General features: G+C 64.6%; 53 protein-coding genes and 1 tRNA gene (2 of these 54 running past the window's edge). 33 read left to right on the top strand and 21 right to left on the bottom strand.

The window, feature by feature from the left end:
- From ABFK29_RS21210 to ABFK29_RS21185, 6 genes are all read right to left on the bottom strand, one after another.
- Positions 1 to 724, bottom strand: partial view of an electron transfer flavoprotein subunit beta/FixA family protein gene (locus tag ABFK29_RS21210; protein ID WP_005862858.1) — the 5' portion only. The gene continues 35 nt to the left of window position 1, outside the view; the window shows 724 of its 759 coding nt (coding positions 1–724); its start codon is at positions 722 to 724; its stop codon lies off the left edge, out of view.
- Between the two features lie 235 nt (positions 725 to 959).
- Complete coding sequence (locus tag ABFK29_RS21205) at positions 960 to 2,108, bottom strand: M48 family metallopeptidase (protein ID WP_005862856.1); 1,149 nt, start codon at positions 2,106 to 2,108, stop codon at positions 960 to 962.
- Position 2,109: 1 nt separating this feature from the next.
- On the bottom strand, positions 2,110 to 3,330 hold the full coding sequence (locus ABFK29_RS21200; RefSeq protein WP_005862854.1) for a YjgN family protein: 1,221 nt from the start codon (positions 3,328 to 3,330) through the stop codon (positions 2,110 to 2,112).
- 91 nt (positions 3,331 to 3,421) lie between these two features.
- A complete protein-coding gene (locus ABFK29_RS21195; RefSeq protein WP_005862853.1) occupies positions 3,422 to 4,513 on the bottom strand; it encodes a M48 family metallopeptidase in 1,092 nt (363 codons plus the stop codon).
- Entirely contained in the window at positions 4,510 to 5,649 is a 1,140-nt protein-coding gene (locus tag ABFK29_RS21190) for a DUF898 family protein (RefSeq protein ID WP_005862851.1), read from the bottom strand. The genes ABFK29_RS21195 and ABFK29_RS21190 overlap by 4 nt, the downstream gene beginning before the upstream one ends.
- A gap of 282 nt (positions 5,650 to 5,931) precedes the next feature.
- Positions 5,932 to 8,361, bottom strand: a complete 2,430-nt coding sequence (locus tag ABFK29_RS21185; protein WP_005862848.1) for a DNA topoisomerase IV subunit A — start codon at positions 8,359 to 8,361, stop codon at positions 5,932 to 5,934.
- A gap of 170 nt (positions 8,362 to 8,531) precedes the next feature.
- On the opposite strand from ABFK29_RS21185, the gene ABFK29_RS21180 reads away from it, so the two are divergent.
- From ABFK29_RS21180 to ABFK29_RS21165, 4 genes are all read left to right on the top strand, one after another.
- Positions 8,532 to 9,131 (top strand): SH3 domain-containing protein, encoded by a 600-nt coding sequence (locus ABFK29_RS21180; protein WP_005862847.1) that lies wholly within the window; start codon positions 8,532 to 8,534, stop codon positions 9,129 to 9,131.
- A 22-nt stretch (positions 9,132 to 9,153) separates the two neighbouring features.
- Complete coding sequence (locus ABFK29_RS21175; protein ID WP_005862845.1) at positions 9,154 to 9,987, top strand: SDR family NAD(P)-dependent oxidoreductase; 834 nt, start codon at positions 9,154 to 9,156, stop codon at positions 9,985 to 9,987.
- A gap of 84 nt (positions 9,988 to 10,071) precedes the next feature.
- Complete coding sequence (locus ABFK29_RS21170) at positions 10,072 to 10,275, top strand: twin transmembrane helix small protein (protein WP_005862844.1); 204 nt, start codon at positions 10,072 to 10,074, stop codon at positions 10,273 to 10,275.
- 13 nt (positions 10,276 to 10,288) lie between these two features.
- On the top strand, positions 10,289 to 10,864 hold the full coding sequence (locus ABFK29_RS21165; protein ID WP_005862843.1) for a cob(I)yrinic acid a,c-diamide adenosyltransferase: 576 nt from the start codon (positions 10,289 to 10,291) through the stop codon (positions 10,862 to 10,864).
- Between the two features lie 441 nt (positions 10,865 to 11,305).
- On the opposite strand, the gene ABFK29_RS21160 is transcribed toward ABFK29_RS21165, so the two are convergent.
- A complete protein-coding gene (locus ABFK29_RS21160; RefSeq protein ID WP_005862841.1) occupies positions 11,306 to 12,661 on the bottom strand; it encodes a cytochrome P450 in 1,356 nt (451 codons plus the stop codon).
- A 131-nt stretch (positions 12,662 to 12,792) separates the two neighbouring features.
- Between ABFK29_RS21160 and ABFK29_RS21155 the strand changes: the two genes are divergently transcribed.
- Positions 12,793 to 13,377: a hypothetical protein gene (locus ABFK29_RS21155; protein WP_005862840.1), complete on the top strand. Its 585-nt coding sequence runs from the start codon at positions 12,793 to 12,795 to the stop codon at positions 13,375 to 13,377.
- Positions 13,378 to 13,473: 96 nt separating this feature from the next.
- Positions 13,474 to 14,649 carry an elongation factor Tu gene (gene tuf / locus ABFK29_RS21150; RefSeq protein WP_005862789.1) on the top strand — a complete coding sequence of 392 codons (1,176 nt, stop codon included), beginning with the start codon at positions 13,474 to 13,476 and terminating at the stop codon, positions 14,647 to 14,649.
- Positions 14,650 to 14,852: 203 nt separating this feature from the next.
- Here the strand turns inward: tuf (ABFK29_RS21150) and ABFK29_RS21145 are convergent, their stop codons facing one another.
- Together ABFK29_RS21145 and ABFK29_RS21140 are read right to left on the bottom strand one after the other, a co-directional pair.
- Positions 14,853 to 15,383: a GNAT family N-acetyltransferase gene (locus tag ABFK29_RS21145; protein WP_005862838.1), complete on the bottom strand. Its 531-nt coding sequence runs from the start codon at positions 15,381 to 15,383 to the stop codon at positions 14,853 to 14,855.
- A gap of 10 nt (positions 15,384 to 15,393) precedes the next feature.
- Positions 15,394 to 15,900, bottom strand: coding sequence for a GNAT family N-acetyltransferase (locus ABFK29_RS21140; protein ID WP_005862837.1), 507 nt, complete (start codon positions 15,898 to 15,900; stop codon positions 15,394 to 15,396).
- 116 nt (positions 15,901 to 16,016) lie between these two features.
- On the opposite strand from ABFK29_RS21140, the gene ABFK29_RS21135 reads away from it, so the two are divergent.
- Positions 16,017 to 17,009 (top strand): zinc transporter ZntB, encoded by a 993-nt coding sequence (locus tag ABFK29_RS21135; RefSeq protein ID WP_005862836.1) that lies wholly within the window; start codon positions 16,017 to 16,019, stop codon positions 17,007 to 17,009.
- Between the two features lie 120 nt (positions 17,010 to 17,129).
- Here the strand turns inward: ABFK29_RS21135 and ABFK29_RS21130 are convergent, their stop codons facing one another.
- Positions 17,130 to 17,351 carry a hypothetical protein gene (locus tag ABFK29_RS21130; RefSeq protein ID WP_005862835.1) on the bottom strand — a complete coding sequence of 74 codons (222 nt, stop codon included), beginning with the start codon at positions 17,349 to 17,351 and terminating at the stop codon, positions 17,130 to 17,132.
- A 523-nt stretch (positions 17,352 to 17,874) separates the two neighbouring features.
- Complete coding sequence (locus ABFK29_RS21125; protein WP_005862833.1) at positions 17,875 to 18,108, bottom strand: hypothetical protein; 234 nt, start codon at positions 18,106 to 18,108, stop codon at positions 17,875 to 17,877.
- Positions 18,109 to 18,454: 346 nt separating this feature from the next.
- Between ABFK29_RS21125 and ABFK29_RS21120 the strand changes: the two genes are divergently transcribed.
- Positions 18,455 to 18,530, top strand: a tRNA-Trp gene (locus ABFK29_RS21120).
- 165 nt (positions 18,531 to 18,695) lie between these two features.
- Here the strand turns inward: ABFK29_RS21120 and ABFK29_RS21115 are convergent.
- Positions 18,696 to 19,160, bottom strand: a complete 465-nt coding sequence (locus ABFK29_RS21115) for a hypothetical protein (protein ID WP_040605061.1) — start codon at positions 19,158 to 19,160, stop codon at positions 18,696 to 18,698.
- 216 nt (positions 19,161 to 19,376) lie between these two features.
- Positions 19,377 to 19,799, bottom strand: a complete 423-nt coding sequence (locus ABFK29_RS21110; RefSeq protein WP_005862829.1) for a hypothetical protein — start codon at positions 19,797 to 19,799, stop codon at positions 19,377 to 19,379.
- 181 nt (positions 19,800 to 19,980) lie between these two features.
- On the opposite strand from ABFK29_RS21110, the gene secE reads away from it, so the two are divergent.
- From secE to rplL, 7 genes are all read left to right on the top strand, one after another.
- Positions 19,981 to 20,184, top strand: coding sequence for a preprotein translocase subunit SecE (gene secE / locus ABFK29_RS21105; protein WP_040605060.1), 204 nt, complete (start codon positions 19,981 to 19,983; stop codon positions 20,182 to 20,184).
- 161 nt (positions 20,185 to 20,345) lie between these two features.
- A complete protein-coding gene (gene nusG, locus ABFK29_RS21100; RefSeq protein WP_040605070.1) occupies positions 20,346 to 20,879 on the top strand; it encodes a transcription termination/antitermination protein NusG in 534 nt (177 codons plus the stop codon).
- Between the two features lie 296 nt (positions 20,880 to 21,175).
- Positions 21,176 to 21,628 carry a 50S ribosomal protein L11 gene (rplK, locus tag ABFK29_RS21095; RefSeq protein WP_005862823.1) on the top strand — a complete coding sequence of 151 codons (453 nt, stop codon included), beginning with the start codon at positions 21,176 to 21,178 and terminating at the stop codon, positions 21,626 to 21,628.
- 5 nt (positions 21,629 to 21,633) lie between these two features.
- Positions 21,634 to 22,332, top strand: coding sequence for a 50S ribosomal protein L1 (rplA, locus tag ABFK29_RS21090; protein WP_005862820.1), 699 nt, complete (start codon positions 21,634 to 21,636; stop codon positions 22,330 to 22,332).
- Positions 22,333 to 22,446: 114 nt separating this feature from the next.
- Complete coding sequence (locus ABFK29_RS21085; RefSeq protein WP_083803513.1) at positions 22,447 to 23,298, top strand: DUF4105 domain-containing protein; 852 nt, start codon at positions 22,447 to 22,449, stop codon at positions 23,296 to 23,298.
- Positions 23,299 to 23,578: 280 nt separating this feature from the next.
- Positions 23,579 to 24,097, top strand: coding sequence for a 50S ribosomal protein L10 (rplJ, locus tag ABFK29_RS21080; protein ID WP_040605059.1), 519 nt, complete (start codon positions 23,579 to 23,581; stop codon positions 24,095 to 24,097).
- A 71-nt stretch (positions 24,098 to 24,168) separates the two neighbouring features.
- Positions 24,169 to 24,549, top strand: coding sequence for a 50S ribosomal protein L7/L12 (gene rplL / locus ABFK29_RS21075; protein ID WP_005862815.1), 381 nt, complete (start codon positions 24,169 to 24,171; stop codon positions 24,547 to 24,549).
- A gap of 194 nt (positions 24,550 to 24,743) precedes the next feature.
- Here the strand turns inward: rplL and ABFK29_RS21070 are convergent, their stop codons facing one another.
- The gene (locus ABFK29_RS21070; protein ID WP_157136602.1) at positions 24,744 to 24,893 is read right to left on the bottom strand and encodes a hypothetical protein; all 150 of its coding nucleotides are present in this window, start codon (positions 24,891 to 24,893) and stop codon (positions 24,744 to 24,746) included.
- A gap of 409 nt (positions 24,894 to 25,302) precedes the next feature.
- On the opposite strand from ABFK29_RS21070, the gene rpoB reads away from it, so the two are divergent.
- From rpoB to ABFK29_RS21055, 3 genes are all read left to right on the top strand, one after another.
- A complete protein-coding gene (gene rpoB, locus ABFK29_RS21065; RefSeq protein ID WP_005862811.1) occupies positions 25,303 to 29,439 on the top strand; it encodes a DNA-directed RNA polymerase subunit beta in 4,137 nt (1,378 codons plus the stop codon).
- Positions 29,440 to 29,538: 99 nt separating this feature from the next.
- Positions 29,539 to 33,792: a DNA-directed RNA polymerase subunit beta' gene (gene rpoC, locus ABFK29_RS21060; RefSeq protein ID WP_005862809.1), complete on the top strand. Its 4,254-nt coding sequence runs from the start codon at positions 29,539 to 29,541 to the stop codon at positions 33,790 to 33,792.
- A 212-nt stretch (positions 33,793 to 34,004) separates the two neighbouring features.
- The gene (locus ABFK29_RS21055; protein ID WP_005862807.1) at positions 34,005 to 35,216 is read left to right on the top strand and encodes a PQQ-dependent sugar dehydrogenase; all 1,212 of its coding nucleotides are present in this window, start codon (positions 34,005 to 34,007) and stop codon (positions 35,214 to 35,216) included.
- Between the two features lie 18 nt (positions 35,217 to 35,234).
- Here the strand turns inward: ABFK29_RS21055 and ABFK29_RS21050 are convergent, their stop codons facing one another.
- Complete coding sequence (locus tag ABFK29_RS21050) at positions 35,235 to 36,038, bottom strand: putative rhamnosyl transferase (protein WP_005862805.1); 804 nt, start codon at positions 36,036 to 36,038, stop codon at positions 35,235 to 35,237.
- A gap of 935 nt (positions 36,039 to 36,973) precedes the next feature.
- On the opposite strand from ABFK29_RS21050, the gene rpsL reads away from it, so the two are divergent.
- The 15 genes from rpsL (at position 36,974) to ABFK29_RS20975 (ending at position 50,072) form a co-directional block, all read left to right on the top strand.
- Positions 36,974 to 37,345: a 30S ribosomal protein S12 gene (rpsL, locus tag ABFK29_RS21045; RefSeq protein ID WP_005862801.1), complete on the top strand. Its 372-nt coding sequence runs from the start codon at positions 36,974 to 36,976 to the stop codon at positions 37,343 to 37,345.
- Positions 37,346 to 37,369: 24 nt separating this feature from the next.
- The gene (rpsG, locus tag ABFK29_RS21040; protein ID WP_005862793.1) at positions 37,370 to 37,840 is read left to right on the top strand and encodes a 30S ribosomal protein S7; all 471 of its coding nucleotides are present in this window, start codon (positions 37,370 to 37,372) and stop codon (positions 37,838 to 37,840) included.
- A gap of 235 nt (positions 37,841 to 38,075) precedes the next feature.
- A complete protein-coding gene (fusA, locus tag ABFK29_RS21035; protein WP_005862791.1) occupies positions 38,076 to 40,199 on the top strand; it encodes an elongation factor G in 2,124 nt (707 codons plus the stop codon).
- A gap of 87 nt (positions 40,200 to 40,286) precedes the next feature.
- Positions 40,287 to 41,462 carry an elongation factor Tu gene (gene tuf / locus ABFK29_RS21030; protein ID WP_005862789.1) on the top strand — a complete coding sequence of 392 codons (1,176 nt, stop codon included), beginning with the start codon at positions 40,287 to 40,289 and terminating at the stop codon, positions 41,460 to 41,462.
- 229 nt (positions 41,463 to 41,691) lie between these two features.
- A protein-coding gene (locus ABFK29_RS21025; protein ID WP_085983406.1) for an IS5 family transposase occupies positions 41,692 to 42,449 on the top strand; the annotation gives its coding sequence in 2 pieces (ribosomal slippage) (positions 41,692 to 42,013 and positions 42,013 to 42,449; 759 coding nt in all).
- Positions 42,450 to 42,867: 418 nt separating this feature from the next.
- On the top strand, positions 42,868 to 43,173 hold the full coding sequence (rpsJ, locus tag ABFK29_RS21020) for a 30S ribosomal protein S10 (RefSeq protein WP_005862788.1): 306 nt from the start codon (positions 42,868 to 42,870) through the stop codon (positions 43,171 to 43,173).
- 10 nt (positions 43,174 to 43,183) lie between these two features.
- A complete protein-coding gene (gene rplC, locus ABFK29_RS21015; protein ID WP_005862786.1) occupies positions 43,184 to 44,023 on the top strand; it encodes a 50S ribosomal protein L3 in 840 nt (279 codons plus the stop codon).
- On the top strand, positions 44,020 to 44,637 hold the full coding sequence (gene rplD / locus ABFK29_RS21010) for a 50S ribosomal protein L4 (RefSeq protein WP_005862784.1): 618 nt from the start codon (positions 44,020 to 44,022) through the stop codon (positions 44,635 to 44,637). The genes rplC and rplD overlap by 4 nt, the downstream gene beginning before the upstream one ends.
- Positions 44,634 to 44,930, top strand: a complete 297-nt coding sequence (locus ABFK29_RS21005) for a 50S ribosomal protein L23 (protein ID WP_005862783.1) — start codon at positions 44,634 to 44,636, stop codon at positions 44,928 to 44,930. The genes rplD and ABFK29_RS21005 overlap by 4 nt, the downstream gene beginning before the upstream one ends.
- 637 nt (positions 44,931 to 45,567) lie before the next feature.
- The gene (locus tag ABFK29_RS21000) at positions 45,568 to 46,773 is read left to right on the top strand and encodes a GTP-binding protein (RefSeq protein ID WP_005862781.1); all 1,206 of its coding nucleotides are present in this window, start codon (positions 45,568 to 45,570) and stop codon (positions 46,771 to 46,773) included.
- Positions 46,773 to 46,901 (top strand): hypothetical protein, encoded by a 129-nt coding sequence (locus ABFK29_RS20995; protein ID WP_269725305.1) that lies wholly within the window; start codon positions 46,773 to 46,775, stop codon positions 46,899 to 46,901. The genes ABFK29_RS21000 and ABFK29_RS20995 overlap by 1 nt, the downstream gene beginning before the upstream one ends.
- Positions 46,902 to 46,938: 37 nt before the next feature.
- Positions 46,939 to 47,574: a zinc uptake protein ZrgA gene (zrgA, locus tag ABFK29_RS20990; RefSeq protein WP_005862779.1), complete on the top strand. Its 636-nt coding sequence runs from the start codon at positions 46,939 to 46,941 to the stop codon at positions 47,572 to 47,574.
- Positions 47,575 to 47,591: 17 nt separating this feature from the next.
- Entirely contained in the window at positions 47,592 to 48,287 is a 696-nt protein-coding gene (locus ABFK29_RS20985; RefSeq protein WP_232281613.1) for an ABC transporter ATP-binding protein, read from the top strand.
- Entirely contained in the window at positions 48,284 to 49,534 is a 1,251-nt protein-coding gene (locus tag ABFK29_RS20980; RefSeq protein WP_347099823.1) for an ABC transporter permease, read from the top strand. The genes ABFK29_RS20985 and ABFK29_RS20980 overlap by 4 nt, the downstream gene beginning before the upstream one ends.
- A 31-nt stretch (positions 49,535 to 49,565) precedes the next feature.
- Positions 49,566 to 50,072, top strand: coding sequence for a DUF3299 domain-containing protein (locus tag ABFK29_RS20975; RefSeq protein ID WP_005862561.1), 507 nt, complete (start codon positions 49,566 to 49,568; stop codon positions 50,070 to 50,072).
- A gap of 338 nt (positions 50,073 to 50,410) precedes the next feature.
- Here ABFK29_RS20975 and ABFK29_RS20970 read toward each other — a convergent pair whose 3' ends face one another.
- The 6 genes from ABFK29_RS20970 to araD form a co-directional block, all read right to left on the bottom strand.
- Positions 50,411 to 51,934 (bottom strand): aldehyde dehydrogenase (NADP(+)), encoded by a 1,524-nt coding sequence (locus tag ABFK29_RS20970; protein WP_005862560.1) that lies wholly within the window; start codon positions 51,932 to 51,934, stop codon positions 50,411 to 50,413.
- 27 nt (positions 51,935 to 51,961) lie between these two features.
- A complete protein-coding gene (locus ABFK29_RS20965; protein ID WP_005862558.1) occupies positions 51,962 to 53,527 on the bottom strand; it encodes a UxaA family hydrolase in 1,566 nt (521 codons plus the stop codon).
- On the bottom strand, positions 53,524 to 54,249 hold the full coding sequence (locus ABFK29_RS20960) for a ribonuclease activity regulator RraA (RefSeq protein WP_005862556.1): 726 nt from the start codon (positions 54,247 to 54,249) through the stop codon (positions 53,524 to 53,526). The genes ABFK29_RS20965 and ABFK29_RS20960 overlap by 4 nt, the downstream gene beginning before the upstream one ends.
- Before the next feature lie 12 nt (positions 54,250 to 54,261).
- A complete protein-coding gene (locus tag ABFK29_RS20955) occupies positions 54,262 to 55,161 on the bottom strand; it encodes a dihydrodipicolinate synthase family protein (RefSeq protein ID WP_005862554.1) in 900 nt (299 codons plus the stop codon).
- A 72-nt stretch (positions 55,162 to 55,233) separates the two neighbouring features.
- Positions 55,234 to 55,668: a hypothetical protein gene (locus tag ABFK29_RS20950; protein WP_157136590.1), complete on the bottom strand. Its 435-nt coding sequence runs from the start codon at positions 55,666 to 55,668 to the stop codon at positions 55,234 to 55,236.
- Positions 55,669 to 55,677: 9 nt separating this feature from the next.
- A protein-coding gene (gene araD, locus ABFK29_RS20945; protein WP_005862550.1) for an L-arabinonate dehydratase crosses the window boundary here: on the bottom strand, positions 55,678 to 56,043 show its final stretch. It continues 1,371 nt past the right edge of the window; the window shows 366 of its 1,737 coding nt (coding positions 1,372–1,737); its start codon lies beyond the right edge, outside the window — the gene reads right to left on this strand; it ends in the stop codon at positions 55,678 to 55,680.

The raw sequence follows: 56,043 nt of genomic DNA, 5'->3' as shown, positions 1-56,043 counted from the left end.
GTTCGTCGACCGAGCCGACCATCTCGCCGGCCTGACGGGACTCGGGCTCGGTGGTTTTCACGATCTCCAGCCGCGGCGTCACGTCGACGCCGAGGTCGGCGGCGGTCTTTTCGTCCAGCGGTTTCTTCTTGGCCTTCATGATGTTCGGCAGCGAGGCATAGCGCGGCTCGTTTAGACGCAGGTCGGTCGAGATGATGGTCGGCATCTTCACCTTGATGGTCTGCAGGCCGCCGTCGACTTCGCGGGTGACCACGGCATGATCGCCATCGACGTCCACGGTGTTGGCGTACATCGCCTGGCTCCAGCCCAGAAGCGCCGAGAGCATCTGGCCGGTGGCGCCGAGGTCGTTGTCGATCGCCTGCTTGCCACAGAGCACGAGGCCCGGCTGCTCTTCCTCGATCACTTTGGCGAGGATCTTGGCGACGGCGAGCGGCTCGATGTCGGTGTGCACGTCATCGGCGGCCACCACGAGGATCGCCCGGTCGGCACCCATGGCGAGCGCGGTCCGCAGGGTTTCCTGCGCCTGCTTGACGCCGATGGAGACGGCGATGACTTCTTCGGCCTTCCCGGCCTCCTTCAGGCGGATCGCCTCTTCGACGGCAATTTCGTCGAAGGGGTTCATCGACATCTTCACGTTCGCCAGATCGACACCCGATCCGTCCGCTTTGACACGGACCTTCACGTTGTAGTCGATCACGCGCTTGACCGGTACCAGGACCTTCATAAGCGTGTTTCTCCTCAATTCGGCGGGGCGTTTCCCGCAGGATTCCTCTCGCACACACGTAACGTGCCATTTACCGAGGAAACAGGGCAAAATCGTCACGTCACGGTCATTCTACGTCGCGTTTCAAGGCGCGTAGGGGTGCGATGCCAATAGCCTCTGGGAACGATAGTTTCAATAGCGCCGCAGAAAGCGGAACGAAGTTTCGCTGCGTCGGCGCAGTTAGCCCTGGTTCCGTTCAGGTGTCGTCCGGATCGCCTTCGGTGTCGCAAATGCCCTTGAGGTCGGCCCATTCGGGGTCGGTCAGGATCGGGGTGGTGCCCTGCTGTCCGCCGGCAAAGTCATGGGCCTGGGCGGCGCGATCCTGAGTGACGGGGTGGCTGGCCAGGTAGGCCGGCAGGGCAAAGCCCTCAAGTTCCGCGATGCGGTCGAAGAAGCCCGCGAATCCTGCGGCGCTGACGCCCGCAGCCGCCAGCATTTCCAGCGCGAAGCTGTCGGCCTTGGCTTCTGCGTCACGCGTGTAGGAGGCCGAGATCATGTGTTCGCCCACGATGGCGATGGCCGCTCCGCCCGTGAAGTCGCCAAGGACCATGGTCAGCAGCCCGGCAGAGCCCGCTGCGCGCAGCGCCTCGCGCGTGGTGTCGCGGTTCTCGACATGGGCCAGTTCGTGGGCCAGCACGCCTGCGACCTCGTCGGGGTGGGTCGCCTTGTCCAGCAGCCCGCGGACCAGCACCACCTGACCGCCCGGGGCAGCGAAGGCGTTGATCATCGGGTGGTCGAATACCATCAGGTTGATGTCGTATTTCATCTCCTGACTCTCGGTCAGGCGGGTCAGCATCTTCTGCAGTGCCGCCTGCCCTCTGGGATCGGTGCAGCGTATGTCGGGCACGCGCGCACGGGCCAGCGCGCGCTCCATCTGCCGGGTCACGGTCTTGCCGAAGGCGACCTCGCGTTCCACCGGGATCACCCGGGCGAGCGTTCCGGCCAGCGCGGGTAGGATGACGAACAGCATGAGGCCTGCCGCCGCCACGGCGCCGACGGCGTAGGTTGCCAGCTTGCGCACCGACCCGGGATGGACCTCGGCCTTGAACAGACTGGGGCGGGTCTTTTGCAGCCAGGCGATCAGATCGGGGTCCAGGATCACCAGTCGGGCGATGTCGCGCGGCATCTCGTCGTCGGAGGCCGCGTGCCGGGTGACGGTCAGTCGCGCCTTGTCCGATGTGTCGGACAGGGCGCGGAGGTCCATCAGCCGCCAGCGCAACGGTTCTGTGAGGCTGTCGCCGTTGATGATCAGCGCCTGCCGGTCGTCGGACAGGGCGACAAGAACGTGATGCCGCGCCGCCGTCTGCCCGTCGAAGAACTGCGCGGCCGTACCCTCTGGTGACATCTCAGATCGCGCCGCCGATATCGAGCGCGTCGGCAAAGCCGTCCGCATCGACACCGGTTTCCGATTCGCGCTGGTGGACGCGGTCGAGCGCTTCGGGATTTTCCACGCGGATCGTGCTTATGTAGTGGGCCAGAATCGGCTGAGTGATGAGGATCAGGCTCAGTGCCTGCGTGACGACCAGCGCGACCAGGTAGCCAAGCCCCATGACGATGGCAAAGGCGACGATCCCGCCGACCGATCCGTCCTCGGCCAGCATGATCATCGGCACCGCAACCACGCCCACGGCGCCGAAAGCGACAGAGGCCAGAAGGCTCAGAAGCAAGCCGCCGACGATGTAGGTCTTGATGACGAATCCGGTCTTGGGTTCCGAGACGAACCGGACGGTGCCACCCAGGACCTTGTGACTCATGAGGTAGCCGAAGGACCGGACGCCGTAATAGACCGAACCGACAAGGAACCAGATGTAGCCGACGAAAATGCCGATGCCGCCAAGGACCGCCAAAGCGACCATCTCGTTCATCCCGCCGATGGCGATGAGTATGCCGCAGACGATGAAAAGGCCGAGCGCGATGAACAGGTGCTTCATCGCCGGGTAGAGCTTTGTCCACGTACCTTCCTGGATCAACCGGGTCGATCCGAAGAAGCTCCGATCCGACATGTACTTTTCGAGCTTGAAAGTGGCCAGCGGCATGAGCGCGCCCAGTGTCACGACGGTGAGAAGCCCGTAACCGAGCGCGCGGGCCACGTAGCCCCACGCCCCCTTTTCCATGCCCAGCCGGATGCCCCGGAAGCGTGTCCGCGCCATCTTGTATCGTCTTGCCCGGTACATCGCGAAGAGGATGAAGGGCAGGACCGCGAAGAGCGAAATGTAGATGGCTATGACTTGTCCGATCACCGCCTCGGTGCCAGCGGTCTCCGGATCGACCATGATGTTCAGGCCGAAGTAGAACAGGATCATCTGGAGGATGCCGAGGTAGACCGCCAGGAACACGATGGCGACGAGGAAGCCAAGGAACTTCTCCATGCCTGTGCCCGTGTATTCGAAGGTGTCGCCGCCGGCGCTGACCGAGGACCAGATGTACTTTCGGATGCGCGTCTTCTGCCAGAAGCGATAGATGCCGAGGGTCACCACGGTCAGCAGCCCGGTCTTGAAGGCCAGTTTGAACAGGGCCCCCTTCTCGCCTGAGTAGGACAATTGCATGGTGGCGGAATCTGGCTGCATCGAAATACCTTTGAAACTCAATTTGCCTGAATCCTAAGCGACTTGCAGTCTGAGCAAAAGTAGCGAAATCAATGCCTGGCCATGGGGGTGTTCAGCCGTCGGTCGTTTCGCAGACGTATTTCAACGCGTCCCATTCCCGAGGGGCCAGAACGGGCATCGGGGCAAAGCCCGCCGGAACAGCCGCGCGGGCCTGTGCGATCCGGTTGCCGAGGGCCGGATGGCTCTGGAAATGCGCGACGATGCCTTCTGCCTCGCCCCCCAGCGCCCGGAAGCGTTCGAACATCGTGGCAAGGGCGGCGGGCGACAGTCCGGAGCGCGCCATGACACGGTGCGCGAAAACGTCTGCCTCTGCCTCGGCACCCTGGCTGTACTGCGCGTCGATCAGCCTTTCGGCGAGAAACAGCACCACCGCGCCGCCCGCGAAATCGCCCAGCAGCAGTCCAAGGACCCCGATCGACCCGGCAGAGCGCAGCGCGTGGCGCGTCGGATCGCGGCTGGCCACATGGCCCATCTCGTGCGCGAAGACAGCGGCGATTTCCTCCGGGCGTTCAGCCGCATCGATCAGGCCGCGGAAAAAGACGATGTGCCCGCCCGGCAGCGCAAAGGCGTTGACCATGTCGTGGTCCAGCACGTGTACGGTGACTTGGACGGGCAGGTCGGCTTCCATCTCCAGCCGGGTCTGGATCTGGCGCAGGGCGTCCATGCCCTCAGGGGCAGAGCATATCCGGATCGGCGCGATGCCGGTCTCGTCCATCGCCTCGCGTATCTGGGCGAGCGTGACCTCTCCGAGCGCACGTTCGCCTTCGGGCGGGATGAAGTTGGCAAGCTGGTTGGCCATCACCGGGACCAGCACGAAAAGGATAAGCGCCACAGAGGTCACGGCACCGGCGGCCCAGCCCATCAGACGCCTTCGGTTTGCGACAGGCCGGGCGCGACGGCGGCGTGGCAGATGCGCGCGGATTCCGGTGTCGCGGACCAGAAGACGTTCCACGGCGTTGTCGGCCCGTGTCAGCACCACCAAGTCGCCGCCCGCGATGTCGGGCACCTCGCGCACGTCGTCCAACGGCCAGAAAAGCCCCGGACCCACAAGCGCCCCGCGTGCCGCGTCGACCTGCAGGATCAGGCGCTTTGGCTGCCCTGTCTCCCCGTCGAGATAGATGGAGGAGGTCTCGAACGCGCTCACAGGGAGGCTCCGACATCCAGTGCGTCGGCAAAGCCCTCGGCCTCCATATGTTCGTCTCTGGGCCTCTGGCGGAAGGTGACCATGTGCTCGGTGCCCGCGATGCTGAGGCCGGTGGCGTAGTGGCGCATCAGCGGCAACTTCACCCAGGCGGCAGTCAGAGCCGACCACAGCAGGAAAATGGCGAAGTAGCACATTACCGAAAGGGCGATCAGCAGCCAGCGGTTCAGGCCGGCGAAGAGCGGAGGCATGTCCTCGAGGCCCAATTCGACCAGCGTCTCCAAAGATTGCAGTTCCAGAAAAAGACCCAGCAGCATCAGGGTCGGAAACGCGGCGGCCAGGGCAGCCAGCGTGTAGCCCCCCGCCTGGATCCTGAAGACCTTGCCGGGTTTCGCGTCGAGTGTCAGTCGCAGCGGGCCGATGCGCTTCGTGGCGGTCAGACGTTTCAGGGTTTCGACCCGGTAATAGACGGTGGAGTAGACTGCGGTGATCCCGGCGATGACCATGAGCATCCAACCGTTCCCCGGCGAGACGGCGAGCCCGACGCTGCCGATGATCGCCAGTCCCAGCGTCGCGAAATGCCATTTCAGCGCAGGGAACAGCATCGTCCAGCGGCCCTCCTGCGCCATCCGCGTTTCTCCGAAAAAGGTGCGGTCGGTTCGGTATTTCTCCAGATGGAAGGTCATGCGCGGCCACAGGAGGCCCAGCGTGATCAGCGTCAGGAAACCATGGCCGAGCGCCCGGAAAGCATAGCCCCAGGCCCCCGGCGCCAGCCCGAAGCGCAGGCCCAGCCAGCGGGTGCGGGCCAGAACGTACCGCCGGGCGCGGTAACGGGCGTAGAACCAGATCGGAAACACCCCGACGAGCGACAGCAGGTAGGCGGCGAAGTTGCCCTGGAACACTGCGTAGCTGGCGAACATCAGCAGCAGGTTCACGATGCCGATGTAGAAGGCGAGGATGACGACTGCGATCAGGAAGCCCAGCAGTTTCTCATACGGGTCGCCCACGTATTCCAGGGGGTAACCGCCCGGGCGAACCGCCGACCACAACCAGCGCCGCACCCGCGTCTTCTGCCAGAACCGGTAGAGCCCCAGCGTCAGGACGGTCAGCAGGCCTGTTCCGAAGACCAGCCGGAACATCGGCCAGCGTGTTCCGGCAAATGCGGTCTGCCAGATCCGGTGTTCCGCGGCCGAGGTTGGTGCCTCGGGCGGTGCGCCCGTGGGTATAGTCTGACCGGCGTCCAATGCGTGTGTTCCGAAAATGCCTTTGCCCACTCAAATCCTGACGGTTCATGCAAGACCAGACAAGCGTTTCCAGGGCGACCGGGCGCTATCGGGTGTCCCGGGCCGAAAGGCGCATAGCCGAACATGTTTTGCCCATGGGCAGGCGCCGCCACGGTGGAGTGACGGCGCCTACCGGGATCAGTTGAACTTGTTGTCCCGCGGGAAGCCCCGTGGTGCCATGCGGCCCGAGCCCGCGCGCTTCGCCACCCATTCCGTCAACTCATCGCTGCTGACAGTGCGGGTGCGTCCCGCCGGGTCGAGCCACGACAGCCCGGCCTCCAGGGTGAAGGTACGCACATCGGACAGGCCGCCGTCCTTGTACTTCTGGAGCCGCACGCCCTTGCCGCGGCCCATCTCCGGCAGTTCGTCCAGCATGAAGATCAGCACCTTGCGGTTCTCACCGACGACGGCCACGGCATTGCCGGAGACGGGCTTGCAGATCATGGCCTTGACCGGGTCCTTGACGTTCAACACCTGCTTGCCAGCGCGGGTCTGGGCGATCACCTCGTCCTCGGGCACGAGGAAGCCGTCCCCGGCGCTGGATGCGACCAGCAGGCGCTGTCCCGGGCGATGGACAAGGATGTCAACGATCTCCGTGTCGTTGGGCAGGTCGACCATCAGGCGCAGGGGTTCGCCCATGCCACGCCCGCCGGGAAGGTTGGCGGCAAGCACGGTGTAGAACCGGCCGTTCGATCCGAAGACCAGCAGCTTGTCGGTGGTTTCGGCATGGAAGATGAAGCGCGGGCCGTCGCCGTCCTTGAACTTCAGCTCGCGGTCCAGAGCGATATGGCCGGTCATCGCGCGGATCCAGCCCATCTTGGAGCAGACGACGGTGACAGGTTCCCGCTCGATCATCGCTTCGAGCGGCACGTCCTCTGCCTCTGTCGCCTCTGCGAAGGTGGTCAGACGCTGGCCGCGCTTGTAGCCTTTGGTGAAGGTCTTCTTCACCTCGTTCAGCTCTTCCTTGATGCGGCCCCACTGCATGTCCTCGGACGCCAGAAGGTCCTCCAGTCCGGCGCGCTCTTCCATCAGCTTGTCGCGCTCGTTGACAAGCTCAAGCTCCTCCAACCGCCGCAAGCTGCGCAGCCGCATGTTGAGGATCGCCTCGGCCTGTACGTCCGACAGCCCTTCGGATCGTCCGACAAAGCGGCGCGGCACGGCCGACGATGTGCCATCGTCAGCGAGCACACCCCGTTCCACCGCATCGGGGTCGTCGCGCAGTTCCAGCGCCTTGACGTCGACGCCCGTCAGCGGAGAGCGGTAGTCGCGTTCGTCGGTGGCGCGCGGGATGGTGGACTGGTGCGGGCGCGACCAATCCTCGTACATCAACGCGGCCTTGGGGTCGTCGTCGTAACGGATGATGTCGATCACCCGGTCGAGGTTGAGGAAGGCGATGATCAGGCCTTCGAGCACCTCCAGCCGGTTGTCGATCTTCGCCATCCGGTGCTTCGAGCGGCGGATCAGCACGTCGCGGCGGAAGTCGAGGAAGGCGCGCAGGCATTCCTTGAGCGAACACACCTTTGGAGTCACGCCGTCGATCAGCACGTTCATGTTCAGCGAGAAACGGATTTCCAGATCGGAGTTCCGGAACAGCATGTTCATCAGCAGGTCCGGATCGACGTTCTTTGTCTTCGGTTCCAGCACCATGCGGATGTCGTCGGCGCTTTCGTCTCGGACGTCGGCCAGCACCGGGATCTTCTTGGTCTGGATCAGTTCGGCGATGCGCTCGACCAGCTTGGATTTCTGCACCTGATAGGGGATTTCCGTGACCACCGCCTGCCACTGGCCACGGCCCAGATCCTCCACGTGCCAGCGCGCGCGCAGACGGATGGAGCCGCGCCCGGTGCGGTAGGCGGTCGCGATGTTCTCGGCCGGTTCGACGATGACTCCGCCGGTCGGGAAATCCGGCCCCGGCACGTACTGCATCAGCGTGTCGTCCACGGCGTTGGGCGACCGGATCAGGTGCAGACAGGCGTTGATGAGTTCGCCGATGTTGTGCGGCGGAATGTTCGTCGCCATGCCGACCGCGATGCCGGACGACCCGTTGGCCAGCAGGTTCGGATAAGACGCGGGCAGGACGGAGGGTTCTTCCAGCCGGCCGTCGTAGTTCGGACGGAAATCGACGGAGTTCTCGTCGAGCCCTTCCAGCAGCGCCTCGGACATCACCGTCATGCGCGCCTCGGTGTACCGCGAGGCCGCCGGGTTGTCGCCGTCGATGTTGCCGAAATTGCCCTGACCGTCGACCAGCGGATAGCGGATCGTGAAGTCCTGGGCGAGGCGGGCCATGGCGTCATAGATCGCCGCGTCGCCGTGCGGGTGGAAGTCCCCCATCGTATCCCCTGAAATCTTTGCGGATTTCAGGAAGCCCCCGGTGGAACTAAGTCGCAGTCTGCGCATTGCATATAGGATACGACGATGGACTGGCTTCAGCCCGTCACGGGCATCCGGCAGCGCCCTGTGCATGATCGTGGACAGCGCATACGTCAGGTAGCGCTCCCCGATGGCGCGGCGCAAAGGCTCCGCAAGGTTGCGGGCATTCATGTTGGGGTCGAGGTCATCGTCGGACATAGATGTCGTGATATCGTTGCCTCGGCACCGCAGCAAGCGACAGTGTGGGAAATATTCTCCAAATGCGCTTATGGCGTGTTGGGGAATCGGATAAACTGGAAGGTGGCCGCCGAGCTGCGGGCGGCTGGGTCGCGGGGGCGATCCCTTCTGTGCGAATATGGGGGTTGGGCATGGGTAAGATCATCCTGCTTACGTTTGGGGTTCTTGGTTGGGCGTGGTACGAACTGTCCGGCGGCAGCGCATTCGTTGCGGGCCAGAACGGGGTGGATTGGGTCGCCACGGCGCAGCCGTCACGGGCACCTGTGGTGTCGACCTCGGGCGCAGAGCCGGAAGCGGTGACCCGAGCCGATACGACCGAAATGCACGCTATGGTGCAGCCTGCCGTAGCTTCTCCGCGTCCTTCGCAGGTCAAGACGGTGTACGTATCCTCCGGCAGCAAAATGGCGGTCGACAGCGGCAAGCTGGCCCTGCTCGATGCCGCGTTCACCAGCGAAGAGGACGTCCAGAGCGACATTCACAAGGTTGCCGCGACCGTGGACAGCGTCGACGAGGCTGTCGCGGCCGCCGTCGCCGAATACCGCACCGTCACCGGGTCCCGTGTGAACCTGCGCGCTGGCCCCTCCACCAGCTTCGACGCCGTCACCCAGCTTCTGGAAGGCGAAGAGGTCGAGGTGCTGGACGAAACGCCGGACGGCTGGGTGAAGCTGCGGGCCACGGATGGCAACAACATCGGCTGGATGTCCGGCAGCTTCCTGACCGCATCGAACTGATTTCGGACAGACGACACGCCGGGTGCAACAACGTTCTGTCCTGATCACCGGATGCTCTTCGGGCATCGGTTTCGACGCCGCCCACGGATTGAAATCCCGTGGGTGGCGCGTTTTTGCGTCTTGCCGGCAGGAGACCGACTGCGTTCGTTTCCGCGCCGAAGGCTTTGAAAGCCCCCGCATCGACTACACCCGGCCTGAGACCATCGCGGCGGGCCTGTCCGAGGTTCTGGACGCCACCGGCGGCACGCTGGACGCCCTGTTCAACAATGGCGCCCACGCCATCCCCGGCGCGCTGGAAGATCTGCCGATCGAAGGCCTGCGCGCGCTGTTCGAGGCCAACGTCTTCGGCTGGCACGACCTGACCCGGCGGGCGATGCCGGTCATGCGGGCGCAGGGGCACGGGCGGATCGTCAATCACTCCTCTGTCCTGGGGTTGGTGGTGATGCCCTGGCGCGGCGCCTACAACGCGACAAAGCACGCGTTGGAGGGGCTGACCGACACGCTCAGGCTGGAGATGCGCGACACGCCGATCCACGTCATCACATTGAACACCGGGCCTGTGACGTCGAAGATCCGGGTGAACTCCATTCCGCATTTCGAGAAATGGGTGGACTGGGAAAACAGTCCGCGCGCGCCGCAGTACCGCGAGAAGCTGTTGAAGCGGCTCTACGAATCCCGGGGCAAGGACATGTTCGAGCTGCCGCCCTCGGCGGTGACGGCGAAGCTGGTCCACGCGCTCGAAAGCCGTCGCCCCCGCCCGCGGTACTACGTCACCACGGCGACGCACCTGATGGGCGCGGCCCGTCGGGTGCTGACGACGCGGGCGATGGATGCGCTCTGCGCCAAGGGAGGCTGACGTGACGCAGGCGGGACGGGTTCGCAAAGCGGTCCGCGCGCGCTAAGTGAACGTGAAACCTTCGCAGGCCGCTTGGGAGGCACCATGCGCGACGATCCCCTTTTCATCCTCATCGCCCTCGTCATGCTGGGAGTCGTGGGGATTTTGTTGTTTGGAATCGGTAGCTTCGCCAAAGGCGGGGCGTTCAGCCGGAAGTGGTCGAACAAGGCGATGCAATGGCGGATCGGGGCGCAGTTCGTGGCGATTGTCCTGATCCTGCTGTTCGTCTACATCCGGCGCGGCGGATAAGACGGGGGAAGACATGGTAGTCCTGAGCAAGATCTACACGCGCACCGGTGACAAGGGCGAGACCGCGCTGGGCAACGGCGCGCGGGTGAAGAAATACGATCCCCGGGTCGAGGCCTATGGCACCGCGGACGAGCTGAACGCCTGTGTCGGCGTGGCGCGGCTTGCGGCGTCGGGGGACGTGGATGGCGCGCTGTCCCGCATTCAGAACGACCTCTTCGACCTGGGCGCCGACCTGTGCCGCCCGGATATCGAGAAGGACGCCGAGGCGGAGTATCCGCCGCTGCGGATGGTCGACGCGCAAGTGGTTCGTCTGGAAGAAGAAATCGACGCGATGAATGCTTCTCTGGAGCCCTTGCGGAGCTTCGTCCTGCCGGGCGGATCGGCGCTTTCGGCGCATCTGCACGTGTGCCGGACGGTGGCCCGGCGGGCAGAGCGGCTGTGTGTCGAACTGGCCTCTGCCGAGGCGGTGAATCCGGCGGCGGTGAAGTATCTCAACCGCCTGTCCGACTGGTTCTTCGTTGCCGCGCGGATCGCCAACGACAACGGCACCGCCGATGTCCTGTGGGTTCCGGGCGCGAACCGCGGCTAGCGCCGTATGCGCGGCGAACGGCTTCTCGGACATTAACCTTACCGGTGCGCGCGGTGGTGTGAACGCAACGCGCGCTGGCCAGGCGGGCACAACATGTCGTGTGTCGGCAGGCCCGATGCACCGCGCGTTAACCGCTTCTTGGGAAACATTGCCGTTCTGTAAGGGGTGAACCGGCCGGTTGAGCCCCCCGAACCGGCCGGTTGGTAACCTTTGGCCGTTGTCACTGCGAAAACGTGGTTAACGGGCCGAAATGCCGCAGTGACGCATCGCCCCGGCGGATCTGCTTCGGTGGGTTCGGGATGCCTCCGGCGGAGGTATTTTTCGCCAAGATGAAGGGGAGGGCGTGGCGACCCCGATACCGATTGTGCGGTGTCGTGGGGGCCATGGAGCTTCGGGCTGGCGCGGGCCGCAGACATTGGGTTTGCGCCGGGCCCGCTTTGGTCAGAGCGGTTCCGCTTCCAGCCACACGCCGCCCTGCGGGCGCAGCGTCAGGATCATCACCGGGTCGGGGTCGCGCCCGCGGACCGGGGCGAAGCGGAAATTGGCGAGGAGCGTGGCGAGGATGATGACCGCCTCCTGCAGCGCGAAGCTGGCGCCGATGCAGATGCGCGGCCCATCGCCGAACGGCAGGTAGGCGTAGCGGTCCGGCTTCTTTTCCCACCGGTCCGGGCGGAAGGCGTGGGGATCGTCGTAGAGCGCGTGGTGGCGGTGCAGCGCGTAGATCGGCAGGATCACGGTGTCGCCCTTGCGGATCTCGCGCCCGCAGAGCGTGTCGTCCTCGCGCGCGGTGCGCGAGACCATGCCGGCGGGCGGGTAGAGGCGCAGCGCCTCGTCGATGACCTTTCGGATGAAGGGCAGGTTCGGCACGTCCTCGCCGCCTGCAACCCCGCCGTTCAGCACCGATCGCGCCTCGGCCCGGGCGCGGGTCTGGGCCTCCTGGTCGAAGGCCATGAGGTAGAGCGACCACGACAGCGTCAGGGCCGTCGTCTCGTGCCCTGCGACGATGAAGGTGAGCAGGTTGTCGCGCAACTCGGCCGTGGACATGGTGCGCCCGGTTTCCGGATCGGCGCCCGCCTTCAGCAGGTCGAGCAGGTCCGGTACCGTGTTGGGATCGCGCTGCGCCCGTGCCTCGATCGCGCGGTCGGCCATCTGCTTCATCTGGTTGACGCCGCCCGCGAAGAAGGCCCGCCCCGGACGCGGCACCCAATCGGGGAAGCCCAGCAGGTCGAAGAGCGACACGCGCCCGGCTTCGGCGATGTAGGCGTCGATGGCGGAGTGCACGCCGTCGCGGTCGAAGGTGCTGTCGCCGGAGAAGGTCACGTCGGAGATCACGTCGAAGGTGACGCTGACCATTTCCTCCAGGAAGTCGACGGCGCGCGGTCCGGCGGCGCGGATGCGATCCACCGACCGGCCCGCCGCGGCGCTCATCACCGGGGCGAGGTTCATCACGTTGCGGTGACCGAAGACCGGCGCGGCGGTGCGCCTTTGCCAGCGCCAGTGGGCGCCCTCGGCGATGAACAGGCTTTCGCCGATGGCCGGTTTCAGCAGGTTCTTGGTGACCAGGCTTTTGGGGTAGGCGTCGAGGTTTTCCAGCAGGACGCGCCGGATCGCGGGCGGGTCCATGACCATGTGCCAGCGTTTGCCGGTCTTGCCCGAGAGGATGGGCTGGCGGGTTGCGACCTCGGGGATGATCGACAGCACGTTCCGGCGCGAGGCCTGCAGGCTGCCCCAGAGCCCCAGCGGCCGGGTGACCAGCGGCACCTGCACGGGCTGGCGATGCGGCTTGAGATCGGTCATGGCGCGCTCCCGGCCTTGCGGCCTGTGGTTTCCCTGCAAACATAGGCGGGATCGTGCCATTGACAACGGCCGACAAGATTGCACGTAAACCGTGGCTGCGGTACGGGAAAACCAAGTCAACGGGGGTACCTATGGTACGCATTCTTGCCATTCTGAGCCTGATGCTGGGCCTTGCCGCCTGCACGGATGCGACATCCGACCTGTCGCGGCCGGTCGAACCGCTGGGCGACTTCACGATGGGACACGCGATCGTCGTGGCGCCGAAGCTCAACATGGTGGGCATCTCGAAGGAGGCCAGCCGCGAGGAATGGGTGACGGCGGTCGACCGCGCGGTGGAGAAGCGGTTCCGCCGCTACGACGGCGGCAAGTTCTATCATCTGGGCATCAGCCTTGAGGAATATTCGCTCGCGGTGCCGGTGCCGCTTGTGCCTAGCAAGTCCGGATTGTCGCTGCGTGTGACCGTCTGGGACGATGCGGCGAAGGCCAAGATGAACGAGGAAACCCACGTGGTGCGGGTTGTCCAGGTGCTGCCGTCCTACGGGATGACGCGCGAACAGCAGATCGCCTCGCTGTCCGAGGAAGCGGCGCTGTGGATCGAAAAATGGCTGCGCGAGCGCATGAAGGAAGACGGCTGGTTTGCGACGGCGGGTTCCGCCACCGTCACCGCGGCCGCGCCCGTGCAGGCCGGCACGCCCGCCGCGCTGCCTGAAGGCTGATCGAACGGCTTGATTTTCCGGCTGCGACTCAATAAACGCCCCGCCATGTGAACCGGGCCAGATGTGTGGCCCCATGAACCATGAGGCGTCTGAGAGATGGCAAAGGAAAAGTTTTCGCGGTCGAAACCGCACTGCAACATCGGCACGATCGGTCACGTTGACCACGGGAAGACGACGCTGACGGCGGCGATCACGAAGTACTTCGGCGAATTCCAGGCCTACGACCAGATCGACGGCGCGCCGGAAGAGAAGGCCCGCGGGATCACGATCTCGACGGCGCACGTGGAGTACGAGACCGAGAACCGCCACTACGCGCACGTCGACTGCCCCGGCCACGCCGACTACGTGAAGAACATGATCACCGGCGCGGCGCAGATGGACGGCGCGATCCTGGTGGTGAACGCAGCCGACGGCCCGATGCCGCAGACGCGCGAGCACATCCTGCTCGGCCGTCAGGTGGGCATCCCGGCGATGGTGGTGTTCCTGAACAAGGTCGACCAGGTGGACGACGAGGAACTGCTCGAGCTGGTCGAGATGGAAGTGCGCGAGCTTCTGTCCGCCTACGACTTCCCGGGCGACGACATTCCGATCGTCGCGGGTTCGGCCCTGGCCGCTCTCGAAGGCCGTGACGAAGCCATCGGCGAGAACAAGATCCGCGAACTGATGGCCGCTGTCGACGAGTACATCCCGCAGCCGCCGCGCGCCACCGACCAGCCGTTCCTGATGCCGATCGAAGACGTGTTCTCGATCTCGGGCCGCGGTACGGTTGTGACCGGCCGCGTCGAGCGTGGTGTCGTGAACGTCGGCGACGAACTGGAAATCGTCGGCATCAAGGACACGCAGAAGACGACCTGCACGGGCGTCGAGATGTTCCGCAAGCTGCTGGACCGCGGTGAAGCGGGCGACAACATAGGCGCGCTGCTGCGCGGCATCGACCGTGACGCGGTCGAGCGCGGCCAGGTTCTGTGCAAGCCGAAGTCGGTGAACCCGCACACGAAGTTCGAGTGCGAGGTCTACATCCTGACGAAGGAAGAAGGCGGCCGCCACACGCCGTTCTTCAAGAACTACCGTCCGCAGTTCTACTTCCGCACGACCGACGTGACGGGCACCGTCGAGCTGCCGGAAGGCACCGAGATGGTGATGCCGGGCGACAACCTGAAGTTCAACGTGGAGCTGATCGCACCGATCGCGATGGAAGAAGGCCTGCGCTTCGCCATCCGCGAAGGCGGCCGCACCGTCGGTTCGGGCGTCGTCTCCAAGATCGTCGCGTAACAACGCGCCAGCGTTGTTGCCAGTGTGATGCCGCATGGCAGTGGCTTCCGCAGGAAGCTCACGAGAATGCGGTGTCAACACCCGGTGAAGATTAAAGAAGGCCGCTCCCAACCGGAGCGGCCTTCTCGCGTCGATACCGTACATCTCATCCGGTATCCAAACAGCGCTCCACTCCGTAGGGCGGGGCTGTGCGCCGCCCTGCCTCAACGGTCGAGCGTCAGGCGGAAGACACCGTTGGGGTAGGCCGCGTCGCCGATGTGGAAATGCGTGGTGCCGATGCGCTCGAACCCCTGCCTCAGGTAGAAGGCGATGGCGGGGGCATTCTCGGCGTTGGTGGTCAGCCAGACAGAGGGCGCGCCCAGCGATCGGGCGCGGTCCAGCCCGCTGGCCAGCAGCGCACGGCCAAGGCCGCGTCCGTGGTGCCTCGGCTGGACATAGAGGGTCGAGATTTCCAGATCCGAACATCCGGGCACCGGCGCGGGGCGGTTGCGGGTGAGGCGGATGAACCCGTCCGGGCCTTCCTCGTTCTCGGACAGGATCACGTGCTCGGCCGGGTCGGCCAGCATCGCGGCGAGGTTCGCGGCGGTGAAGGTGTCCAGCGCGTATCCCGCATAGGCGGCGCTGACGCCGCGCCGGATGTAGGTGTGCATCCAGACCTCGAAGGAGATTGCCGCAAGGATCGCGGCGTCAGACATCCCGGCGGGGCGCAGCGTGATCGGCGGGACAGTGGTCATGCCGCCGGGATCACAGGCGGCGCAGCATGAAGACGGAGAGCGGGTCGGACACGTAGTCGCCGAACGGCGGGCAATCCGCAAAGCCCGTCCCGTGGTAGAGCGCGCGGGCCGCGGCGAACTCTGGCTGCGTCCCGGTTTCGAGGCAGAGGCCCACGGCCCCGCCCGTGCGGGCCTGCGCCGTCAGCCCGTCCAGCAGCACCTTGCCGAGACCCTCTCCGCGCCGCTCGCGGGCGACGTGCATGCTCTTGAGCTCCATCACCGTGCCGCCCTCGGGCCAATCCACGTCCCTGGGCCATGCCGCCTGGTCCAGCGGTTTCAGCGCACCGACGGCGCAGGGCAGGCCCCCGGCGCGCAGGGCAAAGACCCTGGCCCCGCTGGCGCGCAGCGCGCCCGATGTCATGACGTGGCAGCTTTCCTCCGGGGATTGCGCGCGCATGTCGGCATGGTGGCGGGCCAGCAGCGCCTCGACGGCGTTGTCGGGGCTGCGCACCTCCTCAAGGGTCAGTGTCTGGTCCATCGGTGTTCCCTTCCGGCGTGGTGCGGCGACCCTTCGCCGTTCCGCCCGGATCGTCAAGACATTCGGCGTGCGCGTGGCCCATTGCGCGCGGCCGTCGCCGCTCTATCCTCCGATTCATGAGCACACTCGTTCCCGTTCAGCAGGACATGATCCTGCACGCCTTTGCCATTGACGGCCCCGATGCGGGCCGCCGCCTTGCACCGGACGAAGTGCCGGAGTTCCTGCTGGAGGATACGCTGGCCTGGGTGCATCTGCGCGCCCAGCACGCCGACACGCCGGCGTGGATCGTGGAGAACCTGTCCTATCTCGATCCGACGATCATCGACGCGCTGGTGGCCGAAGAGACGCGCCCGCGTGTGACGCCGGTGGGGGACGGGCTGATCGTCATCCTGCGCGGCATCAACACGATCGAGGGCGAGGCGCCCGAGGACATGGTTTCGGTCCGGATGTGGATCGACCCGCACCGCATCGTGTCGCTGGCGATGCGGCAGGTGAAGGCGGTGGAGGACATCTCGGACAGTCTCGACCGCGGGGGCGGGCCTCGGGACGCGGCGGAGTTCCTCGTGATGCTGACGGAGCGCCTGACCTACCGGATCGAGGCGTTCTGGCGCGAGCTGGACGACAAGGCCGACGACCTGGAGGAAGAAGTGCTGGACGAGGTGCGGCCGGAAATGACCGGACGGCTGGTAGATCTGCGGCGCACGGCGATCATCCTGCGCCGCTACCTCCAGCCCCAGCGCGACGCGATGCGGACCTTGCAGATGGTCCATCCCGACTGGGTGGAGGGCGACGACCTGCGGCAACTGGCGGAAGAGCTGGACGCCCTGGAACGGGTGGTGGAGGACGCCGACGCGCTGCGCGACCGGATGGCGCTTGTGCGGGACGAGGTGCAGAGTGCGCGGGACGAGCGTCTGAACCGCAACCTTTACCTGCTGTCGATCCTGTCGGCGGTGTTCCTGCCCCTGGGCTTCCTGACGGGGCTGTTCGGGATCAACCTTGCGGGGATGCCGGGGGCACATGCGCCCTGGGCCTTCTGGGTGTTCTCCGGTGCGCTGTGCGTCATCGGTGCCCTGCAACTGGCGATCCTGCGACGGTTGCGCTGGATCTGAGGGCAAGGGGTTAACGCATCCCCTGAAACGTATTGGCCGCCCCCCTTTCGGGGAGCGGCATTGTCACGGTTGGTATCGCGCGGGCTGGGAGTGAGGGCCCGTGCGATACCTTGCGACAGATCACTTCAGAACTGCACGGATGCCGTTGCGCAGATCGTTCGAGTCGCCGCCGGAGTGCACAACTGCGTTGATCTGGTGAACCTGAGTGTCGGTCAGGTTGGCGTAGTCGGCGTTCGGCAGCAGGATGTAGGCTTCGGACGACAGGCGCGGGGCCGGAGCAGCGGAAGCCACGCCGGTCAGAAGAACGGTTGCGGCGAGCGTGGATGCGATGAGCGTTTTCATTGTATTTCTCCAATTTCAGGTGGCGGCGTCGATGCCGCCGGTCTTGTTTGCGTCGGTGTTTGCTTCCGACACCGAACAAGTAGGCCCGCCGTCTGAGATGTTGAAATCACGAAGAAATCTCGAACTTTTCACGGAAAAGTGAGCTTGAAATCTGCGGCGGCCAGACGGGTTCCTGTGCATTTCGAGACACGTTTGGTGCGGCTCAAGCCGGGTTGGCCGAAACGGCGTTTCGAGGGTTTCAAGGGGGCGCGTCGCGGGCCGCGTCCTGGTCCGGTGAACATGGTGAATTCGCATTGTGCACATTCGATGTGCGGGAATGAAAAATCGGATTTTGTCTCTTGCGGGGCGGTTTGCGCGTCCCAGACGGCCCCTTGGGGCATGAGATTCCAACGGGTTCAGAGGGGTGAATCGGGTGAAGCGAGGGCCCAAAACAAAGAAAGCCGTCCTCTTGGAGGGCGGCTCTCTTTGGTCTGGTATCGGTCGTTCTGGTACTGGGCGGGCGGAACGGCCCGTCCGGCGGGGTTTACAACAGCGCGGCGCGGATGCCGTTGACCATGTCGTTGTGGTCGCCGCCGGAGTGAAGCACGGCGTTGATCTCGGCGATCTGGATGTTGGTCAGGTGCGCGTAGTTCGCATCGGGGAGCACATTGTAGACGCCGGAGTCGAGGGTCTGCGCGGACACGGGGGCCGCGTAGCTTGCGGAAGCGCCGGAGAGGAGAACCGAAGCGGCGAGGACGGAGGCAATGAGCGGTTTCATGATTTTTCCTTTCGAGGTTGGGGCCGGGCCTTCGGGCCATTCCCGGTGGTCCCGGCGGTGTCGGGCGTCTTGTCCGTCCGACACAATTGATATGGGTATCGGCCTGCCCCTGGGGAATTCACTTTGCAGTCGCGCCGCGTCGCGAAACCGTGCTGTCAAGGCTGCACGATTCCCGGCGGGACACGGGCCGGCCTGTGGTCCTGGTTGTGGTCCGGAGGATTGCCTTGCGGGAGTATCGGGGGACGGCCTGCTGCGCGCCCTTATGGTGCCGGAACACGGTGCAAATTCCGTGACAAAGACGTCTTGATTTCACCCGCAGGCCCGTGTACCTGACGGCACGGCCTGAAGGGGTATAGCTCAGCTGGTAGAGCGACGGTCTCCAAAACCGTAGGTCGCGGGTTCGAACCCTGCTGCCCCTGCCATTTCCACCGACATGGCTTTCGCGCGCGTCGCCGGTCGCCTGTCACAGGTGTTTTGCCGGTCGCACCGGCGCAGGTATTTCGGCACAGATGTCGTGCGGGTATTGTGGTCGCCATAAAAAAGGGGCCACCCGAAGGCGGCCCCGTAATCGCTAAAGCGAACCCGGTTTATTCGATACCGAGGTAAGCGCGCATTTCGCGCTTCTTGTCGTTCTCGTTGCCGTCACCGTTCATGATCGACAGCAGAGCGGCGGTCTGCTGCTCGGTCAGGGTCGATGCGTCCAGCTCGGGGATATAGGATTCGATCTGGTTCACGTTGAACGAACCTTCGTCGTTCATGTCCGTGACGCTGTCGGCTTCTGCCACTTCGGGCAGCGGCTCTTCGACTTCCATGGCCGGCGGGTTGTCCGACTGGAAATCGCCCAGATAGGCTTCCATCTGGCGGGACTTCTCGTTCTCGTTGCCCGGGCCGTTGGCGATACCGATCAGCGTGTTGACCTGCTCGTCGCTCAGCGCGGCGACGTTCACGTCAGGCAGGAAGCCCGCGATGGTGTTCTCGTCGTAGCTGGTCTGCGCGACGGCACCGGTTGCAATGACGGACACGATGGCGGTTGCGGTGAGAAAACGTTTCATAAGGATGTCTCCTTTCATCTCAGTTGGCGGTGCAGAGCACCTTGTCGGCTGTGCTGTCTGCACCTGCCTTGCACAAAACCAACCCGCTCCCCCAATGATCGTTCCAAGAAAATTCGATTAATTTTCAGTTCCTTACGAGAGCGTGATCGGCTGTGATCAGGCACGAGAAAGAGGCCGCGAAACGCGGCCCCTTTCCGGGTAGACCTGTGGGCAGGATTACATCTGGAGGGTTTCGATGTAGGCCTTGATCGCCTCTTCGTCGTTGGTTGCCAAGACGGCCCGAAGCTCTGCGAACTGCTCGTCGGTCAGCTCGTAGACGTCGACGCCCGGTGCGTATGCCATCATAGCCTCGACCTCGGCATCGGACAGGCCGTCGGGGTAGAGGGTGATTTCCAGCTCGGGGTTGTTCGACTTGAACTCGCCCAGGTAGGCGCGCATCTCGCGCTCCTTGGACTCTTCGTTGCCGTCGCCGCTGATGATTGCCATCAGGGATGCGACCTGCGCGTCGGGGAGCATCTCCACGTTCACCTCGGGGATGAAGGTGTTGATCTCGTTTGCGTTGAAGCTGCTTTCGCTCTGGGCCATTGCGCCGGTGGCGATCACGGAGACAAGGGCGGTGGCGGTCAGAATACGTTTCATGTCATTTCCTTTTCTGCTGCGCCTCCGGTGCAGTTGCCGTGGCGCTCTGGGGGGGTAAACTTCGCAAGTCCGGAAAAGGTTCATTCGGTTCTTTCACGTAAGCGGGAGCGGCTGATGCCTTGCTTTTGCCGCCGCCCGCGCGTACATGCCCACGAAACCGCAGCACACGGGACATTCACGCATGGCGACGACCAACCCGCTCACGTTTATCCAGCAGGTCCGCGCAGAAGTGGCCAAGATCGTCTGGCCGACCCGGCGCGAAGTCACGCTGACCAGCATCATGGTCTTCATCATGGCATCGCTGACGGCGGTCTTCTTTGCGCTGGTCGACCTTGCGATCCGGTCCGGTCTGACGGGCATCCTGACGTATTTCGGCGGAAGCTGATCCGGCGCCGATCCGGGGCGCGGCAACGCTCCGGCCCTTGCCATCCGGTTTCGGACGGTGTAACGGACGGGTCCAGTTTCCGGCGCGCGGCTATAAAGGCTCGCGCGCCGTTTCATTTCCGGAAGGCGCCCCGTGCGGGGGCGGAATTGATCGAGGTCGATATGGCAAAGCGGTGGTATTCGGTGAGCGTTCTCTCGAACTTCGAGAAGAAGATTGCCGAGCAGATCAGGACATCGGTTGAGGAGCAGGGGCTCCAGGACCAGATCGACGAGGTCATGGTCCCGACCGAAGAAGTCATCGAGGTGCGGCGCGGCAAGAAGGTGACGACCGAGCGTCGCTTCATGCCCGGTTACGTGCTGGTCCACATGGAGATGTCGGATCGCGGCTATCACCTGATTTCCAACATCAACCGGGTGACCGGTTTCCTCGGGCCGCAGGGCCGTCCGATGCCGATGCGCGACGCGGAGGTCGAGGCGATCCTCGGCCGCGTGCAGGAAAGCGACGAGGCCCCCCGGACGCTCATCCACTTCGAGATCGGCGAGCGGGTCAAGGTCAACGACGGTCCGTTCGAGGGCTTCGACGGCATGGTCGAGGGCGTGGACGAGGACAACCAGCGCCTGTCGGTGTCGGTGTCGATCTTCGGCCGCGAAACCCCGGTGGAGCTGGACTTCACCCAGGTGTCGAAGCAGGGCTGATCCTGTCGGGCCGTAAGGCCCCCGGCGGCGTGACCCATCGGATTTGTGCGGCCCGCGCCCTTGCGCGGGCCTTTTCGTTGGCGCGTCGTGGTGCCGTTCGTCCTCTTCCCGCGGCGCCGTCCGGAATCACTTGCCAAATCCGCGCCGAGGTTATATGCGGCGCCCCTGTTGCTGCGGAACCTGTCGGTTGCGCGCAATCCGCCGTGGGAGGCGAGGGTCGCGCGAGATCCGGACCTGACCACGCCACGTGAAGCCCCTTCGACGCGTCGCGGGGGAGATGGAAAAGGAGAAAGCCGATGGCCAAGAAGCTCGCCGGCAAGATGAAGCTGCAGATCCCTGCAGGCAAAGCCAACCCCTCCCCGCCGGTCGGTCCGGCGCTGGGTCAGCGCGGCATCAACATCATGGAATTCTGCAAGGCGTTCAACGCCAAGACGCAGGAAATGGAGCCCGGCGCGCCGTGCCCGACCGTGATCACCTACTATCAGGACAAGTCCTTCACGATGGACATCAAGACGCCCCCCGCGTCTTATTACCTGAAGAAGGCCGCCGGCCTGAAGCCCGTGGGCAAGCGTAACCGCCCCCGCGGTGCCGAAAAGCCGGGCCGTGAGACCATCGCGCACGTCACCGTGGCGCAGGTCCGCGAGATCGCCGAAGCCAAGATGAAGGACCTTTCGGCGAACGACGTCGAAGCGGCAATGCAGATCATCCTGGGCTCCGCCCGGTCGATGGGCATCGAGGTGAAAGGGTAATCGTCATGGCAAAACTTGGTAAGCGCACCCGTGCAGCCCGCGAAGCCTTTGAAGGCAAGGAAAACGTCACCATCGAGGAAGCCGTTTCCCTGATCAAGACGAACTCCAACGCGAAGTTCGACGAGACCGTGGAAATCGCGATGAACCTCGGTGTCGATCCGCGTCACGCAGACCAGATGGTCCGCGGCGTGGTCGGCCTGCCGAACGGCACCGGCAAGACCGTCCGCGTGGCTGTCTTTGCACGCGGCCCGAAGGCGGACGAGGCAAAGGAAGCCGGTGCTGACATCGTCGGCGCAGAAGACCTGATGGAAACCATCCAGGGCGGCACCATCGAGTTCGACCGTTGCATCGCGACGCCGGACATGATGCCGGTCGTGGGTCGTCTGGGCAAGATCCTGGGCCCGCGTAACCTGATGCCGAACCCGAAGGTCGGCACCGTGACCATGGACGTCAAGGAGGCCGTCGAGGCAGCCAAGGGCGGTCAGGTCCAGTTCAAGGCCGAGAAGGCCGGTGTCGTGCACGCCGGTGTCGGCAAGGTCTCTTTCGACGAGGCCAAGCTGGCAGAGAACATCCGCGCGTTCGTGAACGCCGTGTCCGCAGCCAAACCGGCCGGCGCGAAGGGCACCTACATGAAGAAGATCTCGCTGTCTTCCTCCATGGGCCCGGGCGTGACCGTCGACGTGACGAACGCGACCGGCAACTGAGCCAGTCGCAAAAGGATTTGGAAAGGGCGTCCCACGCGGGCGCCCTTTTTCTTTTGGCGGCGGGTCAGGGTATCCTTGCTTGGTCGTCTTTTGGCGGCGGGGTAAGACGACCGCATGAAACGATTTCTCATGTATCTCGGTATCGCGGTGGCTGTCATCGCCATGACCCTCTATCTGCCGTGGCAGGTGCTTCTTCCGCGACACGACCGCGACTGGCGCGCCGATCACAGCCGGTTGCCGCTGGTCTCGGCGGGGGACGGAACGGCGGTGATCCGCAACATCCGGAACTGGGATTACGCACCGGACGGCAGCGTCGCGCGGGGGGCTTGGATCAACGCGACCCTCGTGTCCGACGAACTGGAGCAGGCCTATTTCGTGGTGGAGCCGTTCACCGGCAGCGACGCCATCGCCCACACCATGCTGTCGTTCCGCTTTCGGGACGGGAAGACCTATGTCGCCTCCGTCGAGGCGCGGCGGGAGGAGGGCGAGGCCTACAATGCGCCGCTGGCCGCCGTGCTGCCGGTCTTCGAGTACTTCTTCGTCTGGACGACCGAGCGCGACATGTTCGGCAACTCGGAGTTCTGGGCGGGCGATCAGCTTTACATGTACCCGCTGTCGATCCCGATCGAGCAGCAGCGCGCCGTGCTGGAGGCCATGCTGCGCGAGAGCGAGGAGCTGGTGCGACACCCGCGCTGGTACAACACGCTGTTCTCCAACTGCACGAACGTGCTGGCGCGGGCGGTGAACCGGACAAGGCGCGGGTCCGTGCCGTTCAGCAAGGCTTGGGTGCTCACCGGCTACGCCGACGACTTTCTGTATGAACAGGGAATGCTGGCGGACATGGGCGGATTCGAGGCGACGCGGGAACGGGCCTTCATCTCGCCGCTGGTACGGGAGCTTTACGGGATAAAGGACCCGGCGGCATTCAGTGTCGCCTTGCGCGAACGGATGCGCGGCGGGATTTGATTGAATGATTGCAAGAAATAATGGCCGGTGCTAATGCAGGCCTCGCGGTGCCAAATGCGATTCGTATTCGGCACCGTAATTCGTCCGAGACGGTGGGTTGGCCCATTTCCTGAAATGGTTCCAATAATTCCTGCCTGAGACGGGAAGAGACATCTTTTCAGCCCCGCGCTTCTGCGTTGGGCCGCACAGGATGCGTCGACCCTCATTCGGACTTTGTGACCGGGGAAACCCGGTCGACTGAGAGCCGGAGGGTCCGCCCTCCAACAACTGGAGTGAAACTGTGGATAGAGCCCAGAAAGAGAAATTGGTCGAGGAACTCGGCCAGATCTTCGAAAGCTCTGGCGTCGTGGTGGTTGCCCGCTACGAGGGTCTCACGGTTGCCGAGATGACGGACCTGCGTGGTCGCGCCCGCAATGGGCAAGCCACCGTCCGCGTCGCCAAGAACAAGCTCGCCAAGATTGCCGTCGAGGGCACCCCTGCCGAAGGGATTGCGCAGTACCTTGATGGCATGACGGTGCTTACCTTCTCCGAGGACCCGGTCGCAGCGGCCAAGGTTGTCGAAGACTTCGCCAAGGACAACAAGAAGTTGGAAATCCTTGGCGGTGCGATGGGTGGCACCACGCTGGACCGGGCCGGTGTCGAAGCCGTGTCGAAAATGCCGTCGCGCGAGGAGCTTATCGCTTCCATCGTCGGCTGCATCGGCGCACCCGCATCGAACATCGCCGGGGCCATTGGCGCGCCTGCTTCCAACATCGCCTCCATCCTGTCGACCATCGAGGAAAAGCAGGAAGCGGCGTAAGCAACCTTTCGATCCCCGTGGGGCACATGCCCTGACGTTGGAACACATATCTAAACGGAAAGAGTCTCAAAATGGCAGATCTCAAAGCACTTGCTGAGCAAATCGTCAACCTGACCCTGCTCGAAGCACAAGAACTGAAGACCATCCTCAAGGATGAGTACGGCATCGAGCCCGCAGCCGGCGGCGCAGTCATGATGGCTGGCCCGGCAGGCGACGCTGGTGGCGCAGCCGAAGAAGAAAAGACCGAGTTCGACGTAATCCTCAAGTCCGCAGGCGACAAGAAGATCAACGTGATCAAGGAAGTCCGCGGCATCACCGGCCTGGGCCTGAAAGAAGCCAAAGAGCTGGTGGAAGCCGGCGGCAAGGCTGTCAAGGAAGGCGTTTCCAAGGACGAAGCCGAGGAACTCAAGAAGAAGCTCGAAGAGGCAGGCGCCGAAGTCGAGATCAAGTAATTCCCGTCTCACGACTGGTTTACGGCAAGCGCTCCCATCCGGGGGCGCTTGTTTTTTTGGTGCGGTGGTCGGTGCGACTGCTGTCGCGCGCGGTTTTCGGGCTCCCGGAGTCCAATTCGACAGGGGCCGCGCGTCTTGTCGGCCAGCGCCTGGCAGCCCGAGGCGCGGAAGGCCCAGGCCGAATTGACGTAAGGTTAACCAAAGGTTAACGCCGCGCCGAAGGCTTCGGAGGTCACGAATGCCTGCGCCTTCGCGTTGGGCGGCGGGTCTGCCACGGCCATGGAATTGGGTTGTTTTTTCGTGACTCCTTGACGGAACGGGCGCTTTTTGTCATTCTGCTTCAAGTGCATAAATCCGCGTGCCCCGGCCAAGGGGGGGTTGCGCGCTTGCGCTTTACCGAATATTCGGAAATCTCCCGCGGGTTCGAGCGATTCGAAGCCGTGGCGCAGGTGTTTCGGAGATAGGGGGCGGCGCACGACAGTTGAATATCTGATCCCAGCCCCCATATCCGGTCTTCCCCAGAACATCCGGACAACAGGCATCCCCTTCGCCCGTCTTGGCAAGCCCCCCGTCTGCATGCGTTTCCCGCGCGCAGACGGGGGGTTTCCCAAGGCAGGGAAACCGGTCGAGTGGCACGCGGTGGGACGCGCGCCGAGAATGGACCCGTCGACCCGCCGTCACTGACGTGAACCGCCGCTGTGGCCCCGGCAGCGTGCAGGTTCGGGCAGAGAAAATCGAAAGGGTGCTCCCCTCATGGCGCAAAGTTTCCTCGGTCAGAAACGCCTCCGCCGCTATTACGGCAAAATCCGCGAAGTTCTTGAAATGCCGAACCTCATCGAGGTTCAGAAATCGTCTTACGAACTGTTCCTGAAGTCAGGCGACCAGCCCAAGCCGATGGACGGCGAAGGCATCAAGGGCGTGTTCCAGTCGGTCTTTCCGATCAAGGACTTCAACGAGACTGCGGTCCTCGAATTCGTGGACTACGACCTCGAAAAGCCGAAGTACGACGTCGAAGAGTGCATGCAGCGCGACATGACCTACGCCGCGCCGCTGAAGGTCACCCTGCGCCTGATCGTGTTCGATATCGACGAGGACACCGGCGCCAAGTCGGTCAAGGACATCAAGGAACAGGACGTCTTCATGGGCGACATGCCCCTGATGACCCCGAACGGGACGTTCATCGTGAACGGCACCGAGCGCGTGATCGTGTCCCAGATGCACCGCTCCCCGGGTGTGTTCTTCGACCACGACAAGGGCAAGACGCACAGCTCGGGCAAGCTGCTGTTCGCCTGCCGCATCATCCCGTATCGCGGGTCCTGGCTGGACTTCGAGTTCGACGCCAAGGACATCGTCTTTGCGCGCATCGACCGCCGCCGCAAGCTGCCGGTGACGACGCTGCTGTACGCGCTTGGCCTCGACCAGGAAGCGATCTGCGACGCCTACTACAACACCGTGAACTTCGAGTATCGCCGTGGCGAAGGCTGGGCGACCAAGTTCTTCCCGGAGCGTGTGCGCGGCACCCGCCCGACCTTTGACCTCGTGGACGCCGACACCGGCGAAATCATCGCGGAGGCCACCAAGAAGGTGACGCCGCGCGCGGTGAAGAAGCTGATCGACGAAGGCAAGGTCAAGCAACTGCTTGTCCCGTTCGAGCACATCGTCGGCAAGTACGTCGCGAAGGACATCATCAACGAGGAAACCGGCGCGATCTACGTCGAGGCCGGCGATGAGCTGACCTGGACCGTCGACAAGGACGGCGAAGTGTCCGGCGGCAGCCTGAAAGAGTTGCTGGACGCGGGCATCACCGAGATCCCGGTTCTCGACATCGACAACATCAACGTCGGCCCCTACATCCGCAACACGATGGAGCAGGACAAGAACGTGTCCCGCGAAACCGCGCTGCTGGACATCTACCGCGTGATGCGCCCGGGCGAGCCGCCCACCGTCGAAGCCGCGTCGGCCCTGTTCGACACGCTGTTCTTCGACAGCGAGCGTTACGACCTGTCCGCCGTGGGCCGTGTGAAGATGAACATGCGTCTCGCACTCGACAAGCCGGACACCCAACGCACGCTGGACCGCGACGACATCGTGGCCTGCATCAAGGCTCTGGTGGACCTGCGCGACGGCAAGGGCGACATCGACGACATCGACCACCTCGGCAACCGTCGTGTGCGTTCGGTCGGCGAACTGATGGAAAACCAGTACCGCGTCGGCCTGCTCCGCATGGAGCGGGCGATCAAAGAGCGCATGTCGTCGGTCGAGATCGACACGGTGATGCCGCAGGACCTGATCAACGCGAAGCCGGCCGCCGCTGCCGTGCGTGAGTTCTTCGGCTCCTCGCAGCTGTCGCAGTTCATGGACCAGACCAACCCGCTGTCGGAAGTGACGCACAAGCGGCGCCTCTCGGCGCTTGGCCCCGGCGGTCTGACCCGTGAGCGTGCGGGCTTCGAGGTGCGCGACGTCCACCCGACCCACTATGGCCGCATGTGCCCGATCGAGACGCCGGAAGGCCCGAACATCGGTCTGATCAACTCGCTGGCAACGTTTGCCCGCGTGAACAAGTACGGCTTCATCGAGACCCCGTATCGTGTCGTGACGGATGGCGTCGTCACCGACGAGGTCCACTACATGTCCGCGACCGAGGAAATGCGTCACACGGTGGCGCAGGCCAACGCCTCGCTCGATGAGAACGGCAAGTTCACCAACGAGATGGTCAACACCCGCCAGGCGGGCGACTACACGCTTGCGCCTTCGGAAACCGTCGACCTGATCGACGTGTCGCCGAAGCAGTTGGTGTCGGTTGCGGCCTCGCTGATCCCGTTCCTCGAAAACGACGACGCCAACCGCGCCCTGATGGGCTCGAACATGCAGCGTCAGGCGGTTCCGACCCTGCGCGCCGAGGCGCCGCTTGTCGGCACCGGCATCGAAGAGGTCGTGGCACGCGACTCCGGCGCCGCCGTCATGGCGAAGCGTGCGGGCATCATCGACCAGGTCGACGCGCAGCGGATCGTGATCCGGGCGACCGAAGACCTGGAGCTGGGTGACGCGGGCGTCGACATCTACCGGATGCGCAAGTTCCAGCGGTCGAACCAGAACACCTGCATCAACCAGAAGCCTCTGGTGAAGGTCGGTGACACGGTGACGAAGGGCGAGGTCATCGCGGACGGTCCGTCCACCGACATGGGGGAACTGGCGCTCGGCAAGAACGTCATCGTCGCCTTCATGCCGTGGAACGGCTACAACTACGAGGACTCCATCCTGATCTCTGAGCGGATCGCCAAGGACGACGTGTTCACCTCTGTCCACATCGAGGAATTCGAAGTGGCGGCGCGCGACACCAAGCTTGGGCCCGAAGAGATCACCCGCGATATTCCGAACGTCGGTGAAGAAGCGCTGCGCAACCTCGACGAGGCGGGCATCGTGTACATCGGTGCGGACGTGGAGCCGGGCGACATTCTCGTCGGTAAGATCACGCCGAAGGGCGAAAGCCCGATGACGCCGGAAGAAAAGCTTCTGCGCGCCATCTTCGGCGAGAAAGCCTCGGACGTGCGCGACACCTCCCTGCGGGTGAAGCCGGGCGACTACGGCACCGTCGTGGAAGTGCGGGTATTCAACCGTCACGGCGTCGAGAAGGACGAACGTGCGCTGCAGATCGAGCGCGAGGAAATCGAGCGTCTGGCCCGTGACCGGGACGACGAGCTCGCCATCCTCGACCGCAACATCTACGCGCGTCTGAAAGGCATGATCCTCGGCAAGACCGCGGTGAAGGGTCCGAAGGGCGTGCGCGCGAACTCGGAGATCGACGAAGAGCTTCTGTCGACGCTGACCCGCGGTCAGTGGTGGCAGCTTGCCCTCGGCGAGGAAGACGACGCCAAGCACGTCGAAGCCCTGCACGAGCAGTACGAGATCCAGAAGCGGGCGCTCGACGCACGGTTCGAGGACAAGGTCGAAAAGGTGCGCCGCGGCGACGATCTGCCCCCGGGCGTGATGAAGATGGTCAAGGTCTTCATCGCGGTGAAGCGCAAGCTTCAGCCGGGCGACAAGATGGCCGGCCGTCACGGCAACAAGGGTGTCGTGTCGCGCGTGGTGCCGCAGGAAGACATGCCGTTCCTGTCGGACGGCACGCCGGTCGACTTCTGCCTCAACCCGCTGGGCGTGCCGTCGCGGATGAACGTCGGTCAGATCCTCGAAACCCACATGGGTTGGGCGTCGCGTGCGCTTGGCATCCAGGTGGACGAGGCGCTGCAGGAGTACCGCCGGTCGGGTGACCTGACCCCGGTGCGCGACGCGCTGAAGATCGTCTACGGCGACGAGGTCTACCAAGAGGGCTTTGCCGACGTCGACGAGACCGCGCTGGTGGAGATGGCGGGCAACGTGACCCGCGGTGTCCCGATCGCGACCCCGGTCTTCGACGGTGCCAAGGAAGCGGATGTGAACGACGCACTGAAGCGGGCCGGTTTCGACACGTCGGGTCAGTCCCGCCTGTTCGACGGCCGCACCGGTGAGGAGTTCAGCCGCAAGGTGACGGTGGGTATGAAGTACCTGCTGAAGCTGCACCACCTGGTCGATGACAAGATCCACGCCCGTTCGACGGGGCCGTACTCTCTCGTCACGCAGCAGCCGCTGGGTGGTAAGGCGCAGTTCGGCGGTCAGCGCTTCGGGGAGATGGAGGTCTGGGCCCTGGAAGCCTACGGCGCCGCCTACACACTGCAGGAGATGCTGACGGTGAAGTCGGACGACGTGGCAGGCCGGACCAAGGTCTACGAGTCGATCGTCAAGGGCGAGGACAACTTCGAAGCCGGCGTGCCGGAATCGTTCAACGTTCTCGTCAAGGAGGTCCGGGGTCTGGGCCTCAACATGGAACTCCTGGATGCGGAGGAGGACGAGTAACCCGCAGAGTTTTCGACGAAAACTCTGTGTCGCCAAGATCTTTCGTCCGAAAGATCTTGGCCTCGCGCCCCCGCTTCCCTCTGAATTTGTGAGGAATACATGAACCAGGAACTGACCAACAACCCGTTCAACCCGCTGACCCCGCCCAAGGTCTTTGACGAGATCAAGGTGTCGCTGGCGTCGCCGGAGCGGATCCTCTCGTGGTCCTTCGGCGAGATCAAGAAGCCGGAAACCATCAACTACCGTACGTTCAAGCCCGAGCGTGACGGCCTGTTCTGCGCGCGTATCTTCGGTCCGATCAAGGACTACGAATGCCTCTGCGGCAAGTACAAGCGCATGAAATACCGCGGCGTCGTCTGCGAAAAGTGCGGCGTCGAAGTCACGCTTCAGAAGGTGCGCCGCGAGCGCATGGGCCACATCGAGCTGGCCGCGCCCTGCGCCCATATCTGGTTCCTCAAGTCGCTGCCCTCGCGCATCGGCCTGATGCTGGACATGACGCTGCGCGATCTGGAACGCGTACTGTATTTCGAAAACTACGTGGTGATCGAGCCCGGCCTGACGGATCTGACCTACGGCCAGATGCTGACCGAAGAGGAATTCCTCGACGCGCAGGACCAGTACGGCATGGACGCCTTCACGGCGAACATCGGTGCCGAGGCCATCCGCGAGATGCTGGCCGCCATCGACCTCGAGTCCGAGGCCGAGAACCTGCGCGCCGACCTCAAGGAAGCCACCGGCGAGCTGAAGCCCAAGAAGATCATCAAGCGCCTGAAGGTGGTTGAGAGCTTCCTGGAATCCGGCAACCGCCCGGAGTGGATGGTCCTGACCGTCATCCCCGTGATCCCGCCGGAACTGCGCCCGCTGGTGCCGCTGGACGGTGGCCGCTTTGCGACCTCCGACCTCAACGACCTGTACCGCCGCGTGATCAACCGGAACAACCGTCTGAAGCGTCTGATCGAGCTTCGTGCGCCGGACATCATCGTCCGCAACGAAAAGCGGATGCTTCAGGAATCCGTCGACGCCCTGTTCGACAACGGCCGTCGCGGCCGCGTCATCACCGGTGCCAACAAGCGTCCGCTGAAATCGCTGTCCGACATGCTCAAGGGCAAGCAGGGCCGCTTCCGTCAGAACCTTCTGGGCAAGCGCGTCGACTTCTCCGGCCGTTCGGTCATCGTGACCGGTCCGGAGCTGAAGCTGCACCAGTGCGGGTTGCCCAAGAAGATGGCGCTCGAACTCTTCAAGCCGTTCATCTACTCGCGGCTGGAGGCCAAGGGCCTGTCCAGCACCGTGAAGCAGGCGAAGAAGCTGGTCGAAAAAGAGCGTCCCGAGGTCTGGGACATCCTCGACGAGGTCATCCGCGAGCACCCGGTTCTGCTGAACCGCGCGCCCACGCTGCACCGTCTGGGCATTCAGGCGTTCGAACCCACGCTGATCGAGGGCAAGGCGATCCAGCTTCACCCGCTGGTCTGCTCGGCCTTCAACGCCGACTTCGACGGCGACCAGATGGCCGTCCACGTCCCTCTGTCTCTGGAAGCGCAGCTTGAGGCGCGCGTCCTGATGATGTCGACCAACAACGTGCTGTCGCCTGCCAACGGCAACCCGATCATCGTTCCGTCGCAGGACATGATCCTCGGTCTCTATTATGTGACCATCGCGCGCGAAGGCATGAAGGGCGAAGGCATGGTCTTTGCCTCCCCCGAGGAGGTCGAGCACGCGCTGACGGCGGGTGAGGTGCACCTGCACGCCAACGTGAAGTGCCGCGTCAAGCAGATCGACGAGGAAGGCAACGAAGTCTGGCTGCGGTTCGACACCACGCCGGGCCGGGTCCGTCTGGGCCAGCTTCTGCCACTGAACGCCAAGGCGCCCTTCGACCTGGTGAACCGTCTCCTGCGCAAGGGCGACGTGCAGACCGTCATCGACACCGTCTACCGCTACTGCGGCCAGAAGGAGTCGGTGATCTTCTGTGACCAGATCATGCGCATGGGTTTTGTCGAAGCGTTCAAGGCGGGCATCTCGTTCGGCAAGGACGACATGGTGATCCCGGACAACAAGTGGACGCTGGTCGACGAAACGCGCGAGCAGGTGAAGGACTTCGAACAGCAGTACATGGACGGCCTGATCACCCAGGGCGAAAAGTACAACAAGGTTGTCGATGCCTGGTCGAAGTGTAACGACAAGGTCACCGAAGCCATGATGGGCACGATCTCGGCCAAGCGTTACAACGACGCCGGCCAGGAAGAAGAGCCCAACTCGGTCTACATGATGGCCCACTCCAAGGCCCGTGGCTCGGTCACGCAGATGAAGCAGCTGGGCGCGATGCGCGGCCTGATGGCGAAGCCGAACGGCGACATCATCGAGACGCCGATCATCTCGAACTTCAAGGAAGGCCTGACCGTTCTCGAGTACTTCAACTCGACCCACGGTGCCCGTAAGGGTCTGTCGGATACCGCTCTGAAGACGGCGAACTCGGGTTACCTGACGCGTCGTCTGGTGGACGTGGCGCAGGACTGCATCATCCGTCTGAACGACTGCGGCACCGACCGTGCGATCACCGCGCGGGCGGCTGTCAACGACGGTGAAGTGGTGTCCTCGCTGGGTGAACGCATCCTTGGCCGTACCGCGGCAGAGGACCTGGTGCACCCGATTTCGGGCGATACCATGGTGCGCCATGGCGAGCTGATCGACGAACGCCTGGCCGATATGGTCGAGGACTCGGGGCTGCAGACTGCACGCATCCGGTCTCCGCTGACCTGCGAGGCCGAAGAGGGCGTCTGCGCGACCTGCTACGGTCGTGACCTCGCGCGCGGCACCAAGGTGAACACCGGCGAAGCCGTCGGCATCATCGCGGCGCAGTCCATCGGCGAACCCGGCACGCAGCTGACCATGCGGACCTTCCACATGGGTGGCGTTGCGCAGGGTTCCTCGCGGTCGTTCCTCGAAGCGTCGCAGAACGGCAAGATCCAGTTCGTGAACCCGTCGTTGATCACCAACGTCGCGGGCGAGCAGATCGTCATGAACCGCAACATGCAGATCATGATCGTGAACGAGCAGGGCGAAGAGATCGCGTCGCACAAGGTGGGCTATGGCTCCAAGGTCTTCGTGACCGACGGCCAGGAGATCCTTCGCGGCGAGAAGCTGATCGAGTGGGACCCCTACACCCTGCCGATCATCGCTGAGAAGGACGGTACCGCCAAACACGTCGACCTCGTGAACGGCCTTGCCGTGCGCGAAGAGACGGACGATGCCACCGGCATGACGCAGAAGATCGTGGTCGACTGGCGCGCCGCGCCGAAGGGCAACGACCTGAAGCCGGAGATCATCCTGGTGAACGGCGACGGTGAGCCGGTCCGCAACGACGCGGGCAACCCGATCACCTACCCGATGTCCGTGGACGCCATCCTGTCCTGTGAAGACGGGCAGGAGGTGAAGGCCGGTGACGTTGTGGCGCGTATTCCGCGCGAAGGTGCGAAGACGAAGGACATCACCGGTGGTCTGCCGCGTGTAGCCGAACTCTTCGAAGCACGCCGCCCGAAAGATCACGCGATCATCGCGGAGATCGACGGCTACGTGCGCTTCGGCAAGGACTACAAGAACAAGCGCCGCATCACGATCGAGCCAACCGACGAGAACATGGAACCGAAAGAGTACATGATCCCGAAGGGCAAGCACATCCCGGTGGTCGAAGGCGACTTCGTCCAGAAGGGCGACTACATCATGGACGGCAACCCGGCGCCGCACGACATCCTCTCGATCATGGGGATCGAGGCGCTGGCGAACTACATGATCGACGAGGTGCAGGACGTCTACCGGCTGCAGGGCGTGAAGATCAACGACAAGCACGTCGAGGTCATCGTGCGCCAGATGCTGCAGAAGTGGGAGATCCTCGACAGCGGCGACACCACGCTGCTGAAGGGCGAGCACGTCGACAAGATGGAGTTCGACGAAGCCAACGCGAAGGCCGAGAAGAAGGGTGGCCGTCCGGCATCGGGCGAACCGATCCTTCTGGGCATCACCAAGGCGTCCCTGCAGACGCGGTCGTTCATCTCGGCCGCTTCGTTCCAGGAGACGACGCGCGTGCTGACCGAGGCCTCGGTGCAGGGCAAGAAGGATACGCTGATCGGTCTCAAGGAGAACGTGATCGTGGGCCGTCTGATCCCGGCCGGTACGGGTGGCGCGACGTTGAAGGTCCGCAAGATCGCGACCGACCGCGACAACGTGGTGATCGAAGCCCGCCGCGAGGAGGCAGAAGCCGCCGCTGCGCTGGCTGCTCCGGCTGCCGCGGTGGGAGACGACGTGGTGGGTGGCGACGAGTTCGACACGCTGATCGTCGACACCCCGGAAAGCCGCGAGTGATCGCAGGCTGACCCGGTCGCAAGGCCGCAGGACATCGAAAGGCCCCCGCCCGCGCGGGGGCCTTTTTCTTTGGGCGCCCCTCCGTTTCCGTGATCGTCAATTCCTTGCCTGTCCGGCGCCGCTGTGTTGTCGCTCCGGTCACGAAACCGTCAGGCGGTGGACCCCGGGACGGGACCGGGTCGTTGGGCAAGCAGAGAACAAGGGAGACACATATGACACGCATCTCGCTGACTGCCATGGCCGCGCTGGCCACCACGCCCGCCGCGGCCCAGACCCACGAGTGGGGCGAACGCAACGCAGACTTCGAGCCGGCCTTCGATAGCCAGACGCGGGCCGAGCTGGTCACCTCCGACTACGACTACACGCAGACCGTGCTTGCCGAGGGGCTTGAGCATCCGTGGGCCGTCGAGGCGCTGCCCGGTGACGCGGGCCTTCTGGTGACGGAACGTCCCGGGCGACTGCGCGTGGTGCAGATGGACGGCACCGTGTCCGAGCCGGTCTCGGGCCTGCCGGAGATCTTCAATCAATCCGCCGGAAACAGCACGCAGGCGGGCCTTCTGGACGTGAAGGTCGGCCCCGGTTTCGAGGAGGACCGCTGGATCTATTTCACCTATGCCAAGGGCATGGGCGACGGCACCTCCGTCACCGCTGCGGCGCGCGGCAAGCTGTCGGAGGACATGACCGAGCTGACGGAGGTCTCCGACATCTTCGTGCAGGACCCGCCGAGCCCGGCAGCCATGCACTACGGCAGCCGGATCGTCTTTGACGGCAACGGCCACGCCTTCATCACCACGGGCGAGCACTTTACCGAGGAAGAGCGTGTGAAGGCGCAGGACCTGTCGACCACCTACGGCAAGGTGGTGCGCGTGTCGCTGGACGGCTCCACCCCTGAGGACAACCCGTTCGTCGGGCAGGAGAACGCCATCGACACGATCTGGTCCTACGGCCACCGCAACGTGCAGGGCGCTGCCATGCGCGGCGACCAGTTGTTCACGCTGGAGCACGGACCGGCGGGCGGCGACGAGATCAACATCACCGAAGCCGGCAAGAACTACGGCTGGCCGGTGATCTCCTACGGCGTGAACTACGACGGCTCGGAGGTGAGCGAGGGTGTCGCGGTCCAGGATGGCATGGAGCAGCCCGACTACTACTGGGACCCGGTGATCGCGCCGGGCGACATGACCTTTTACGACGGCGACATGTTCCCGGAATGGGACGGCGACCTTCTGATCGGCGCGCTCGTGGCGCCGGGCATCGTGCGCCTCGGCTGGGACGGTGACACCGTGTCCGAGGAGGAGCGCCTGCTGACCGATCTTGGACGCGTGCGCGACGTGGAGGTGCTGGCGGACGGCTCGTTCCTGCTGGCCACCGACAAGGCCGATGGCGAGATCATCCACGTCACCCTGTCCGACAGCGAGAGCTGACGTCGTCCGGGTCTTCGGTCAGGCGCCGAACACGCGCCTGACATGATCGGCATCAATGGCGAAGCGTTCCTTCAGGAGCGCTTCGCCTTCTGCGTTCAGGCGGGGCAGCCTGATCGGGCGGACGTGTTTCTTTTGCCGGGAGTCGTTGTGGTCGTTGTGGCCGCGCAGGTACATCACCTCGTCGGTGAAGGTGAGGCAGGGCATGAAGGTCATCAGCTTCTGGTGGCCGAAGTTCATCACGCTCTGCCGGGTGCCGGGCTGGACGTAGACCGCTTGCGCGACGCCCCAGAACGGCGTGACCTGCACCTCGCCGCAGATCCCTTCGGCATCCGGCCGGGCGACGTAGCCCCGGTTCCAGTCGAAGCCCACGTGACGGTTCTTTCCAAGCAGAGGGGCGGCGTCGAGTGCCGCCTCCTTCAGCCGTTCGACAAAAGTCAGCGCCACCGCGTCGTCGTCGTCGTGACGGAACTGGAGGCTCGGTTGCTTCATGTCCCGGACGGCGTTGATCGCCTGCTGGCAGACCCTGCGGTGCGGTCCGGGCGGACGGGCGAGGATGCGGACCTGCGGCATGTCCGCGGTCAGCGCCTCCAGCCGCGCGCGCAGGGGGGCGGGCATGGCGTCGCCGATCAGGATGACGAAAAGGAAATCCGGGTCGGTCTGCGCCCGGATCGAGGGCAGGCAGATGGTTTCGAAGTGGCGGAACCGCTCCTCTATCCGCGCGGGGGCGTAGAGGTAGGCGGCGCGGGCCTCCGCCGTGTCATGCGCCACCTGAAAGCCGCCTTCGGCGGGATAGGAGAAACGACAAAATCCGATCACTTGCATTGAGGGCTCCGGCGGCGTGCGCGGCGAGAGTGCCTTGGGGTGGCCCGGCTGTCCAGCGATGGCCTGCCGGGGGTGTTCGGCGGGGCGCGCGGGCGCGCGCGCCTCATGTCTCGTCGGCGGCCTGCGGCCTTCTCCTCGGGTCGCCTCCGGCGGAGGTATTTGGGCCAAGATGAAGGACGGTGTCGCGCTGCGGCGGGCTGTTGAGAGGCGGCGGCGGTGCATGCGGGACGCTGGGGCGGCGGTGCATCGCGGCTTTGTCGCCAGCCCGTACGCGCGGGGCTGGGGCCGGTCGAAGGATCATGTGGCAGGGATGGGCGCTGCGGCGGCGCGGTCATCGGGCTGTCGCGCGTGCCGGAGGGCGAGGCGGTTGTGCGTTGTGGGGCGCCGCGCGGCGGCAGGTCGACGGAACATGCGCAGGCGGGCTGTTCGTGCGACACGTCGATGGGTGGCGTATTCGGAGAATGTGGTGCGGCCAGTGGTGCGGAGCATCGCCGAAGCGCTGTCTGTCATCGGTCCGGCGGCGGCGCCGCGCAGCCTTGACGGGCGCATGCCGGCCGCTTCCGGCAGGTCAGGGGGCGGTGCTGTTGACAAGGGGGGCGACTCTGCGTATATGCGCCTTCAATCCGTTGCGCCCGGGCTTTGTCTGGGCGCTTCCGTTTGATACCGAACCACCGTCTCATGACAGAGACTGCGATCAAGTTCGGGGCGATGCAAGCCCGGGACCTCTGGAACGCCCCCGCGTAGGCCCTCCGGTAAGGGGTCGGATGCGGACCAAAAGTCGTTTGTGTGCAAGGGTTTCTGCCCGGCGCGCCCGCGACGCACCGAACCGGCCCTTTCCATGGGCGCCCCGCGGGCGTCCGGACGGAAAGGTCCAGACCTGAACCCGCCGGGCCCGATCCCCGGCACCAAGTGAGAAGCACGGGGATAACGTCTACATGCCCACGATTCAGCAGCTGATCCGCAAACCGCGGCAGCCCAAAGTCAAGCGCTCCAAGTCCCAACACCTGGAGCAGTGCCCCCAGAAGCGCGGCGTCTGCACGCGCGTCTACACCACCACCCCGAAGAAGCCGAACTCCGCAATGCGGAAAGTTGCGAAGGTCCGCCTGACCAACGGCTACGAGGTCATTTCCTACATCCCCGGTGAAAGCCACAACCTTCAGGAGCACTCCGTTGTCCTGATCCGTGGCGGCCGTGTGAAAGACCTTCCGGGTGTGCGTTACCACATCCTGCGCGGTGTTCTGGATACCCAGGGCGTCAAGGACCGGAAGCAACGCCGTTCGAAGTACGGCGCGAAGCGTCCGAAGTAACTCAGAGAAGAAGAGGATACTGACATGTCCCGTCGTCACGCCGCAGAAAAACGCGAAGTCCTGCCCGACGCCAAGTACGGCGACCGCGTTCTGACCAAATTCATGAACAACCTGATGTACGACGGCAAGAAGTCCGTCGCCGAAAGCATCGTCTACGGCGCGCTCGACCGCGTCGAGAACAAGGTGAAGCGTGCGCCGCTGGAAATCTTCCACGAGGCGCTCGACAACATCAAGCCGTCGGTCGAGGTGCGTTCGCGCCGCGTCGGTGGTGCCACCTACCAGGTGCCGGTCGAAGTGCGTCCGGAGCGCCGCGAGGCGCTGGCGATCCGCTGGCTGATCACCGCGTCCCGCAACCGCAACGAAAACACCATGGAAGAGCGTCTGGCCGGTGAGCTGATCGACGCCGTCCAGTCCCGTGGTTCCGCGGTGAAGAAGCGCGAGGACACGCACAAGATGGCCGACGCCAACAAGGCGTTCTCGCACTACCGCTGGTAAGACAGATGCCGGAGCACCCGCGCCCCGTCCGCCCCGTTCCCGCCGGAGAGATCTTCGGATACGGACCGGGAGTCGGGGCAGGAAACGGGTGCTCCACACATCCGCACACCGGAGTGGCCGGGCCCGGGAACGGGCTTTGGCCGCTCTTTGCCGTTCGCGGCAACGCGACGCTTGAACTTATCGGAGGCGAGGGTTAAGCGCCCGCGCAGAGATTACCCCCAGAGGACCCATACCCATGGCACGCGATTATCCCCTCGAACGGTACCGCAACTTCGGTATCATGGCGCACATCGACGCCGGAAAGACCACATGCTCGGAGCGGATCCTGTTCTACACGGGCAAATCCCACAACATCGGCGAGGTGCACGACGGTGCGGCCACGATGGACTGGATGGAGCAGGAGCAGGAGCGTGGCATCACCATCACCTCCGCTGCGACCACGACCTTCTGGCAGTGGCAGGAAGATCCGACCCCCGAGGGCACGGATGACACCAAGTTCCGGATGAACATCATCGACACCCCCGGGCACGTCGACTTCACCATCGAGGTGGAGCGTTCGCTCGCGGTGCTCGACGGTGCCGTCTGCGTTCTGGACGCCAACGCCGGCGTCGAACCGCAGACCGAAACCGTGTGGCGTCAGGCCGACCGTTACAAGGTGCCGCGCATCGTGTTCGTCAACAAGATGGACAAGATCGGCGCGGACTTCTTCAACTGCGTCAACATGGTCGAGGACCGCACCGGTGCGCGCGCCGTTCCGATCGCGCTGCCGATCGGCGCCGAGTCCGAGCTGGAAGGTCTGATCGACCTCGTGACCATGGAAGAGTGGGTGTGGAAGGGTGAAGACCTTGGCGCCTCCTGGGTCCGTGGCCCGATCCGCGACGATCTGAAGGACGTTGCCGACGAATGGCGCGGCAAGATGATCGAAGCGGCCGTCGAAGAAGACGACGACGCCATGGAAGCCTACCTGGAAGGCGAAGAGCCCGACGTCCCGACCCTGCGCAAACTGCTGCGCAAGGGCACGCTGGCGCTGCACTTCGTGCCGGTGCTGGGCGGTTCCGCGTTCAAGAACAAGGGTGTGCAGCCGCTGCTGAACGCCGTTGTCGACTACCTGCCGTCCCCGCTGGACGTCGTGGACTACATGGGCTTCAAGCCGGGCGACGAAACGGAAACCCGTGACATCCCGCGCCGTGCGGACGACTCCATGCCTTTCGCTGGCCTGGCGTTCAAGATCATGAACGACCCGTTCGTCGGCTCCCTGACCTTCACTCGCGTCTACTCCGGCGTGATGAAGAAGGGCGACTCGATCCTGAACTCCACCAAGGGCAAGAAAGAGCGCATCGGTCGTATGATGATGATGCACTCCAACAACCGCGAAGAGATCGAGGAAGCCTTTGCAGGCGACATCATCGCGCTGGCGGGTCTGAAGGACACCACCACGGGTGACACCCTGTGCGACGCGAAGGAGCCGGTGGTTCTCGAAACCATGACCTTCCCGGAGCCGGTGATCGAGATCGCGGTCGAGCCCAAGACCAAGGGCGACCAGGAGAAGATGTCCGCAGGTCTGGCGCGTCTTGCCGCCGAAGACCCGTCCTTCCGCGTGGAGACCGACCTCGAGTCCGGTCAGACCATCATGAAGGGCATGGGCGAACTTCACCTCGACATCCTCGTCGACCGCCTCAAGCGGGAGTTCAAGGTCGAGGCCAACATCGGCGCACCGCAGGTGGCGTACCGCGAAACGATCTCCCACAAGATCGAGCACCAGTACACCCACAAGAAGCAGTCCGGCGGTTCGGGCCAGTTCGCCGAAGTCAAGCTGGAGATCATCCCGACAGAGCCGGGCGAAGGGTTCTCCTTCGAGTCCCGCATCGTTGGCGGCGCGGTTCCGAAGGAATACATCCCGGGTGTCGAAAAGGGCATCAAGTCGGTCATGGACTCCGGTCCGCTGGCAGGCTTCCCGGTGATCGACTTCAAGGTGGCCCTGCTGGACGGCAAGTTCCACGACGTCGACTCCTCGGTTCTCGCGTTCGAGATCGCGTCGCGGATGTGCATGCGCGAAGGCCTGAGGAAGGCCGGCGCGAAGCTGCTGGAACCGATGATGAACGTCGAAGTGGTGACGCCGGAAGAATACACCGGGTCCATCATCGGCGACCTGACCTCCCGTCGCGGTCAGGTGTCCGGTCAGGAACCGCGCGGCAACGCCGTGGCGATCAAGGCATTCGTGCCGCTGGCCAACATGTTCGGCTACATCAACACCCTGCGCTCCATGTCTTCGGGCCGCGCGCAGTTCACCATGCAGTTCGACCACTACGATCCGGTTCCGCAGAACATCTCGGACGAGATCCAGTCGAAGTACGCATAAGCCGGGTGGCGGGGGAAACCCCGCCCTACCCAACTTAGTAGGGTGGGTTTCAACCCCACCATCCGACAAGAAAAGGGAGCCAATACCATGGCAAAGGAAAAGTTTTCGCGGTCGAAACCGCACTGCAACATCGGCACGATCGGTCACGTTGACCACGGGAAGACGACGCTGACGGCGGCGATCACGAAGTACTTCGGCGAATTCCAGGCCTACGACCAGATCGACGGCGCGCCGGAAGAGAAGGCCCGCGGGATCACGATCTCGACGGCGCACGTGGAGTACGAGACCGAGAACCGCCACTACGCGCACGTCGACTGCCCCGGCCACGCCGACTACGTGAAGAACATGATCACCGGCGCGGCGCAGATGGACGGCGCGATCCTGGTGGTGAACGCAGCCGACGGCCCGATGCCGCAGACGCGCGAGCACATCCTGCTCGGCCGTCAGGTGGGCATCCCGGCGATGGTGGTGTTCCTGAACAAGGTCGACCAGGTGGACGACGAGGAACTGCTCGAGCTGGTCGAGATGGAAGTGCGCGAGCTTCTGTCCGCCTACGACTTCCCGGGCGACGACATTCCGATCGTCGCGGGTTCGGCCCTGGCCGCTCTCGAAGGCCGTGACGAAGCCATCGGCGAGAACAAGATCCGCGAACTGATGGCCGCTGTCGACGAGTACATCCCGCAGCCGCCGCGCGCCACCGACCAGCCGTTCCTGATGCCGATCGAAGACGTGTTCTCGATCTCGGGCCGCGGTACGGTTGTGACCGGCCGCGTCGAGCGTGGTGTCGTGAACGTCGGCGACGAACTGGAAATCGTCGGCATCAAGGACACGCAGAAGACGACCTGCACGGGCGTCGAGATGTTCCGCAAGCTGCTGGACCGCGGTGAAGCGGGCGACAACATAGGCGCGCTGCTGCGCGGCATCGACCGTGACGCGGTCGAGCGCGGCCAGGTTCTGTGCAAGCCGAAGTCGGTGAACCCGCACACGAAGTTCGAGTGCGAGGTCTACATCCTGACGAAGGAAGAAGGCGGCCGCCACACGCCGTTCTTCAAGAACTACCGTCCGCAGTTCTACTTCCGCACGACCGACGTGACGGGCACCGTCGAGCTGCCGGAAGGCACCGAGATGGTGATGCCGGGCGACAACCTGAAGTTCAACGTGGAGCTGATCGCACCGATCGCGATGGAAGAAGGCCTGCGCTTCGCCATCCGCGAAGGCGGCCGCACCGTCGGTTCGGGCGTCGTCTCCAAGATCGTCGCGTAACAACGCGCCAGCGTTGTTGCCAGTGTGATGCCGCATGGCAGTGGCTTCCGCAGGAAGCTCACGAGAATGCGGTGTCAGCATCCGGTGAAGATTAAAGAAGGCCGCTCCCAACCGGAGCGGCCTTTTTGTTTTATGTTGGCTTGCCTTCAATGCATGAGCTTGGCTAGGTTCAGGACCCATTGATTTGGTTGAGCGAGCGTGATTCACCGTTCGAAAACGAGCGGTGAACATGTCTGATCTCTACTGGTTGAGCGATGCGCAGATGGCGCGTCTGGAGCCTTACTTCCCCAAGTCGCACGGCAAGCCCCGGGTTGATGACCGGCGCGTTCTGAGCGGTATTATCTTTATCAATCGCAATGGATTGCGGTGGCGAGATGCGCCAAGGGAATACGGCCCGCACAAGACACTCTACAACCGCTGGAAGCGGTGGAGCGATAGAGGCGTCTTCGCCCGGATCATGGCCGGGCTGGCGGGCGAGCATGGTGAGGAGACGACCGTGATGATCGACGCAACTCATCTGAAGGCCCATCGCACGGCGTCCAGCCTGGGCGTGAAAAAGGGGGGCGTGGACGGCTGATTGGCCGGACGAAGGGAGGCATGAACACGAAGTTGCACGCCGTCTGCGACAGCCATGGCCGGCCCATCGACCTGTTCCTGACTGCCGGCCCCGTCAGCGACTACATCGGGGCGCGTGCGCTGGTCGGCGGGCTGCCAGACGTGAAATGGCTGCTCGGAGATCGCGGCTACGATGCCGACTGGTTCAGAGAAGCCTTGCAAGACAAGAAGATACGCCCTTGCATCCCGGGCCGGACGAAACGGAAGACGCCCGTCCCGTACGACAAGCGCAGGTACAAGCGTCGCAACCGGATCGAGATCATGTTCGGCAGGCTCAAGGATTGGAGACGGGTGGCGACCCGTTATGACCGATGCCCAAAGACCTTCTTCTCAGCGATCGCACTCGCTGCGACCGTGATCTTCTGGCTTTGAGAGAGAACGAGTCCTGACCCTAGCTTTTGCTTGGCATCCCACAATTTCAGGGCGTCGTTGAGATCGCAAACCAGCGCGGAATCAAGGCCGTCAGGCCGCCGCGCATGGATGACGCGCCCCCACACGGCTGCGATTTGGTCGGGCCTGGCGCTGCGTGTCGGACGTCTTCGGACTTGGCCGCGATAAATCAAGTGGATCGACGGTTCGGATCGCAACCGCGCGCGTCTGCAATGCGCTGCTCATACATCTTCCCCACAGCGCAACACCCCCCTTGCCCCACCCTCCCAAACCGCCTATACGCGCGCAACGTCCATAGGGACGTTCAAGGGCGGGGTGATTCCCGCCCTTACGGTTCGATGAGGGTGTGCGGTGGTCGCCCATCCTCCTCTCAACCGAAACGCCAAAATAGGACTGTTCGATGAACCAGAACATCCGTATCCGGCTGAAGGCGTTCGACTTCCGCGTGCTCGACGCAAGCACCCAGGAAATCGTCAACACCGCCAAGCGTACCGGCGCACAGGTCCGCGGGCCGATCCCGCTGCCCAACAAGATCGAGAAATTCACCGTTCTGCGCGGCCCGCACGTGAACAAGAAGTCTCGGGACCAGTTCGAGATCCGCACCCACAAGCGTCTGCTCGACATCGTCGATCCGACTCCGCAGACCGTGGACGCCCTCATGAAGCTCGACCTCGCCGCCGGCGTTGACGTCGAGATCAAGGTATAAGGGGGTAACCATGCGCTCTGGTGTGATCGCAAAGAAGATCGGCATGACTCGCGTCTTCATGGAAGACGGCAAGCAGATCCCCGTCACCGTGCTGCAGCTCGACAACCTTCAGGTCGTCGCGCAGCGCACAGATGAAACCAACGGCTACTCCGCCGTCGCCTTGGGCTGTGGCACCGCGAAAGCGAAGCGTACCTCCCAGGCGATGCGCAAGGTGTTCTCGAACGCCGGTGTCGAGCCGAAGCGCAAGATCGTGGAATTCCGCGTGGCGCCCGAGAACCTGATCGAAGTGGGTGAGGAAATCATCGCCGACCACTACTTCGAAGGTCAGTTCGTGGACGTCTCCGGCATCACCATCGGTAAGGGCTTCGCCGGCGGCATGAAGCGTCACAACTTCGGCGGCCTGCGTGCAACGCACGGTGTGTCCATCTCCCACCGTTCCCACGGTTCGACCGGTCAGTGTCAGAACCCGGGCAAGGTGTTCAAGGGCAAGAAGATGGCCGGCCACATGGGTTCCGTGCGTGTGACCACGCAGAACCTGCAGGTCGTCCGCACCGACAGCGACCGTGGTGTCATCATGATCAAGGGCGCCGTTCCGGGCCCGAAGGGATCGTGGGTGACCATCAAGGACGCCGTCAAGAAGCCCGTCCCCGAGAACGTGATCCTTCCGGCAGCTCTGATGAGCTCCAAGAGGGAAGCTCAGCGTCTCGCCGAAGAAGCCGCCGCCCAGGCCGCTGCGGAAGCAGAAGCCGAAGCCAAGCGTCTCGCCGAGGAGCAGGCCGCGCAGGAAGCCGAGCAGCTGAAAGCTGCAGAGGCCGACATCGAGGCCGAGAAGAAGGAAGGTGAGGAATGAAACTCGACGTAATCAACCTCGACGGCGGTTCCGCTGGCGAAGTCGAGCTGGACGAGGCCCTCTTCGGGCTGGAGCCGCGCGCCGACATTCTCCACCGCGTCGTCCGCTGGCAGCGCAACAAGGCGCAGGCCGGTACGCACAAGGTCAAGACCCGCTCGGAAGTGTCGTATTCGACCAAGAAGATCTACCGCCAGAAGGGCACCGGTGGCGCACGTCACGGTTCCCGCAAGGCGCCGATCTTCCGCAAGGGTGGCATCTACAAGGGCCCGACCCCGCGGTCGCACGCCCATGAGCTGCCCAAGAAGGTCCGCGCACTCGGCCTGAAGATGGCTCTGTCCGACAAGGCCCGCAACGGTGCCCTGATCGTGATCGACTCCATCGACGGCGCAAGCAAGACCAAGGCGCTCGCCGCCCAGGTGTCGAAGCTTGGCTGGAAGCGCGCGCTGATCATCGACGGCGCCGAGGTGAACGAGAACTTCGCCAAGGCGGCCCGCAACATCGAAGGTCTGGACGTCCTGCCGACCATCGGTGCCAACGTTTATGACATCCTGAAGCGTGACACTCTGGTGATCACGAAGGCGGGTGTCGAAGCACTGGAGGCTCGACTGAAATGACCGCGACGGCAGAACAGTACGACGTGATCCGCAAGCCGATCATCACCGAGAAGTCCACCATGGCGTCCGAGCACGGCGCGGTTGTCTTCGAAGTGGCCATCGACGCGAACAAGCCGCAGATCAAGGAAGCCATCGAGGCGCTCTTTGGTGTGAAGGTGAAGGCCGTGAACACGACCATCACCAAGGGCAAGGTGAAGCGTTTCCGTGGCAAGACCGGCAAGCGTCGGGACGTGAAGAAGGCCTATGTGATGCTCGAAGAGGGCAACACCATCGACGTGTCCACCGGCCTCTGACCGGATCGGGGCACGCCCCGTATCCTGATTTTGCGAAGGCCCCCGCCGTTGTGCGGGGGCCTTTCGCGTTTGCGCATGCGCCTTCTCGGCCATGACCTTCCTCTCGCCGATGAGGCTGGCGCCGATGCCGCCATACCTGGAGCGTCACTTGTAAGGGGTGGTCCGGCTCGGGCAATGCTCGCGGCGCCGCTCGGCAGCGGGCAGGCGTTCCTCTAGCTGACACGACCCTTTTCGGAACAAACATTCGGAAGGCCGGGTCCGGCTGGGCGCGATCTGCGCGTTGGCGACGCGTGTCTTCTTCGTCGTGTTCTCCTTGCGCGTCGCGCAGTGAGGTTTCCGTGTTCCCGTCGACCCAAGGTAGCCCGGATGACGCGCGGACGGTCGGGGCCTGGGCATGAGAACCTTCGATTTTCTTGTTGCGAAAGTGGTACGTTATAGAATAACAATTCTGCGAAAGCAGGCGGGAAACCGATGGATTGAGCTGTCAAGTCAATGGCTTGAGGGTGCGGCCTACCTGCGGCTGAAAGACAAAACGATACTATGAAAGCGGTTCAGATCCTCCGGCGGGCCGTGCCGGAGGGCTGTCTCATTGCGCCTTTGCCGTTGCCGGGGCGACCGCTGGGAAACGAGGTGCGAAATGCAAGACGACAGGCTTCCAGTCACGGTACTTTCCGGTTTTCTCGGGGCGGGAAAGACCACGCTGCTCAACCGTATCCTGAACAATCGCGACGGGCGACGCGTGGCAGTGATCGTCAACGACATGTCCGAGGTCAACATCGACGCGGACCTCGTGCGGGCGGACACGGAGCTTAGCCGCACGGATGAAACGCTGGTCGAAATGTCCAATGGCTGCATCTGCTGCACACTGCGCGACGACCTGCTGGCAGAGGTGGCGCGGCTGGCCGGCGAAGGGCGGTTCGACGTGCTTCTGATCGAATCCACCGGCATCTCGGAACCGCTGCCGGTGGCTGCGACCTTTGAATTCCGCGACGAGGCGGGGCACAGTCTGGCGGACGTGGCGCGGCTCGATACGATGGTGACGGTGGTCGATGCGGTGAACCTGCTGCGCGACTTTTCCAGCCACGACTTCCTGGCCGACAGGGGCGAGACAGCGGGCGACGGCGACACGCGTACACTCGTCCACCTGCTTACCGATCAGATCGAATTCGCTGACGTCGTGGTTCTGAACAAGGTCAGCGATGCGGGCCCGGAGCGCGTCGATGCGGCCTGCAGGATCATCCGCGCGCTGAACGCCGATGCGCGGATCATCTTGGCCGACCACTCCGACGTTCCGGCAGAGGCGGTGATGGAGACGGGCCTTTTCGACTTCGAGCGCGCACATGAGCATCCCATGTGGGCCAAGGAGCTGTACGGGTTCGCCGATCATACGCCGGAGACCGAGGAATACGGCGTCGCCAGCTACGTGTACCGTGCCCGCGCGCCCTTCGTTCCCGAGCGGGTATTCGAGGTGCTGAACGGCGATCTGCCCGGCGTGATCCGCGCCAAGGGGCACTTCTGGATCGCGACCCGCCCCGACTGGGTGGCGGAGTTCTCGCTTGCCGGGGCGTTGTCCTCGGTCGCGCCGCTCGGCATCTGGTGGGCCTCGGTGCCAGAGGCGCGCCGCCCGCAGCACGACAGCGCCCGTGCCTATATGGCCGCGCATTGGCAGGAGCCCTGGGGCGACCGCAGGCAGGAACTGGTCTTCATCGGAGCGGGTATCGACTGGCCGGCGTTGAAGGCACGGCTGGACGGCTGTCTTTTGGCCTCTGCCTCCGGGCCGGACGACCTGCCGGCGCTGCCCGATCCCTTCCCTCTCTGGCGCCGGGCCGAGGAAGCGGCCTGATGCGCGTCACACCGAGGATCGCCACCGCGATCCCGTTCGTCAGCCAGAATGCCTTGCCGCCACTTGAGGCAAACACCTTTGAGCGTGTGCAGCACGATCCACCCTCTGTCGCGACCCTGTTGCATTGATCCCTTAGCCCCTTCAGAAAAACGAAAAGGACCAAACATGAAAACCCTGACAACCGCACTTGTCCTGAGTGTCTCTGCCACCGCATTGATGGCGCAGGAGAACCGTGAGCTGGGCGCCCATGTGCATGGCGTGACCGAAGTGAAGATCGCCGTCGAAGGCAACGAGGTGGAGATCCTTTTCGAAGCCCCCGGCATGGACATCGTCGGCTTCGAACACGTCGCGTCGAGCGATGCGGACAAAGCCGCCGTGGATGCGGCCCTGGCGCTGCTGGGCGATCCGGCGTCGAGCGTCGTGCTGGACGTCGCGGCGGGCTGTACGCTTGAGGAGGCAGAGGCCGAGATGATGGCCGAAGAGCACCACGATCACGACGAAGCGCATGAGGATCACGACGACGATCATGCCGGTGAAGATGATCACGGTCACGACGATCACGATGAGGACCATGCAGAGGACGAAGACGGCGCGCACGAAGATCACGGCGAAGCCACGCACAGCGCTTTCGAGGTGCACTATCACTTCGTGTGCGACACGCCGGAAGCTTTGACCACCGTGTCTTTCCCCTTCTTCGCCACCTTCCCGAATGCCGAGGAAATCGAGGCGGAATACGTCACTGACGCAGGCGCCGGTGCCGCAGAGATCACCGGGGACGCCCCGCAACTGGTTCTGAACTGAGCATGACGGACCCCGCCATGACCCCGGCGTTATCGCTGACCGACGCAACGTTCGGCTGGCCGGGCGCGCGTGGGCGTGGCGGGTTCCGGCTGACCTGCCCGCGCTTCGATATGCAGGCCGGGGAGAGCGTCCTGCTGCTGGGCGAAAGCGGTTCGGGCAAGTCGACCCTGCTGTCTCTGATCTGCGGCATCAACGCCGTCGACGGCGGACGGGTCGAGGTGGCGGGAACCGACCTTGCCAACCTCCGCCCCGGTCAGCGTGACCGCTTTCGCGCCGAACGGATCGGTGTGATCTTTCAGCAATTCAACCTGCTGCCCTACGCCAGTGTATCGGACAATATCGAGTTGCCGTTGCGGTTTGCCCCTGTCCGGCGGTCGCGTACCGGGCAAGGCGCTGCGCAGAAACTCTGCAAGGCGCTCGGTCTGCCGGAGGATGTTTTGAGCACCGCCGCGGGGCGGCTGAGTGTCGGCCAGCAGCAGCGCGTGGCCGCCGCGCGCGCGTTGATCGGGACACCTGCACTGATCGTCGCGGACGAACCGACCTCGGCGCTGGATGCCGCGACGCAGGACACCTTCCTCAAGTTGCTGTTCGCAGAGGCGCAGGACGCGGGGACCGCGCTCTTGATGGTCAGCCATGACGCGCGGCTGGGCGACCGGTTCGACCGGGTCGTGCGGCTCGAAGACATCGTCACGACGCAAAGGAGCGCGGCATGATCCTGCGTCTGGCATGGGGGTCGCTGATGGCGCGGGCGCTGACCGTCGGCATGACGGTCCTGGCCATCGCCCTTTCGGTTTCGCTGTTCCTCGGCGTCGAGAAGATGCGCACCGGCGCGCGGGCAAGCTTTACCGATACGATTTCGGGCACGGATCTGATCGTCGGTGCGCGCTCCGGCTCGGTACAACTGCTGCTTTACTCCGTCTTCCGAATCGGCAATGCCACCAACAATGTGACCTGGGAAAGCTTCCAGGACATTGCGGCCCGAGACGAGGTCGACTGGATCGTGCCGATTTCGCTCGGCGACAGCCACAAGCAGTTTCGCGTCATGGGCACGACCGCTGCCTTCTTCGACCACTACGCCTATCGCGGTGGCCGGGCGCTGGCGTTCGACAGCGGTCACGGGTTGGATGACCTTTACGATGCGGTGATCGGCGCCGACGTGGCAGCGACGCTGGGCTATGACACGGGCGATCCCATCGTCGTGGCGCATGGGCTGCGTTCCTTCACCGAACATGACGACCAGCCGTTCCGCGTGGCCGGCATCCTCGAGAAGACAGGGACGCCGGTGGACCGTACGGTGATCGTCTCTCTGGAGGCGATCGAGGCGATCCATGTCGACTGGCAGTCGGGTGCGCAGATCCCCGGCCAAACCACCCCGGTCGAGGCGATCCGCCAGATGGACCTGCAACCCACCGCCATCACCGCCGCGCTTGTCGGCGTCAAAAGCCGCCTGCAGATCTTTGGCCTGCAACGCTGGATCAACGAATACCCGGAGGAGCCACTGCTGGCGATCCTGCCCGGCGTCGCCCTGCAGGAGTTGTGGCAGATCGTCGGACTGGCGGAAACCGCGCTGCTGGCGGTTTCGGTCATGGTCGTGGTCACGGCGCTGTTGGGAATGATGGCGATGATCTTCTCGTCGCTGAATGAACGCCGCCGCGAGATGGCGATCTGGCGGGCCATGGGCGCGCGTCCCGCGACGATCCTTGGTCTGCTGGTTCTGGAAGCGGTGCTGATGGCGACGCTGGGCGCCCTGCTGGGGCTGGCGCTGGTCTACGCGGGGCTGGCGCTTGGCCAGCCGTGGATCGATGCAACCTATGGGATCTGGCTGCCGATCACCGCACCGACTGCGCAAGAGGGCGCCGTTCTCGCAGTCGTGATCGTCGCGGCGGCCCTCGCCAGCCTGTTCCCCGCCCTCCGCGCCTATCGCCTGTCGTTGGCGGACGGTATGACGGTACGCAACTGACCCCTGACACGTGCAGCCCGGAGACATTTTCATGACAAAGAACACCCTGTCCCGCCGAAGCCTGATGCTTGCCTCTCTGGGTGCGGTCGCCCTTCCGCATGCCGCCCGTGCCGAGAAGGCCATCACCCTTGAGTGGGCCGATCTGATGCCCAAGGGGTCGACCGCGCTGCCGCCGTCGCTTCAGGGCCTTGTGGAGCACGATGCGGCCTCCATGGCTTCGCAGCAGCCGATGTCGACCGGTATCGTGACGGAGTACAACGGCAAGACGGTCGAGCTTTCGGGCTTTGTCATCCCGCTGGACTACGAGGGAGCGGGCATCACCGCCTTCATGCTGGTGCCCTATGTCGGGGCCTGCATCCACGTCCCGCCGCCGCCTGCGAACCAGCTCGTGCTGGTGACGACAGAGAAGCCATACGAAAACGACGGGCTCTACGAGCCGGTGACTGTGACGGGCATGTTCGGGACCGCCTCCACGAAGACACAGCTTGCGGAGGTGGGCTATGCGCTTTCGGCGGACAGGATCGTGCCCTACCGCTGAACCCGCAGCGGCCCGCCCCCTCGACCGTTGTTATCGTAGCCGCTGTCGGGCGGTGTTCGGGTTGTTTTTTCCCGACGGCGTGGTCCGTCCCTCCTTCGGCACGACGTTTCGATGCCGCGATTGTCGCACAGCGCGAAAGGCCGAGGTCGTTGCAACGACCGCCGTCGCGTCTCAGGCGGAAGCAACGGCGCGTTCCCGTCCTGCGCGTGGCTGACCTTCGGGGGTGGCGCAGTGCAGGTGCGCTGGACGGTCGGCAAGGTCAAAGTCCGGAACGACATACGTGAAAAGGGCCCCGGACATGATCCGGGGCCCTTCGGCGTTCGATGTGGTGGCCCGGCTCAGCCGAGGTCGCCAGGAAGCAAGGCATCGGGCATGTTCTGGTAGCACACCGGCCGCAGGAAGCGGCGAATGGACAGCGTACCGACAGAGGTTGCGCCGAAGTTGGTCGACGCGGGGTAGGGGCCGCCGTGGACCATGGCGTCGGCCACTTCGACCCCGGTGGGGAAGCCGTTCACCAGGATGCGGCCCGCCTTGCGTTCGAGCACGGGCATCAGGCGCTTGCCGAGTGCCGTGTCGCCGTCGTCCATGTGCAGCGTCGCGGTAAGCTGGCCTTCGAAACCCTTGGCCAGCGTCTCCATCTCGTCGGGACCGGTGACGCGCACGACAAGACCGAGCGGGCCGAAGACTTCCTCGCCCAGTGCATGGTCCTGCAGGTAGTCGGAGGCGTCGGTTTCGTAGAGGTTGGGCAGCGCGTTGCGGCCCTCGCTGTCGGTCACCAGAACCGGGCGCACGGCGTTGCGACCGTCGAAGCGCTGCTTGCCGTCCTTGTAGGCCTGCGCGATGCCGTCGGTCAGCATGCACTGGCTGCTGGCTCCCTTCAGCGCTTCGGCGGCGGCCTGCACGAAGGCGTCGCCCTCGGGGCCGGCCTCGACCACCGCGATGCCGGGGTTGGTGCAGAACTGGCCCGCGCCCATGGTCAGCGATCCGGCCCAGCCTTCGCCAATCTGCGCGCCACGGGCCTTGGCGGCTTCGGGCAGCAGGAACATCGGGTTGACGGAGCCGAGCTCACCGAAGAACGGGATCGGTTCGGGACGCTGGGCGCAGAGGTCGAAGAGCGCGCGCCCGCCACCCAGCGACCCGGTGAAGCCCACGGCCTTGATCAGCGGGTGTTGCACGAGGGACTGGCCCACGTCGCGCTTGCCGCCCTGGATCAGCGAGAAGACACCGGCGGGCATGCCGGTCTTCTGGATGGCGGCGTGGATCGCTTCGGCCACGATCTCGCCGGTGCCGGGGTGGGCGGAGTGGCCCTTGACCACGACCGGGCAGCCCGCGGCCAGAGCGGCGGCGGTGTCGCCACCGGCGGTGGAGAAGGCCAGCGGGAAGTTCGACGCGCCGAAAACGGCCACGGGGCCGATCGGGCGCTGCACCATCTTCAGGTCCGGGCGGGGCAGCGGTTGGCGGTCGGGCAGGGCCTCGTCATGGCGACGGTCGAGGTAGTCGCCCTTCTGGATGTGGGTGGCAAACAGGCGGAGCTGGCCGGTGGTGCGGCCGCGCTCGCCCTGAAGGCGCGCCTCGGGCAGGCCGCTTTCCTGCGTGCCGATCTCGGTGATCTGGTCGGCGCGTGCCTCGATCTCGTCCGCGATGGCGTTGAGGAAGGCGGCGCGTTCCTCGCGCGAGGTGTAGCCGTAGGTCCAGAACGCCTCTTCCGCCGCCTCGCAGGCGCGGTCCACCAGGTCGGGCGTGCCGACGGCGTAGTCATGGGCCGGGCCGTGCGCGGGTTCGGACCGGAAGGTCTGGTCGGATGTGATCCATTCTCCGGCGATCAGGTGTTTGCCGTGCGGGGTGAATGTGTCCTTGGGCATATGTCTCTCCCTTTTGTGGTTAGTGCCTCAGCCGGTCACGCCGATCGGCCACGGGGCAAATTCGTCTGCGCCGACGCCTGCGGCTTCGCTCTTCGTGGCCTCGCCGGATGCGGTGGCGAGGATACGGGCAAATATCGTCTCGCCCAGGGCGTCGAGCGTGGTAGCGCCATCAATCACGGTTCCGCAGTTGATGTCCATGTCGCCGAGCATCTTCGTGTACATCGGCGTGTTGGATGCCAGCTTGATCGTCGGAGCGGGATAGGACCCGAAGCAGGACCCCCGCCCGGTGGTGAAGGCGATCAGGTTGGCGCCGCCCGCGAGCTGTCCGGTGGCGGCGACGGGGTCGTAACCGGGTGTGTCCATGAGGACAAGCCCGCGCGCCGTCACCGGCTCCGCGTAGCGGTAGACCGCCTGAATGCCGGTTGAGCCGCCCTTCTTCGCGCCGCCGAGCGCCTTTTCGATGACGTTGGCCAGCCCGCCCTGCATGTTTCCAGGGCCGACGACGCCCTGCATCTGCACGTCTTTGCCGTCGGTGTAGTCGAGCCACCACCGGATCCGGTCGAGGATGGCGCGGCCCGTCTCCTCGTCCTTCGCGCGTGCGGTCAGGGTGTGTTCGATGCCGTAGAGTTCGGGAAATTCCGACAGGATCGCAGTGCCGCCGTTGCGGGTCAGAAGGTCCACGGCGCGGCCAAGCGCCGGATTGGCGGAGAGGCCGGAGAACCCGTCGGAGCCGCCGCATTGCAGGCCGACGGTGATGTGTTCGGCGGATTGCGGCGTGCGGGTGGCAGCGTTCGCTTCCGGCAGCATGGCCCGGATCGCGGCCTTGCCCTCGGCTATGGCGGCGGCGGTGCCGCCCACGTCCTGCATCCGAACGGTGTGCAGCATCTTGCCGCTTTCCAGCGCGGTGTCGCGGAAGAAGCGGTCGAGGTTGTTGCGCTCGCAGCCGAGGGACAGCACGAGCGCGCCGGCAATGTTCGGATGGCGGATGTAGCCCGCCAGCGTGCGGTGCAGGAGGTCCATCGCCTCTCCGGTGCCCTCCATGCCGCAGCCTTGCTGGTGGATGAAGGGCACGACGCCGTCGACGTTGGGAAAATCCTGCAGCCGGTCCGCGTCAAAGTGGGCGGCGACCTTGCGGGCGACGGTGGCGGCGCAGTTCACGGTGATGAAGACGCCGATGTAGTTGCGGGTGCCGACCCGCCCGTCGGCCCGGGCGTAGCCGAGGAAGGTGGCGCGCTGTTGCGCGGGCAGCAGGTCGGGCGCGCGGTAGTCCTGCGCGAAGCGGTAGTCCTTCTGCACCTCGTCCATCAGCACGTTGTGGGTGTGCAAATAGGTGCCGGGCGGGCAGTCTGCGCCCGCAAAGCCGATCACCGTGGCGTATTTCACCACGGGGCCGCCGCGGGCGATGTGCCGGGTGGCGACCTTGTGGCCCGCGGGCACGTCTGCCAAGGCCACCAGCCCGTGGCCCAGGTCGGTGCCCGCAGCGATACTGTCCCGCGCGACGGCGGTGTTGTCCTGCGGATCGAGGTGGATCAGCTTTCCGGCCATGGTCCTCTGCGGCGCGCCCGCGCCTGTATGCAGACTTGCGTCGGTCATCGTCCGGCCTTCTGCCGCCAGTCCTCGTACTTCTGGCGGTTCTCGTCCTTCGTGCAGGGGTAGAGGCCGATGATGGTCGCTCCGGCCTTCACCTGTTCAAGGGCGAAGTCCTCGTAGGAGGTCATCTCGGTCGCCTCTGCTGCGATCTCGTCGGCGAGGTGGGCGGGGATGACGATCACGCTGTCGTCGTCGCCGACCATGATGTCGCCGGGAAAGATCGCGACGTTGCCGCAGCCGATGGGGCCGTCGATCTCGACGGCCTCGTTGTTGGTGAGGTTGGTGGGCGAGGAGGGGCGTTGGTGGTAGGCGGGCATCTCAAGCCCCGCGATGTTCATCGCATCGCGAAAGCCGCCGTCCGTCACGACACCTGCTGCACCGCGCATCATCAGCCGGGTGATGAGGATGTCGCCGGCGGAGGCCATGGAAGCGTCGCCCCGGCTGTCCATCACCAGGACATGCCCCTCGGGGCAGGTCTCCACCGCGACGCGCTGCTTGTGGTCGGGGTTGCGGAAGACCTCGATTCCGTTGCGATCCTCGCGGGCGGGAATGTAGCGCAGGGTGAAGGCGGGGCCGACCATGTTGCGCCCCTTCATCGCCACCGGGCGCACGTCCTGCAAAACCTGTTTCTTCAGCCCGCGCTTGAAGAGCGCGGTGGCCAATGTCGCGACGGAGACCTGTTCGAGCTGTGCCTTGGTTTCGGGTTTGAGCGGATGGTCGGTCATGGTTGGGGGTCCTCAGATCAGGCCATTGGTGGTCATGAAGGTTTCCAGCCGCAGGCGCTGGCTGTCGGAGAGCGGCCAGGCGGCAGGGGGACGGGCAGCGCCGCAGTCCTCACCCATCATCTGGAGCGCGCCCTTCACCCCGGGCACATTGGCACCGCCCTGTTCCTCGGCGCGGATGTCCTCGAACACCTGCATCCCGGCGATCAGGGCGCGGGCTTCTTCGTAGTCGCCGTTTTCCAGCGCGGTGTTGATCGCCACGGAACGTTCCGGCCAGACGTTGATCAGGCCGGAGGTGAAGCCGCGCGCACCCACTGCGTAGAAGGTGGGCGCCCAGACCTCCGCCAGGCCGCCGGTCCAGACGATGTCGTCCGGGCAGGCGGCGATGGCGGCCTTCAGCTTCATCGGGTTGGGGGTGGCCCATTTGACGCCGATCACGCCCTCCACGAGGCACATGGCGCGGATTGCCTCCGTGCCGATGGTGTCGTTGCGCAGGTAGAGGACGATGGGCAGGCCATCGCCCGCCTCACGCACGGCTTCGACATAGCGGACGAGGCCACGGGGCGACACGAAGGGATCCGGCGGCTGGTGGATCATCAACGCGGAGGCCCCGGCCAGGCCCGAGGCTTCGGCCAGCGCCTGCGCGTCCCGGATGCCGCGTCCGACGCCCGCGACCATGGGCACGCGGTCGTCGATGTGCTGGCCGGCGGCATGGACCATGGCCTGCGCCTCTTCCAGCGTCAGCCCGTAGAATTCGCCTGTGTTGCCGTTGGCGGTCAGGATATGCACGCCCGCCTCTATGGCGCGCTCGACGATGGGGCGTTGCAGGTCGGGCGCGATCTCACCCGCCTCGTCGAAGGGGGTGACGAGGATACCGGACACGCCCGTCAGGCTCTTGTGCAGGTCAGATGACATGTGGTTCTCCGTAGGGCCGTTTGACGGTCGTTGCATGGGCGCGCAGGATGCACCCGGCGCGGCAGTTGAGGATCATGCCTGCCCTTTCCGAAGCGCATGGAGGCAGAACAGGGCCAGGGCGGCGGGGCCCGCGAGGTAGGGCAGGACGCCCGGCTCTTCGAGCGCGCCGAAACCGATGGCGATGCCGGTGAAAACGACCCAGACCACCACGATCAGCCAGAGCCCGTCGCGCAGGACGCGCGGCGCAGGCCGCGTGGGGGTGCGCTGAAGGCGGATGAAGTGCACCGCGTTCCAGAGCGCAATTCCCGCCATCGATGGACAGAGCACGAGGTAGAGCGGAGACAACATCAGATCCCGGCGAGAGAGGCGGTCGGCGGTGAACATGTCCACCAGCAGGCCGGTCAGCAACACGGAATAGAGCAGCGCCAGCGCCGCAAGCGCAAACGCCGCCAGCGCCCCGAAGAGCACTTTGTCGGGCGTGCCCTCCGGCCGGTCGTCTGTCGCCACCGCCGCCACTCAGTTGATTTCCGGTTCCGGCACGGGGCGGCCGAATTCCGTGGTGAGGAAGTCGAAGTCGCAGCCCTTGTCTGCCTGTTCGACGTGCTTGGTGAAGACGTACCCGTATCCCCGTTCGAAGCGCGGTTCCGGCGCGGTCCAGGCGGCGCGGCGCTCCGCCATCTCCGCATCGGAGACCTGGACGTTCAGGCGCCGGTTGGGGATGTCCATGTCGATCACGTCCCCGGTGCGGATCAGCGCGAGCGGGCCGCCGATGAAGGCCTCGGGGGCGACGTGCAGGACGCAGGCCCCGTAAGACGTGCCGGACATGCGCGCATCGGACAGGCGGACCATGTCGCGGTGGCCCTGTTTCAGCAGCGCCTTCGG

The sequence above is a fragment of the Sagittula stellata E-37 genome (genome assembly GCF_039724765.1).
Taxonomy (GTDB): Bacteria; Pseudomonadota; Alphaproteobacteria; order Rhodobacterales; family Rhodobacteraceae; genus Sagittula; species Sagittula stellata.
This window is presented reverse-complemented; position numbering and strand designations above follow the sequence as displayed.

Coding starts and splice junctions, on each gene's coding strand:
- ABFK29_RS21170 (WP_005862844.1), top strand. CDS start 10,072: ATGCGCGACGATCCCCTTTTCATCCTCATCGCCCTCGTCATGCTGGGA.
- ABFK29_RS21185 (WP_005862848.1), bottom strand. CDS start 8,361: ATGTCCGACGATGACCTCGACCCCAACATGAATGCCCGCAACCTTGCG.
- ABFK29_RS21110 (WP_005862829.1), bottom strand. CDS start 19,799: ATGAAACGTATTCTGACCGCCACCGCCCTTGTCTCCGTGATCGCCACC.
- ABFK29_RS21160 (WP_005862841.1), bottom strand. CDS start 12,661: ATGACCGATCTCAAGCCGCATCGCCAGCCCGTGCAGGTGCCGCTGGTC.
- rplD (WP_005862784.1), top strand. CDS start 44,020: ATGAAACTCGACGTAATCAACCTCGACGGCGGTTCCGCTGGCGAAGTC.
- ABFK29_RS21085 (WP_083803513.1), top strand. CDS start 22,447: ATGAAACGATTTCTCATGTATCTCGGTATCGCGGTGGCTGTCATCGCC.
- fusA (WP_005862791.1), top strand. CDS start 38,076: ATGGCACGCGATTATCCCCTCGAACGGTACCGCAACTTCGGTATCATG.
- ABFK29_RS20970 (WP_005862560.1), bottom strand. CDS start 51,934: ATGCCCAAGGACACATTCACCCCGCACGGCAAACACCTGATCGCCGGA.
- rpsJ (WP_005862788.1), top strand. CDS start 42,868: ATGAACCAGAACATCCGTATCCGGCTGAAGGCGTTCGACTTCCGCGTG.
- rplC (WP_005862786.1), top strand. CDS start 43,184: ATGCGCTCTGGTGTGATCGCAAAGAAGATCGGCATGACTCGCGTCTTC.
- ABFK29_RS21205 (WP_005862856.1), bottom strand. CDS start 2,108: ATGTCACCAGAGGGTACGGCCGCGCAGTTCTTCGACGGGCAGACGGCG.
- ABFK29_RS20965 (WP_005862558.1), bottom strand. CDS start 53,527: ATGACCGACGCAAGTCTGCATACAGGCGCGGGCGCGCCGCAGAGGACC.
- tuf (WP_005862789.1), top strand. CDS start 13,474: ATGGCAAAGGAAAAGTTTTCGCGGTCGAAACCGCACTGCAACATCGGC.
- ABFK29_RS21155 (WP_005862840.1), top strand. CDS start 12,793: ATGGTACGCATTCTTGCCATTCTGAGCCTGATGCTGGGCCTTGCCGCC.
- rplL (WP_005862815.1), top strand. CDS start 24,169: ATGGCAGATCTCAAAGCACTTGCTGAGCAAATCGTCAACCTGACCCTG.
- ABFK29_RS20975 (WP_005862561.1), top strand. CDS start 49,566: ATGACAAAGAACACCCTGTCCCGCCGAAGCCTGATGCTTGCCTCTCTG.
- rplK (WP_005862823.1), top strand. CDS start 21,176: ATGGCCAAGAAGCTCGCCGGCAAGATGAAGCTGCAGATCCCTGCAGGC.
- ABFK29_RS20985 (WP_232281613.1), top strand. CDS start 47,592: ATGACCCCGGCGTTATCGCTGACCGACGCAACGTTCGGCTGGCCGGGC.
- rpsL (WP_005862801.1), top strand. CDS start 36,974: ATGCCCACGATTCAGCAGCTGATCCGCAAACCGCGGCAGCCCAAAGTC.
- ABFK29_RS21130 (WP_005862835.1), bottom strand. CDS start 17,351: ATGAAAACGCTCATCGCATCCACGCTCGCCGCAACCGTTCTTCTGACC.
- ABFK29_RS21125 (WP_005862833.1), bottom strand. CDS start 18,108: ATGAAACCGCTCATTGCCTCCGTCCTCGCCGCTTCGGTTCTCCTCTCC.
- rpsG (WP_005862793.1), top strand. CDS start 37,370: ATGTCCCGTCGTCACGCCGCAGAAAAACGCGAAGTCCTGCCCGACGCC.
- tuf (WP_005862789.1), top strand. CDS start 40,287: ATGGCAAAGGAAAAGTTTTCGCGGTCGAAACCGCACTGCAACATCGGC.
- secE (WP_040605060.1), top strand. CDS start 19,981: ATGGCGACGACCAACCCGCTCACGTTTATCCAGCAGGTCCGCGCAGAA.
- ABFK29_RS20960 (WP_005862556.1), bottom strand. CDS start 54,249: ATGACCGACCATCCGCTCAAACCCGAAACCAAGGCACAGCTCGAACAG.
- rpoB (WP_005862811.1), top strand. CDS start 25,303: ATGGCGCAAAGTTTCCTCGGTCAGAAACGCCTCCGCCGCTATTACGGC.
- ABFK29_RS21055 (WP_005862807.1), top strand. CDS start 34,005: ATGACACGCATCTCGCTGACTGCCATGGCCGCGCTGGCCACCACGCCC.
- ABFK29_RS21165 (WP_005862843.1), top strand. CDS start 10,289: ATGGTAGTCCTGAGCAAGATCTACACGCGCACCGGTGACAAGGGCGAG.
- ABFK29_RS21200 (WP_005862854.1), bottom strand. CDS start 3,330: ATGCAGCCAGATTCCGCCACCATGCAATTGTCCTACTCAGGCGAGAAG.
- ABFK29_RS20955 (WP_005862554.1), bottom strand. CDS start 55,161: ATGTCATCTGACCTGCACAAGAGCCTGACGGGCGTGTCCGGTATCCTC.
- zrgA (WP_005862779.1), top strand. CDS start 46,939: ATGAAAACCCTGACAACCGCACTTGTCCTGAGTGTCTCTGCCACCGCA.
- ABFK29_RS21140 (WP_005862837.1), bottom strand. CDS start 15,900: ATGGACCAGACACTGACCCTTGAGGAGGTGCGCAGCCCCGACAACGCC.
- rplA (WP_005862820.1), top strand. CDS start 21,634: ATGGCAAAACTTGGTAAGCGCACCCGTGCAGCCCGCGAAGCCTTTGAA.
- ABFK29_RS20995 (WP_269725305.1), top strand. CDS start 46,773: ATGCGCGTCACACCGAGGATCGCCACCGCGATCCCGTTCGTCAGCCAG.
- ABFK29_RS21000 (WP_005862781.1), top strand. CDS start 45,568: ATGCAAGACGACAGGCTTCCAGTCACGGTACTTTCCGGTTTTCTCGGG.
- nusG (WP_040605070.1), top strand. CDS start 20,346: ATGGCAAAGCGGTGGTATTCGGTGAGCGTTCTCTCGAACTTCGAGAAG.
- ABFK29_RS21050 (WP_005862805.1), bottom strand. CDS start 36,038: ATGCAAGTGATCGGATTTTGTCGTTTCTCCTATCCCGCCGAAGGCGGC.
- ABFK29_RS20980 (WP_347099823.1), top strand. CDS start 48,284: ATGATCCTGCGTCTGGCATGGGGGTCGCTGATGGCGCGGGCGCTGACC.
- ABFK29_RS21180 (WP_005862847.1), top strand. CDS start 8,532: ATGGGTAAGATCATCCTGCTTACGTTTGGGGTTCTTGGTTGGGCGTGG.
- ABFK29_RS21190 (WP_005862851.1), bottom strand. CDS start 5,649: ATGTTCCGGCTGGTCTTCGGAACAGGCCTGCTGACCGTCCTGACGCTG.
- ABFK29_RS21005 (WP_005862783.1), top strand. CDS start 44,634: ATGACCGCGACGGCAGAACAGTACGACGTGATCCGCAAGCCGATCATC.
- ABFK29_RS21135 (WP_005862836.1), top strand. CDS start 16,017: ATGAGCACACTCGTTCCCGTTCAGCAGGACATGATCCTGCACGCCTTT.
- ABFK29_RS21145 (WP_005862838.1), bottom strand. CDS start 15,383: ATGACCACTGTCCCGCCGATCACGCTGCGCCCCGCCGGGATGTCTGAC.
- ABFK29_RS21115 (WP_040605061.1), bottom strand. CDS start 19,160: ATGAAACGTTTTCTCACCGCAACCGCCATCGTGTCCGTCATTGCAACC.
- rpoC (WP_005862809.1), top strand. CDS start 29,539: ATGAACCAGGAACTGACCAACAACCCGTTCAACCCGCTGACCCCGCCC.